Source organism: Slackia sp., from assembly GCF_977041755.1.
In genome coordinates this window covers 1-52,418 of sequence record NZ_CDRRGL010000005.1, presented here as the reverse complement: position 1 = coordinate 52,418, position 52,418 = coordinate 1, and the positions used below count along the sequence as shown (strand labels likewise).

39 protein-coding genes are annotated in these 52,418 nt (G+C 57.9%); 12 read left to right on the top strand and 27 right to left on the bottom strand.

Going from position 1 to position 52,418, the window contains the following annotated elements; all coding sequences use genetic code 11:
* The 7 genes from ACWI8T_RS01250 to ACWI8T_RS01220 all read right to left on the bottom strand — a co-directional run.
* The coding region (locus ACWI8T_RS01250) for a peptide deformylase (RefSeq protein WP_449137640.1) at nucleotides 1-315 on the bottom strand (315 nt) is incomplete at its 3' end.
* Nucleotides 316-568: 253 nt separating this feature from the next.
* Complete coding sequence (locus tag ACWI8T_RS01245; RefSeq protein ID WP_449137639.1) at nucleotides 569-1,669, bottom strand: hypothetical protein; 1,101 nt, start codon at nucleotides 1,667-1,669, stop codon at nucleotides 569-571.
* A 36-nt stretch (nucleotides 1,670-1,705) separates the two neighbouring features.
* On the bottom strand, nucleotides 1,706-2,416 hold the full coding sequence (locus tag ACWI8T_RS01240; RefSeq protein ID WP_449137638.1) for a DNA-3-methyladenine glycosylase family protein: 711 nt from the start codon (nucleotides 2,414-2,416) through the stop codon (nucleotides 1,706-1,708).
* Nucleotides 2,417-2,789: 373 nt separating this feature from the next.
* Nucleotides 2,790-3,158, bottom strand: a complete 369-nt coding sequence (locus tag ACWI8T_RS01235) for a 3-hydroxyisobutyrate dehydrogenase (RefSeq protein ID WP_449137637.1) — start codon at nucleotides 3,156-3,158, stop codon at nucleotides 2,790-2,792.
* A 751-nt stretch (nucleotides 3,159-3,909) separates the two neighbouring features.
* A complete protein-coding gene (locus ACWI8T_RS01230) occupies nucleotides 3,910-4,737 on the bottom strand; it encodes a DUF559 domain-containing protein (protein ID WP_449137636.1) in 828 nt (275 codons plus the stop codon).
* Between the two features lie 706 nt (nucleotides 4,738-5,443).
* Entirely contained in the window at nucleotides 5,444-7,543 is a 2,100-nt protein-coding gene (locus tag ACWI8T_RS01225; protein ID WP_449137635.1) for an FAD-dependent oxidoreductase, read from the bottom strand.
* A 116-nt stretch (nucleotides 7,544-7,659) separates the two neighbouring features.
* Nucleotides 7,660-9,078: an ATP-binding protein gene (locus ACWI8T_RS01220; RefSeq protein WP_449137634.1), complete on the bottom strand. Its 1,419-nt coding sequence runs from the start codon at nucleotides 9,076-9,078 to the stop codon at nucleotides 7,660-7,662.
* Between the two features lie 845 nt (nucleotides 9,079-9,923).
* Between ACWI8T_RS01220 and ACWI8T_RS01215 the strand changes: the two genes are divergently transcribed.
* Nucleotides 9,924-11,498 carry a sodium:solute symporter family protein gene (locus tag ACWI8T_RS01215; protein ID WP_449137633.1) on the top strand — a complete coding sequence of 525 codons (1,575 nt, stop codon included), beginning with the start codon at nucleotides 9,924-9,926 and terminating at the stop codon, nucleotides 11,496-11,498.
* A gap of 82 nt (nucleotides 11,499-11,580) precedes the next feature.
* Here the strand turns inward: ACWI8T_RS01215 and ACWI8T_RS01210 are convergent, their stop codons facing one another.
* The 5 genes from ACWI8T_RS01210 to ACWI8T_RS01190 form a co-directional block, all read right to left on the bottom strand.
* Nucleotides 11,581-12,711, bottom strand: a complete 1,131-nt coding sequence (locus ACWI8T_RS01210) for a hypothetical protein (RefSeq protein WP_449137632.1) — start codon at nucleotides 12,709-12,711, stop codon at nucleotides 11,581-11,583.
* Between the two features lie 53 nt (nucleotides 12,712-12,764).
* Nucleotides 12,765-13,019 carry a dynein gamma chain protein gene (locus ACWI8T_RS01205; RefSeq protein ID WP_281668091.1) on the bottom strand — a complete coding sequence of 85 codons (255 nt, stop codon included), beginning with the start codon at nucleotides 13,017-13,019 and terminating at the stop codon, nucleotides 12,765-12,767.
* A 25-nt stretch (nucleotides 13,020-13,044) separates the two neighbouring features.
* A complete protein-coding gene (gene hypB / locus ACWI8T_RS01200) occupies nucleotides 13,045-13,722 on the bottom strand; it encodes a hydrogenase nickel incorporation protein HypB (RefSeq protein WP_337492850.1) in 678 nt (225 codons plus the stop codon).
* Nucleotides 13,722-14,099, bottom strand: coding sequence for a hydrogenase maturation nickel metallochaperone HypA/HybF (locus ACWI8T_RS01195; RefSeq protein ID WP_281668093.1), 378 nt, complete (start codon nucleotides 14,097-14,099; stop codon nucleotides 13,722-13,724). The genes hypB and ACWI8T_RS01195 overlap by 1 nt, the downstream gene beginning before the upstream one ends.
* Before the next feature lie 91 nt (nucleotides 14,100-14,190).
* On the bottom strand, nucleotides 14,191-15,594 hold the full coding sequence (locus tag ACWI8T_RS01190) for a 4Fe-4S binding protein (protein WP_294377986.1): 1,404 nt from the start codon (nucleotides 15,592-15,594) through the stop codon (nucleotides 14,191-14,193).
* 263 nt (nucleotides 15,595-15,857) lie between these two features.
* Here ACWI8T_RS01190 and ACWI8T_RS01185 point away from each other — a divergent pair, with 263 nt between their 5' ends.
* Together ACWI8T_RS01185 and ACWI8T_RS01180 are read left to right on the top strand one after the other, a co-directional pair.
* The gene (locus ACWI8T_RS01185) at nucleotides 15,858-16,772 is read left to right on the top strand and encodes a LysR family transcriptional regulator (protein ID WP_449137631.1); all 915 of its coding nucleotides are present in this window, start codon (nucleotides 15,858-15,860) and stop codon (nucleotides 16,770-16,772) included.
* Between the two features lie 103 nt (nucleotides 16,773-16,875).
* Nucleotides 16,876-19,263 (top strand): DMSO/selenate family reductase complex A subunit, encoded by a 2,388-nt coding sequence (locus ACWI8T_RS01180; RefSeq protein WP_449137630.1) that lies wholly within the window; start codon nucleotides 16,876-16,878, stop codon nucleotides 19,261-19,263.
* A 409-nt stretch (nucleotides 19,264-19,672) separates the two neighbouring features.
* Here the strand turns inward: ACWI8T_RS01180 and ACWI8T_RS01175 are convergent, their stop codons facing one another.
* The 3 genes from ACWI8T_RS01175 to ACWI8T_RS01165 all read right to left on the bottom strand — a co-directional run bounded on the left by ACWI8T_RS01175 (nucleotide 19,673) and on the right by ACWI8T_RS01165 (nucleotide 22,874).
* Complete coding sequence (locus ACWI8T_RS01175) at nucleotides 19,673-19,795, bottom strand: hypothetical protein (RefSeq protein WP_449137629.1); 123 nt, start codon at nucleotides 19,793-19,795, stop codon at nucleotides 19,673-19,675.
* 129 nt (nucleotides 19,796-19,924) lie between these two features.
* Nucleotides 19,925-21,337: an alanine/glycine:cation symporter family protein gene (locus ACWI8T_RS01170; RefSeq protein WP_449137643.1), complete on the bottom strand. Its 1,413-nt coding sequence runs from the start codon at nucleotides 21,335-21,337 to the stop codon at nucleotides 19,925-19,927.
* Nucleotides 21,338-21,812: 475 nt separating this feature from the next.
* Nucleotides 21,813-22,874, bottom strand: coding sequence for a hypothetical protein (locus ACWI8T_RS01165; RefSeq protein ID WP_449137628.1), 1,062 nt, complete (start codon nucleotides 22,872-22,874; stop codon nucleotides 21,813-21,815).
* A gap of 482 nt (nucleotides 22,875-23,356) precedes the next feature.
* Between ACWI8T_RS01165 and ACWI8T_RS01160 the strand changes: the two genes are divergently transcribed.
* The 3 genes from ACWI8T_RS01160 to ACWI8T_RS01150 are packed head-to-tail and all read left to right on the top strand — an operon-like array spanning nucleotide 23,357 to nucleotide 26,419.
* The gene (locus ACWI8T_RS01160; RefSeq protein ID WP_449137627.1) at nucleotides 23,357-23,824 is read left to right on the top strand and encodes a MarR family winged helix-turn-helix transcriptional regulator; all 468 of its coding nucleotides are present in this window, start codon (nucleotides 23,357-23,359) and stop codon (nucleotides 23,822-23,824) included.
* Between the two features lie 4 nt (nucleotides 23,825-23,828).
* A complete protein-coding gene (locus tag ACWI8T_RS01155; protein ID WP_449137626.1) occupies nucleotides 23,829-25,037 on the top strand; it encodes an iron-containing alcohol dehydrogenase in 1,209 nt (402 codons plus the stop codon).
* A complete protein-coding gene (locus ACWI8T_RS01150; protein WP_449137625.1) occupies nucleotides 25,037-26,419 on the top strand; it encodes an aldehyde dehydrogenase in 1,383 nt (460 codons plus the stop codon). Before ACWI8T_RS01155 ends, ACWI8T_RS01150 begins: the two co-directional genes overlap by 1 nt.
* A 105-nt stretch (nucleotides 26,420-26,524) precedes the next feature.
* Here ACWI8T_RS01150 and ACWI8T_RS01145 read toward each other — a convergent pair whose 3' ends face one another.
* From ACWI8T_RS01145 to ACWI8T_RS01130, 4 genes are all read right to left on the bottom strand, one after another.
* Nucleotides 26,525-27,382, bottom strand: coding sequence for an alpha/beta hydrolase (locus ACWI8T_RS01145; protein WP_449137624.1), 858 nt, complete (start codon nucleotides 27,380-27,382; stop codon nucleotides 26,525-26,527).
* Nucleotides 27,383-27,655: 273 nt separating this feature from the next.
* Nucleotides 27,656-28,627 carry a substrate-binding domain-containing protein gene (locus ACWI8T_RS01140; protein ID WP_281668103.1) on the bottom strand — a complete coding sequence of 324 codons (972 nt, stop codon included), beginning with the start codon at nucleotides 28,625-28,627 and terminating at the stop codon, nucleotides 27,656-27,658.
* Nucleotides 28,628-28,907: 280 nt separating this feature from the next.
* Complete coding sequence (locus ACWI8T_RS01135; RefSeq protein WP_449137623.1) at nucleotides 28,908-29,333, bottom strand: TOBE domain-containing protein; 426 nt, start codon at nucleotides 29,331-29,333, stop codon at nucleotides 28,908-28,910.
* A 185-nt stretch (nucleotides 29,334-29,518) separates the two neighbouring features.
* The gene (locus ACWI8T_RS01130) at nucleotides 29,519-29,626 is read right to left on the bottom strand and encodes a hypothetical protein (protein ID WP_449137642.1); all 108 of its coding nucleotides are present in this window, start codon (nucleotides 29,624-29,626) and stop codon (nucleotides 29,519-29,521) included.
* 263 nt (nucleotides 29,627-29,889) lie between these two features.
* Between ACWI8T_RS01130 and ACWI8T_RS01125 the strand changes: the two genes are divergently transcribed.
* The 3 genes from ACWI8T_RS01125 to ACWI8T_RS01115 all read left to right on the top strand — a co-directional run bounded on the left by ACWI8T_RS01125 (nucleotide 29,890) and on the right by ACWI8T_RS01115 (nucleotide 32,252).
* On the top strand, nucleotides 29,890-30,222 hold the full coding sequence (locus ACWI8T_RS01125; protein WP_449137622.1) for an acyltransferase family protein: 333 nt from the start codon (nucleotides 29,890-29,892) through the stop codon (nucleotides 30,220-30,222).
* 126 nt (nucleotides 30,223-30,348) lie between these two features.
* The gene (locus tag ACWI8T_RS01120) at nucleotides 30,349-31,458 is read left to right on the top strand and encodes an IS1249 family transposase (RefSeq protein ID WP_449137621.1); all 1,110 of its coding nucleotides are present in this window, start codon (nucleotides 30,349-30,351) and stop codon (nucleotides 31,456-31,458) included.
* 41 nt (nucleotides 31,459-31,499) lie between these two features.
* On the top strand, nucleotides 31,500-32,252 hold the full coding sequence (locus ACWI8T_RS01115; RefSeq protein ID WP_449137620.1) for a hypothetical protein: 753 nt from the start codon (nucleotides 31,500-31,502) through the stop codon (nucleotides 32,250-32,252).
* 178 nt (nucleotides 32,253-32,430) lie between these two features.
* Here the strand turns inward: ACWI8T_RS01115 and ACWI8T_RS01110 are convergent, their stop codons facing one another.
* The gene (locus ACWI8T_RS01110; RefSeq protein WP_449137619.1) at nucleotides 32,431-34,581 is read right to left on the bottom strand and encodes a GH25 family lysozyme; all 2,151 of its coding nucleotides are present in this window, start codon (nucleotides 34,579-34,581) and stop codon (nucleotides 32,431-32,433) included.
* Nucleotides 34,582-35,091: 510 nt separating this feature from the next.
* Nucleotides 35,092-39,444: a BspA family leucine-rich repeat surface protein gene (locus ACWI8T_RS01105; RefSeq protein ID WP_449137618.1), complete on the bottom strand. Its 4,353-nt coding sequence runs from the start codon at nucleotides 39,442-39,444 to the stop codon at nucleotides 35,092-35,094.
* A 179-nt stretch (nucleotides 39,445-39,623) separates the two neighbouring features.
* Here ACWI8T_RS01105 and ACWI8T_RS01100 point away from each other — a divergent pair, with 179 nt between their 5' ends.
* The 3 genes from ACWI8T_RS01100 to ACWI8T_RS01090 all read left to right on the top strand — a co-directional run bounded on the left by ACWI8T_RS01100 (nucleotide 39,624) and on the right by ACWI8T_RS01090 (nucleotide 42,824).
* Nucleotides 39,624-41,399, top strand: coding sequence for a phosphotransferase (locus ACWI8T_RS01100; RefSeq protein ID WP_449137617.1), 1,776 nt, complete (start codon nucleotides 39,624-39,626; stop codon nucleotides 41,397-41,399).
* Nucleotides 41,400-41,494: 95 nt separating this feature from the next.
* Nucleotides 41,495-42,562 carry a hypothetical protein gene (locus ACWI8T_RS01095; RefSeq protein WP_449137616.1) on the top strand — a complete coding sequence of 356 codons (1,068 nt, stop codon included), beginning with the start codon at nucleotides 41,495-41,497 and terminating at the stop codon, nucleotides 42,560-42,562.
* Nucleotides 42,552-42,824, top strand: coding sequence for a hypothetical protein (locus tag ACWI8T_RS01090; protein ID WP_281668150.1), 273 nt, complete (start codon nucleotides 42,552-42,554; stop codon nucleotides 42,822-42,824). Before ACWI8T_RS01095 ends, ACWI8T_RS01090 begins: the two co-directional genes overlap by 11 nt.
* A gap of 148 nt (nucleotides 42,825-42,972) precedes the next feature.
* Here the strand turns inward: ACWI8T_RS01090 and ACWI8T_RS01085 are convergent, their stop codons facing one another.
* The 6 genes from ACWI8T_RS01085 to ACWI8T_RS01060 form a co-directional block, all read right to left on the bottom strand.
* On the bottom strand, nucleotides 42,973-44,880 hold the full coding sequence (locus ACWI8T_RS01085; RefSeq protein WP_449137615.1) for a C39 family peptidase: 1,908 nt from the start codon (nucleotides 44,878-44,880) through the stop codon (nucleotides 42,973-42,975).
* A gap of 372 nt (nucleotides 44,881-45,252) precedes the next feature.
* Complete coding sequence (locus tag ACWI8T_RS01080; RefSeq protein ID WP_449137614.1) at nucleotides 45,253-47,292, bottom strand: N-acetylmuramoyl-L-alanine amidase family protein; 2,040 nt, start codon at nucleotides 47,290-47,292, stop codon at nucleotides 45,253-45,255.
* Between the two features lie 14 nt (nucleotides 47,293-47,306).
* A complete protein-coding gene (locus tag ACWI8T_RS01075; RefSeq protein ID WP_449137613.1) occupies nucleotides 47,307-49,454 on the bottom strand; it encodes an N-acetylmuramoyl-L-alanine amidase family protein in 2,148 nt (715 codons plus the stop codon).
* A gap of 83 nt (nucleotides 49,455-49,537) precedes the next feature.
* Nucleotides 49,538-49,831, bottom strand: a complete 294-nt coding sequence (locus ACWI8T_RS01070; protein ID WP_449137612.1) for a hypothetical protein — start codon at nucleotides 49,829-49,831, stop codon at nucleotides 49,538-49,540.
* 194 nt (nucleotides 49,832-50,025) lie between these two features.
* Nucleotides 50,026-52,164 (bottom strand): L,D-transpeptidase family protein, encoded by a 2,139-nt coding sequence (locus tag ACWI8T_RS01065; protein ID WP_449137611.1) that lies wholly within the window; start codon nucleotides 52,162-52,164, stop codon nucleotides 50,026-50,028.
* A 131-nt stretch (nucleotides 52,165-52,295) separates the two neighbouring features.
* Nucleotides 52,296-52,418, bottom strand: a 123-nt coding sequence (locus tag ACWI8T_RS01060; RefSeq protein WP_449137641.1) for a sugar transferase, incomplete at its 5' end; no start/stop codon positions are given.

Sequence of the window (52,418 nt, the reverse complement as noted above, 5' to 3'; positions counted from 1 at the left end):
GATATAAGCGACTCTGATGCGCCTGTAGCGCATGCACGGACGCGAGCCTTCGAGCGACAGACAGCTTTCCTCGGTTTGATACTCGCCCGACGCTTCCACGATTTCGGGGTTATACATGAGTACCGCTCCGCCCGCGCACGCGGCCACGATGACGCGCTTGCGCACGCCAATCATGTTCGCCGCGAGCCCCACGCATTCGTGCGCATGCGCTGCAAGCGTGTCGAGCAGATCTTGGCCCACGGCAGCATCGGCGGGCGTGGCATCGACGCTCGGCGTCGAGAGCAGCGCAGAGGACTTTACGATAGGACGAATCATGGAGAATCCTTTCAAGTGGTCGCATGCTGAAACATAAAACGCAATTCATCAGGGGAGGCAGCCCTGGGAAGAAGCATGGAGGCAACAACGGCAACCGGCGATTAGCGATCACCAATCGGCAATTGACGACTTCAATCAGCGATCGGCATTCAGCAGTCGGCGACGTTAATCGGCAATCGGCGGCGCGCCAAACGCTCACAGCGGCAAGAACGACACCGCAAGCACTCCGCGAATCGCTCAGGGTATCCGCCGGCTACTCGCATCCCAACTCGCACTCCCCCAACTTCGATGGTCCGTCCTTGCCGCAATTCGAAACCGCCCAGCAAATCGCCTTCGCCATGCGCAAATCGGGTTCTTTGAAATGGTTGCCTGGATTGCTTTCGAAAACAGCCTTGATGCCTTTCGTTCTGAAGGCGTCGACAACGCGCTGCGTGCCGTCGGCCACGCCGCGCAAAAGACGGCTCGGCGTGCGCGCTTCCTTCGACCCAAGCGAGAAATACGCACACCGCGGCGAGCGGTCGAACGTGCCAGCCTCAACGTATTCTGCAAAGCCTGGATACCACATCGAGCCCGACGCACTCGCGACGGCATCGAATAGATCGGTTTGAAACGGCGCCCAGGTTGCGAACAGCCCCGCAAGCGAATAGCCAGCGATGCAACGATGGTTCGGCCGCGCGCCAAGCTGCTCTTCCGTCTTCTGCACGATTTCCGAAAGTATTTCAAGCTGACGCTCCGCGTGGCCTGCAAACGGCGCGTCATCGGCAAAAATGCCTGGGCATTCCCATGGCGTAAGCATGTCGTTCCATTCGAGAACATGAATCGCGACCAGCACAAACGGCGGACAGCCTAATTCTGCGCACCGCTTCAACACGGCGTCGCTTTCGTCTTGGATTTCGTGCATGTACACAAACGGCACGTGAGATTCGACAGCGTCGTGCCCGACGCTCGAGCCGCTGAAGGGCGCACGAGGGCCACGATCGGGCGGCACGCGCGATTCGGCGGCTTCAAGAACGAGGCTCGCGTCGTCAAAGGCCGCACGGCGTCCGCCGTAGGGCGGCACGCGCGATTCGACGATTCTAGGCGCAAGGCTGTCGGCGCCGAACGACATGCGAGATTCATGCGCCAGGGACGCGGAAGACTCGTCGCCGGAGGGCAGAGAGACCCCACTGCGCGAAAGAGCAAAGCGCTTGTCGTCGAGAACCGCTAGCTTCATGTCGTCGCAAACCACAGAATCCATGCCGTCAAAAGCCGCGCTGGCCCCATCGCCAAAGGTCGTAACCGTTACGCGCTCGCCCGCTATGTTCAACGTCGTTTTCATACCCTGAATGATAGCCCATTCGAAGCTCAACCTCACGAGCGCTCCCTAAGGCGAGCGAGAGCCTTCTTCTTTCTATCCCCTTTTAGCCCTTTCCCCAGCCTTGGTGCCGCCCGGCTTCCCTTCCTTCGTCGACCTCGCCCTTTTCGGCGCATAGTCCCGCTCGTAGCCAGGCACATCCATGCTCGATATCGCCCACAAATAAAGACTCGCCACGCTGCCATAGGGGCTGTAGCGGCGGCGATATCGCTCGAACATCTCGCGCGTCACTTTGCGATGGTGGTACACCATGCGCATGCCGCGATGGATCGCCAAATCGCCGTAGCTCAAAATATCGGAACGGCCCAAGCAAAAGAGCAGCAGCATTTCTGCGGTCCAAACCCCAACGCCTTCGAGCGAGGAAAGCGCCGTGATGGCTTCGGCGTCGTCCATCTCGCGCACCGCATCCAAATCGAATTGCCCCGAAGCGATTTTTTCGGCACAACTTTTCATGTACCGCGCCTTCGTGAACGTGATGCCACACGACTGCAGCTCTTCTTCGGCTGCGGCGCGCACGGCAGCAGGCGTCACCTCGCCCAAGCGCTCCCGCATGCGATTCCATATAGTCGCCTGAGCTGCGGTCGAGATTTGTTGACCGACAATCTGATGCACGATCGCCGAGAACAAATCGTTCTCGTCCATTTCCCGGCGCACAACGCCCACCGCATCGATCGCGGCACCGAGCTTTTTGTCTTTCGCCTTGAGGTATTCAATGGCGTCGGTGCCATATTCGAAATAGCGCGTCAACAGAGCACCTCCTTGCAGCTTGGGGATGTGGGCTGGGAAGGAATCCTTTTGGGGCCAAGTTCCTGCCGAGCGTTATCAAGCCTCGACCAGGCCCTACCGCGCCCTACCGGATTCCCTATCAGGCCTCGCTGGGCCCCAACCAAGGTCCTACTGGGCCTTTACTGGGTCTCTAATGAGTTTCTACTGGGCCTCATCAAGCCACATCGAAACGCCGATTTAAGCCCTATGAGCCTTCGTTGAGCCTCTTTCTCGAAACGTCCCTCTGGAGTCCCTGCCGAAGTCCCTTGTCGAAGTGTCTATCGAGGTTCCAGCATCGCCACCATTGAAGACGCTCCGCCCAAGCGGCCCCCTGCGAGCTTAAGTGAGCAGAAACCTACAGCTCGATGCGGCCAAACTTCGCAAGCAGCTCGCTTGCCGCGGTGCACGACGGGCAGTTGCAGTACTTCGCGCCGGCTTCCTTGCGCTTGAGCTGCTCAGCGAGCATCGCCGCAGCGACCTCTTCGCCCATGAGCTGCTTGGCGGGGCCTTCGGCAAATGCAATCACGCCGTCGATGGTCGTGGGGCGGCCTTCGAGCACGTCAAGCAGCTTGTCGGTAGCGGCCTTGACCGCCTCATCGCCCGCATCCGCCGCGACGGCAGCCTTCCACGCAGCGGCTGCGTCTTTGGTGATCTGCGTGCTTGTATCGTTGGTCGCGAGCACTTCGACGCGTTCGGCCACGTAATCGAACAATTCCTTTTCCATGGGATAGCCCCTTTCTTCGGCGTTCATTACGCTTTGCATAATAATGCTTGCATGCCAGCCCCTCGACGAGGGGCGGCCAACGACAAATGCGTGCCATTTTTGCGACACGGGAATGCGGCAGCGCGGCAGCGCGACAACATGTCAATGCACCGACACGCCAGCTAACGCCGCAACAACGCCTCGATGCGGCAGCGCGTCGTTGCAACAACACGGCAGCGCAATACGGCATTTCGTCAATACGCCATTTCGGCAATGGACCATTGCGACAATGCGGCCTACGGCAACGCCGCCTGCGATCACCCCACCCCACGCATTCCGCATGCCGCACAGCATCGGCGCCCATTCGCCACGGAAATAGCCGCGCCGCTCATACGCATTCCCATATAGTTCATACGCATTCCCGCATGCCCCATACCACATGGGTCGTGCGCATTCCAATATGTTTCCATACCTCATGAGCCATGCGCATTCCCATACGCTTCCATACCGCATGGGCCAAACCGCGCATCCACCTGGCAGCACGAGACGGAGATGTATGTCTCCATGCCGCATGGGCCGAACCAATGCCCATGTCAGAAAATGTCTCAATGGGGCCTTACTGCAACGATTCGGACTTTATATGTCAGAAAACGCCAGAATGGGGCCCGTTTTTCCTTCGCGCTTAACCGCAACCACAACGAGCGGATTTAGAAAGCCCAGGTCAAAGCTTTAAGAAGCAGGCCATAGAGGCTCAGAATCAAGATTCTCCTCCTTATTCCCCGTGCAATGAGGCCCCCTTCCGGCATTTTGCGACAGGAGGTTCCGAAATCGCTGCACTGCATGCGGGCGCACCGTGCTGCACAAGCTTCCGTGCGGCACGCAAGTTGCGCCTAAAAGCAAAACGCCTCTTGTTCCAGGTCTTGCACGAATGGCGAAAACGAATTCCCAAAGTCCGTGCAATAGCGCATGCCGCATCGTCGAGCAAATCCGGCGAAGAAACCTGGCCATTGGTTACCGTGATCACCGAGAAGCCCATCGCTTGCAACGCGTTGCGCCGCTCGGCATCGCTCGAGATGCCAGCCGCGGAAGTATGGAACGCATCGCTATCGTATTCGACATCGAGGCGGGCGCTCTGCCAAAACAGGTCGAGTACGAAGAACTTTCGAGGCGTGCATTTGCGACCCTCGCCAACCACATTGACCCGATAGTTCATCATCGGCAGCGGCAAGCCATAGCCACCCAACGTTTGCTTGGCGCAGAGCAGAACGACGAGCTCCGATTCGGCGGGCGACGCCGATCTATCAACCGAAAAACTGAGCGCTTTTTTCGCTTTCGCATTTCCAGGATACGATTCGACCGAAGACGCAAACGACAAAAGAGACGTAACGCTTGAAACGGGTTTCGCTGAGACGAAATCAGACCCATCGGTCCTCATCGAATACAACCCGCACAATTCGCACGCAACAAGCGCGAGAGCCTCTACCGACAAGGAGCGAGCGAGCTGAAGAAACAGCGCCTCGGGCGACAGCACGAACGTCTTTTCGTCGATGCGCATCGCTTTTCCCGAGAAATAAGCATCGCAAATATCGTGGCACACCACTCCGGGTCTATTTCTTTTGCCGTTTCGCGCCGAAATCGCAATGTGAATCGGTTGCTGGGACGGCGAAAACACCTCACTCGCCCATGGTTCATCGAGCAAAGACGCGATTTCGCTCCGATTCGTTTTTGCGGGCAACGCAACGCGAGCCGCGCGAGGCTTCGGGCGAAGCCCACATCGCACGGCCCTCCAGTATTGGAGCGCGCTCATATGTGCAAGGCAAATAGTCATACGGAAGACTCTAACGCGAAAACCTTGCCGAATCCTTGCCTGGAGGCCGCGAGATTCGTGCCTGAAAACTGCGGAATCCATGCTGGAAAGTCGCGATGTCCATGCTCGAAGGCGACGATTTTCATGCCCAAACAGCACGAATAGCATCTCCAAACACCGCGAAAGTCATGATCAAAAGCCGCGGAATTCACGTCGAAACCCAAACCGAGCGTTGTCGGTCCCCACAGAATCACGCGCGGACTCCGCTTCGCTCCTGCGAATCCCTAACGCGCAACGTGCTCGCAGAGTAGTTTTTGACGACACCGAACCAGCCCCGCGCCGCGCGTCGCCACACCGCGCCACCAGCCATCATTGCCAGCTGCCAAGCCGGCCTCAGCGGCACCGAACCGCATCGCCGTTGCTGGGCGATACCGCCGATTGCTGAGCCACAACGCCGCATCACCAAGTAAAACCACCGGCAAACGAATCGCATCGCCGACTACTGGACGGCGTCGCTGCGATAGTGGGAGCCGCAGCTTTCTTTGCGCGCGAGCATTGCCGCGACGGTCGCGCTTGCAGTTTCGAGCTGCAAACGAATTCTCATGGTGGCGGCAATCGACACAGCATCGGAAGACGGCGTGAGCGTAGCCATCGCCGCGTGCTCAGACGCAGGTGAAGGCGCAGACCTAAGCGCAGGCTCGGGCTTAAGCCCAGACACAAGTGAAGACATGGTCATGGCCGCAGCCGCGGGCGTTGATGCAACCATGGGTACGGGCGTAAGTGCAGGCGCAGCCATAGATGCAGGCGCGACTGTTACCACGGCCGCAGACGCAAGCCCAGACGCGGAAGCCGGTTCCTCAATGCGCGCCTGAAGAGCGGAAATCGCACTTGCCGCCGCCTTTAGCCCTTCGGCGTCGCGGGAAATCATGCAGTGCGCCGACATCGTCTCACGCAATTCACGAAGTATCGCGCTGCTTGAGGAACATGCACGTTCCTCAATTTCAAACGAAACCGATTCACATTCACGGCCCAACGAGAAATGAGAGTTTTCCGTGCAGCGAGCGTTGCAAGAATCGCTTTGGCTTGCGATTCCCTCCGCATCGGAATCTTCGCGGCTTCCTGCATCGAAAAGGCAACCGAGACCAGGCGCACCCGCGATTCCTCCGTCGGCCTCGCCTGCTCCGCGCGCACAAGCGCTCAGGGCGTCTCCCGTGCGATCATCGCCAACACGCCCCGCGCAATCATCCGCATCATCATAGGCATCTTGACGCGCGCGCATCGCAGCGCCTACGCCATCACAGCCTCCCGCGCCGATCCCGCGGTTCAAAGCCGATATGTTCACGTTTGCGAAATCGGAGGCTTCAATGCCCGCATTCACGCCCCCATCCGCACACTCGTCTACAAACCCTCTCGCGAATTTCGCCGCAGCAACGCCCGCGCGACGGCCGAAGACCAGCGCATTCGCGCTCGCGAGGCCGCCGATTCTATCGGCGCCGTGCATGCCGCCCGTGCATTCGCCGGCCGCGAACAGGCCCGGCACGCCGCACGAGCCATGCTCGTCAATCGCGATGCCGCCATTCGACGCGTGCGCGTACGGCGCAATGCGCGCAGGAGCGCTCGCCGAAACGCCGCATTCCCGCTCGAGCCACTCGGAAAACGTGCGCACGAATTCCGGCGAGCCATCGCCCACGTCGCACGTGATTTCCATGCCCTCATCGCCGCATACTTCCATGGCGAAATCGAGCGGCGCGCCTGTTCGCTCGCACGAAAACGGCCCATGCTCGCTGCGAGCCTCAAGGACATCGCGCGCGATCGGCTCGCCCGACGCATCCCAAGCACGCGCGAAACGAAACGCCTTTTCGTTGAACACGATGTTGCGGCGCGGCGACACGAGTCCCGGCATGATTTGCATGAATTCCAAATTCACCAAACGCGCGCCGCAACGCGCGGCAAGCGCCTGAACCGTCGCGGAATTGCCCGAAGCGGAAAGGCTGCGCTTGTAAAGCCCAGCCACGCCGCCTCCCGCAAGCACGATTGCCCCACACGACACCGCACGAAAGCGTTTGGCCGAATGATCGAAAAACAGCGCGCCGCGCACACACCCATCGTCCATAGCGATATCGAGCAGCTCGCACCTGTCGAAACGAGCAACTCCTCCTTCGCAAAGAGCCCGTTCAAAGCCGCGTTTCATAGAGTCGCGCTCAAGCCCGCGCCACATGCGCAGCGAATGGTCGAAGCAGGGAATGTATTGCGGCTCATCAGGGTTCGCAGGCCGCTTCAAAGAAACGCCCATCGCTTCAAGCGCGGCAATAGCTTCAGGAATGCCCCGCACGAACGATTCGACGAGCGCCGCATCGGGCACGCCGCGGCCGACGCGCAGAATCGTCTCGATCATATCGTCGATATCGGCTGCGTCGCGCGGACCGATAAGCCCCAAGCCCCACGTTCCCGGATAGAAACTCGAACCGGAAAAGACGCCCGACGCGCTCGCGAGACACACCGAAGCACCAGCGCGCGCTGCCTCGATTGCCGCGCAGCATCCGGCAATGCCGCCGCCTACAACAATCACGTCAAACGATGATTCCGATTCGATATGCACGATTTCCTCCCGCAATAAAACGCACCGAAGCATGCACGAAACGCCTCAGCGTCAAAACAGCCCTATCACGCACGCCCAACATCGCCCGCGGCGAAAGAGAAGAAGCGGCCAATTGGTTACGCTTCGAACATCTCATTGGCCGAAACGAGCATCAAATCATCCCGCGCGCTTGCCTTTTTGCGCGTCACCTCGCTCGGCACATTCTTCGTGAACAGACAATACAAACGTCGCGAGAAACCCTTGACGAGCGGTGCACGACGCTCAAGCATTTCGATCGCTTTCGATTCGTCGAACGAATTGCACCATTTACACTCACCCAACAGAATCGATTTCGATTGTCTGTCGGCGGCAATGAGATCGATGTTGGTCTCGGCCTTATCACGCGGGTCGATTCCCCACCAGCGTCCGAACGATGACGCCAAAAACGGAAGCTCGCCTGCGAGGTTTTTGCGAACGACCCACTGCATGCACACCGTTTCAAATTGCTTGCCCGCATATGTCGACAGCGCCTGCCCGAATGCGTTTCTTTGAGCCGCGGCAACTCCAGCCCCGGCTTCGATGGCGCCCACATTTCTGCTCACGAACGCGTACCAATACGCGAAAAACGGGTCAGCGAGGGCGTATGACGCCCTGCGCGACGTATCGGGATTTTCGCCAAAAGACACTTCACGATTGACAATCCCCAGGTCAACAAGAGTTTTAAGATATTTCGAAATAGAAGTTGCATGAACGCCCGCACGCTCGGCTATACGCTTCGGCGAAGTTTCGCCCGAGCCAATCGCGTCGAGAATCGAGTTGTAGAGAGCCGGCTCGCGCAGCTCTTGTCGCAAAAGCATGAGCGGCTCCTCGTAGAGAATGCCCGATGTGCTGAACATGAGCTCGGCAACGTTTTCCTCGTAGCTGGCATCTGAGTCTATCTGCGCCAGGTAATACGGCGTTCCGCCGAACGTCGCATAGTACGCGATGCATTGCTCGGGCGTGAGTCCTGGCAGCATGAGCGCGGCATCGAAGCAATCGAACGGCTTGACCTTCAGTTGCATGGTGCGACGCCCGTAAAGCGGGCTTTTTCGCCCCAGCACCTCGCTTTCCATGAATCCTTCGTTGCTCCCGCACAGAATAATGCGCACGTTCGTCTTCTTGAGCTCGTGATCGATAGCAATCTGCAAAACAGAAGGCAACGAAGGCTCGGTTTCAGCGGCATAAGGAAATTCGTCGAACACAAAAAGAAATGGGTCATCCCCACGTCGCTCAGCCATAGTGGCAATAAACGAAAACGCGCTGCGCCAGTCGGGAAACGCCCCTGAATCTTCCGGCATGCCAAAAAAGGCGTACACGGCGCGCGAGAATTGCATGAGATTTTGCAAAGAACTTCGCTGTTGCGCGGTGAAATACAGCGTCGGCTTCCCTTTGGCGAACGCATCGATGAGCGTGGTTTTGCCAACGCGACGGCGCCCATACACGACCGCCATCTGGAAACCTTTTTTCGCATACATGCGATTAAGCTGTTTCAATTCAGTATCGCGTCCGACAAACATGCTCCCACCTCGCTTTTTATTAAGATGCTTATAAGTATGATACTCGTAAGCATCTTAGACATCAAGGAAGCGGCTCAACCGCGCGATGCAGCCATGATGCTTGATGCGATTTCGCAGGGCCCCTCATCGTGGGCGCAATGCGTTCCGTTGCTTTCTACCCAGAAACGTTTTCTGCGATCAGGCAGGGAATGAAGCCTTCCTTGAAATCCCTGGAAACACTTTGCGGCTACGAATCGGTCGCGAGCCCGCCCAGTACACGAGGAGGGCGCCAAAGCAGGCTCGACACTCCCCCCGATCGACAGGCGTCAGCGAATCCGCCGGCAGTTCGCTTTGGAAATTCGGCCGTGCCGCTTCCCTCCCTGCAACCGAGCATCGCAATTTTTGCCACTTTAGCGCATTAGAGTGTTGACGTATGCGATTTCGCCGCTATACTGAACGCATTTCGCGACCAATTGGAACCGCGCACGACGAAATAAACGCCTGCCGCGCACCACGCAAGGGTCGCACATCCCGCCCGCTTCCCGGGCCAATTTTGGAAGGAGCACGCGTGAGCAACGCCGCCGCACATACCTGCGCAGCCGCCGCCGGCTTCTTCTGCCATGCCCACACGGGCCGCTACCCCGAGTATCTCTATTCCTATCGATACCTCTAGCGCACGAGGGCCGCTCGTCGCGTCGCGCATCAGCGTCGCGTGCAGCCGCAGCCGTCGTGTGCGCCTCCATGTCCGCGTAATTTCGCGCATTTGGGCATGGTCCGGTTTCTCAACAAGGGGCGAATAGGGCAAACGGGTGCCCCGTCGAGAAATCGGTTCGCGCCCAAACGCGCAAGACCGATTGGGAATTCTAATGATCGCAAAAATCACCATGGTGCTCGCCTTCGCGGCAATCGCCATCATCATCGGTATCCTATGCCAAAAACACGCCGGCAGCGTAACCGGCTTCATTCTGGGCGGCCGCAACGTAGGCCCTTGGCTTTCCGCGTTCGCGTTCGGCACGTCGTACTTCTCGGCCGTCATCTTCGTCGGCTACGCCGGCCAATTCGGCTGGAAATACGGCTTGTCGGCCACATGGGTGGGCATCGGCAACGCCATTTTGGGCAGCCTGCTCGCCTGGTGGGTGCTCGGCCCCCGCACGCGCGAGATGACGCAACGCTTGAGTGCCGCCACCATGCCCGAGTTCTTCGGCAAGCGCTACCACAGCCGCGCGCTGCGCATCGCCGCCGCGGCCATCATCTTCGTGTTCCTCATCCCCTACACTGCGAGCGTCTACAACGGCCTGTCGCGCCTGTTTGGCATGGCATTCGGCCTGCCGTACGAGGCATGCGTCATTGGCATGGCGCTTATCACCTGCATTTACGTGGTGCTCGGCGGCTACATGGCCACCGTGGTGAACGACTTCCTGCAGGGCATCGTGATGCTGTTCGGCATCACCGCCGTGATTTGCGCCGTGCTCGCCGGCAACGGCGGCTTCTCGCAGGCGGTCATCGATCTGTCGCACGTACAAGCCGAAACGAACCCCGATTTGCAAGGCGCGTTCGTGAGCATGTTCGGACCCGATTTGCTCAACCTGCTCGGCGTTGTGGTGCTCACAAGCCTCGGCACGTGGGGCCTTCCGCAAATGGTGCAGAAGTTCTACGCCATCAAAAGCGGCCCCGCCATTAAACAGGGCGCCATCATCTCCACGATTTTCGCGATGATCGTCGCCGGCGGTAGCTACTTCCTCGGCGGCTTCGGGCGCCTGTACTCGGGCCAAATCGAGATGTCGGCCGCAGGCACGCCCATCTACGACTCCATCATCCCCACCATGCTTTCCACCCTGCCCGATTTGCTCGTCGGCCTCGTGATCGTGCTCGTGCTTTCGGCCTCGATGTCGACCCTCAGCTCGCTCGTGCTTACCTCGTCGAGCACGCTCACGCTCGACCTGCTGAAAGACAACGTGGTGAAGAACATGGACGAGAAGCGCCAGCTCGTATGGATGCGCGGCCTGCTCGTGGCGTTCGTGGCCATTTCCGCGATCATCGCGCTCGTGCAGTACAACTCGTCGATCACGTTCATCGCACAGCTCATGTCCATTAGCTGGGGCGCGCTGGCCGGCGCCTTCCTCGGTCCCTTCTTGTGGGGCTTGTACTCCAAGCGCATCTCGAAGGCGGCCGTGTGGACGAGCTTCACCGTTGGCGTAGGCCTGACCAGTGGAAACATGCTCGCAGGCTTCTTCGGCCACGCGATTATCGCGAGCCCCATCAACTGTGGCGCGCTCGCCATGGTGCTCTCGCTTGCGATTGTGCCGCTCGTGAGCCTGGTCACCAAGCCGGTCGATTTCGACATGGACATCGCGCTGCCGAGCCGCAAGAGCGCGACCGACCGCGAGATTGAGGCCGAAGCGAAGGCGGAAGGCCTGGAGGAAATGGACCCCGTTGCATAAAAAAACGCCGCGGGAATCAATCCGCGGCGCCCTTGCCGTCTTCATCGCGATACGACTGAGCCAATCGACGATTTGCCGGTGCTTATTCGTCAACCTTGTACGTTACGCCTTCGATGGTCGGATATTTGTTCGAACCAGTAAAATACTGCTCCCACAGGCCTTCCTGCGTATGCGTTTCAACTTTGCCGTCTTTTTTGACCGTCAGCGTCACGTCACCGCCGATGCGCAGATATGTGGGGTTGATGCCCACCATTTGCGCGAGTTTACGCTTCAGAGGAGAAACCACCTCGAGCAGGCTGCGATACATAATGTCGTATTTGCGGTCGAGGCTGATGACGTACTCTTCATCGTCGGAGACATGCTGGATAATTTTGATCGAGTCATCGATGAACTTACCCGTTTTGGGATGTATACGCGTGCCGCTGCGCTCGGCTTTTGTGATATGAGAGTCGTCGGACACGATTGCGTCGGCCTGCGCGCACATGAACGACATCAACCGTTTGTTCCCGTAGCGCTTATGCAGAATCATATCGCTGATGATCACATTGTATTCGCCGACTTTCGCGCGGCCCCAATACCAATGGTTGAAAATATAGTCGAGACTCACGTTGCCCCAATTATGGTCGTGATAGCCGTGCCCGCCCGAAAGTGTACGCATTGCCCCGTCCATGCTGAGAGTCGCGTCGACAATGGCCTCGGGCAACGCCACGAACCACCCGAATTGCTTTTCGCGCTTTCCTTCGCCATACAGCCAGTATCCGCTGCCCGGACGCCACATAGGAACCTTGGGCCTCATAATGGCGTCGTAGGTAATCGACGCGTCTTTATAACGGACATGGTAGCTGCCGTCTTCTTGCCAACGAATGAAGCAATCTTCTATGCGCACATCGCACGCATTTTTTGCGCTGCTGACGACGCGACCCTTTTCGCCTTGAACGAACACGTTGACGCGCTCGCCGTTTTTATTCGTGACCTCGAAATCAACGGTGGGCCATGCGGGGCCCGAAACGTCGAAATAGTTCTTCGCGAAGAAAATCACCACAACAGTCGTGCCGTCTTCGAAGGCGGCATCGGTATACCACCACTCAAAAGAGCCCTTGCTGCCGTTCGTGCGCAGCGTGTCCTCGCGCGGAGCCGGGCGATTCCTTACGACGTTGAATCTTTCGAAATCGGCATCCGAATCGGCAAGACGCGCAATTTGAGGCGTGCCCATATATACTCCAACCTATACGAGATTCCAAATCAAACGGCCCAGAGGAAATCGGCCTACACGAGCTTCACGTCGAAATTCGTCGCGGCCGCGGCGTCTTCGTCGAGAGCGTCCTTCGCATCGTCGAGCACGGCCCGCACGTCGTCGAGCATGTGTTGCGCCTCGTGCAGCTTTTGATGCACGGCTTCATACCCCGCATCTTCCGCCTTGTGCGCCAGATTGTGGGCCCACCTGCGCTCGAGCTTTATATGGTCGTCAATCTGCTCGATCATGGTGGCAAATTGCCCGACGTTGATTCCGTTTGTGCACATATCTTTCCTTCCTGGGAAACCCTTGCTACGACAACGCTTCGAAGCGCTTGGCCATGAGCCATTGCGCGAGGTCTTCGATGCCCTCGCCCGTGCGCGCCGATGTGACGAAGATGTTTATATCGGGGTTGAGAACCGCGGCTTGCTCGCGCAGGGCGTCCATTTTGAAATCGGGATTGAGCGGGAGGTAATCGCTCTTGGTAACAATGAGGGCATCGGCAAGCGAGAACATGGGAGGGTATTTGTAGACCTTGTCGTAGCCCTCGGGGACTGAAAGCAGCATCACTCGGCAGTGTGCGCCCGTATCGAACTCGGCCGGACAAACCAAATTCCCGATGTTCTCCAGGAAAAGCCAGTCGAGGTTCATCGATTCGAGCGGCTCGAAGGCAGCTTCGACCATGCCCATCTCGACATGGCACACCCCTCGCGTGTTCAGTTCAATCGAGGTGACGTCGGCCTCTTTGATCTTTAGGGCGTCGACGTCCGACTCCAAATCGGCCTCGATTACCGCCAAATCGCTTTGTCCAAGCGCGCGCAGCTGCCTGATCAGCGCCAAAAGCAACGTCGTCTTCCCTGCACCGGGCGATGCCATGATGTCCATGAAGAACGTCCCGCGCTCACGCAAAGTTCGGCGAAATGCGTCGGCCTTGCTGTCGTTGGCCGAAAGAATGTCGCGCTTAACTTGGATGATTCGCTTTTCTTCCATCATTGCTCCTTAATCGGCTCGCTTGGCATTACCACTTCGATGTCGTTTATGAAGAATTCCATCCCGCTGTGAAGCGTGTAGCGCTTCTTACCGCATTTCGGACACGGGAGCGTATCGGGGTCGTGAACATCAACGTGATAGATGTAGCCGCATTCCAGGCACTTGACCGTGAAGGGGACGCGCGTGATGTACAGGCTCGCGCCCTCGAGCTTCGTATCGCGGCTGAGCCATTTGAATACATCGTCGAAAAGGCTCTCCACGATATCGCGCGAATAGCCCACGGTAAGATACACACCGGAAACGCGCTGTGCCCCGACCTTGTCTGCTTCCTCCAAAACCATGTCGACCACATTGCGACATAGGGCCATCTCATGCATGAGCTGCTCCTGTTCGATTATTCCAATATAAAATCCGCACGTCGGCTATGAAGCCGACGTGCGGGGCTGGGAGGGGCTAGACAGTGAGAAACTAATACACCATGTCGTTGGCAAAGCGGTACTTCGCCTTGGTGTTGTAGTCGTCAAGCAAATCGTCGGGCAACTCGAGGATCGAGTCGGCCAAATGCAGGGTTCGGGCGCCAACCGGGCATACGGTGCCGCATTGGCCGCAGCGCACGCAGGTGCCATTCACAGTGGGGAATCCCGTTTCCTCATCCATCGTAATCGCGAACAGCGGGCAACGCTCGGCGCATTTGCCGCACTTCAAGCATGTTTCCTTATCGTGACGCAGGTTGTAGTGGCTCAGATGCTCGAAGACGTTGAAATCCTCGGGCTTGAGGTCCTCCGATTGCGCAATAGTCACATAGCTTCCCAAAATGTCGCAGCAATCGCCGTGGCACGAGCAAATGACCTCGGTTTTTTTCGAATTGCAAATTTGAATTACCATGCCGCACTCGACGCTGTGGTGCACGATGTCAAGCGCCTCTTGCTGATCAATCTGGCGAGCGATGCCGTTGGCGATGTAGTACTCGGCCTCTTCACCGAGCGTGATGCACGTCTCGAGAGGATGGTCGCCCGGGTCTTCCTTGCCGACCGCCTTGTGGCTCAAACGGCATTGGCAGGGAGATACCGCAATTGTGTCAAATTTCTTGATCACAGCCTCGTAATCGTCGTACTCGAGGGCGATCGAGCTGTCGCCGACCACCTCGCGGCTCACGGGAACCGGCGTATAGAAGCTCGTGCGGGCATTGTAGAGCTGGTAGACGATATCGGTGCCCCATTGGCTCGAGTGGATTTTCACGTATTCGCCGTTGTTTTTCTCGTAATTGCCCATGTTGTACTCCCAAATGCCATGGGCCTCAGCGAGCTGATGGTACTGGGGCTCGCCGTTTGACACCGTACGGAACAACAAGCCGCGCGAAGCCAGGTCGTCGCACACCGTGGTGCAATCAGCCTCGGCACGCCCCGAAACATCGGCGAACTGCTTGGCCGTGAACATCACTCCCATGGGCATTTCGAGATACGCCTGGGCTTCTTCCGGCTTGAAAAGATACATGACCTCGTTGAAGCTGTTGTCGTGAATCTCGGAGCCGACGCCATTGCCGTAAGTGTTCAGCAAAGCTTGCAGCTTCACATACACGTTAGGAACAACGGTGCCGTCGGCCTTCACATAGTCGTCGGTCTTGGAATCAACCAGCTGCTTGCGCTTCGCGTTGAGCTCTTCGAGCGTCATCAGGTCGCGCGTATTGATGATCTCGACGGTATCGGCAGTAACCTCGCTGGGCTCCGTATTGGCGGCATCACCGGAAGCGTGCTCCTCTTCCTTAGGTTTGGGCGAGCAGCCAGCCGTGCTCATGCCGACGATACCGGCTCCCATGACGCCCATGCCCATCAAGAAGCTGCGGCGGCCAAGCATAGCCATGTTTTCGTTCATTTCGACCCCTTTTAGTCCTTTTTTCCCAATCCTTGGGCTGTAGGTTCATTAAATCGCCACATTTTTGAGAAGGCTCTCTCAATGCCTGGAAGGGGCTTTCATATTCCGAATCGGCGATTCACATCGCGATGGCCCAATTCGGAATATGCGGCGCAGCGACCTCGATTGCCTATGAAGCGTGCGGTTTGAAACGAAGCTTCGAAGGGGTATCATGGTAGAACGACAAGGCCTTGAGGGGAGCCTTGAATATCTGGGGGGATAAAATGTTTGAGAATATACGAGAGTTCCGCGTCCTTGCCAAAACGCTGAACTTCAATACCGCAGCCGATCAGCTCCATATCTCGCAGCCCACCCTCACCCGCCATATCGCATCGCTCGAACAGGAGCTCGGGTTTCGCCTGCTCAATCGCAACCCGATGGCCCTTACAGCTCAGGGCCGCTACTTCCTTTTGGGCTGCGACGAGGTTTTGTCGCGATACGACGAGGTTGTCAGGCAATGCAAGGTTATAGCCCGCAAGTCGTCCGAAGCGATTCGCCTCAATATGCCACTATCCAGCAACAGCATTTGGGGAGACATATTCTATCGAGCCGTTCCGGAATTCGCCCGCAGCTTCCCCGATACGCCCGAGCCTTACTTCGTTCACGATGATTTCTCGTCAATTGGGCAATCGATTGCGTCAGGATCGGCCGACGTCGGAATCGTATTCCGACCTCCGGACGAAGATCTGCCCGATTGCATGTGCGAGAAAATCGCCGAATTGCCTTTGGCCGTATTTTTCAGCAAAAGCAACCCCTTGAAGGAAAAGGACGCGCTTCGATTCGAGGACCTCGACGGCCAATACCTGCTTTGTTCGTCGAACGCGAAACTCCAAACCGTGTTCGACGGGGCCATCGATGCGTTGGGTCGCAACGGCGTTCGGCCAAAATGCCGTTATCGCGATTTCACCGACTTCGATATGGTCGGGTTCATTTTGGAAGACGACGAAATCGTGTTCGGCAATGCGGCAAACATGCTCGATCCCAATGTGAGCGCGAAACTCGAAGGCCGCCCCATAGACAATGGCTGTGCACGCTATCCGATCTATGTCATGTATCGCAAGCATCCCGAACGAGAAAAAGTCGCCGATTTCGTGGCGATATGCAAACGCCTCGCAACCGCAATTCAAGCCGAGAATTAACGCGGACGGCGAAGCGGTTGAATAAAATTCGGAAAACCGTAGATTCGAGCGCTTGTAGGAGCAATTGCGATGACGCATTGGCCGCAAAGCCATACAATGGCTCGTGCAACCTTCCTTCACGCTAGGCCATTCCATGGATACATCTACCAACAATACGCGCTTCGCAAACTCAGGATGCGTCGAGGCTCAAACGGCGAACACGCCCACCGCCATCCAAGTCATTTGGAGCCACTGCGCCGCCAACTGCGGGGGCCGATGCGCACTGCGCTTCGAGGTCGAAGACGGGCGCGCCGTGGGCGTTGGCTCGTGCCCGGCGAGCGCGCCCGACGGCACGCCCCTGCCCCAAGCGTGCGTGCGCGGGCGCCGCATGCTCGCCTGGGCTCAGACCCCACTGCGCCTGAAATGGCCGCTCAAACGCACGGGACCGCGTGGATCGGGCCTCTACGAGCGCATCACGTGGGACGAGGCAATCGATATCGCATCGAGTAAGCTGCGCGATACCATCGGCCGCTACGGAAACGACGTCGTCTTCATCGCCTACGGCACGAACGCGAACTGCACCACCGCGCGCCCCTTCAACAGGCTCATGAACTGCCTGGGTGGCTACCTATCGCACTACAACGACTACTCATGCGCGCAGGCCACCTGGGCCGCGAAATACTGCTTTGGAATGAAACCCGACGACGGCAGCTCCTTTGAACAGGCGTTTTCGGCCGACCTCGTAATCGCCTTCGGCGCGAACCCCGTTGTCGCAAACGACGGCGGCGCAAACATTGGCGCGCAATGGCGACGCCTGGCAAAGCAAGAGGGCACGCGCATCATCGTCATTGACCCGCGCAAGACCGAATCGATCATGGGCAACGTCGAATGGCTGCCCATCACGCCGGGAACCGATGCGGCGCTTGTGGCGGCAATTGCATGGGAGCTTATCCAGAAGAATGCCGTTGACCTGGACTTTCTGCATGCATACTGCGTCGGCTTCGACGAGGCGACCATGCCGGAAGCTTTCCGCGGCAAGCATATGTCGTATCACGACTACGTGACGGGCGAAGGCTATGACCGCACTGCGAAAACGCCCGAATGGGCCGAAGGCATGTGCGGCATTGCGGCGAGCGACATTCGCTCGCTTGCGCGCAGCATCGCGAACGCCCGGCGCCTCCACGTGTTGTCGGGTTGGGGTCCACAGCGGCGCAGCAACGGCGAATGGAGCGCCTGGGCGGCCATGGCGCTGCCGTGCCTCGTCGGCCACGTCGGCCTCGAAGGCACGTCAAACGGCCTGTACCCCTGGCACCACCGCGTGCTTTCGAGCTCGCTTCCCGCAGGGCAAAACCCCGTGGCGGCGAGCATCCCCGTGTTCGAGACCATTCATGCCATTGAGCATGGCGAGGAAATGACCGCCGAAAACAGCGGCATTCGCGGCGCGTCCCGCCTTGAACACGGAATCAAATATCTCATCAACTACGCGGGCAACAGCCTCACCAACCAGCATTCAGACGTGCGTCATTCCCATGAAGTGCTCGCCGACGAGAGCAAATGTGAGTTCATTTTGGGCATCGACACCGTGATGTGCGATTCGCTGAAATACGCCGACATCATATTCCCCGATCTGCTGCGCATCGAGCAGCAATCGCAAACCTCGGGCGGCGCCGATTGGGGGCATATCGTGACGGGGCGGCCCGTGCCCACCGCGCGTGACGAGCAGAAAAGCGCCTATGAAATGGCGCGCCTCATGGCGCGAAGGCTTGGCGTGGAGCAAGAATTCACGCTGGGCCGCACCGAAGGCGACTGGATTCGCGTGCTCTACGACGAAGCGCGCGAACAACAGCCCGAACTTGGCCTTCCCGAATTCGACGAGGCGCAGCGCGCCGGCATCGTGAGCGTATGGCGCGGACCGCATGTCGCGCTTAAGGCGTTCCGCGAATCGCCCGACGAGCATCCGCTTGCGACCGCGTCGGGCAAAATCGAGCTTTTCAGCGAAGCGATCCTGCGCGACACGGCTGGCTGGGACCTGCGCGAGGGCGACACGCTCGCGTGTCTTTCAACCCTCGCGCCCATTCCCGCCTACATTCCCGAATGGACGGAAGCGGGCATTCCCAATGCCGAAATGCCGCTGCGGCTCACGGGTTTTCACGACCGCGCGCGCATCCATTCGAGCTGGGGATTCGACGAGAAGCTGAAATCGATGTTTCCGCAGGTGGTATGGATGAATACGAGCGATGCGAACAAACGAGGCATCGCCGATGGGGACAAAGTGCTCGTGAGAAATTACCAGGGCGAGCTGTGCCTGCCGGCGAAGCTCACGAGCGATATTGTCGAAGGGACCGTAGCGATTTCACAAGGTGCCTGGTACGATGCGCGGCGCGTTAACGAGCGCGAGGTCGACTTCGGGGGCTGCATCAACACGCTTACCGTGTATCGCCCCTCGCCGCTCGCCAAAGGCAACCCGCAGCACACCAATGTCTGCCGCGTAACGAAGCTCGAAGCGGAGTAACCGCGCAACCGGAAACGCGCCGAGGGATCGACGTCGTTGACAACAAAGGCCACGCTAGAAACGCTGAAATCCAGGGGGTCTGAAGCGACAGTGTCAAAAGCAAAGTTTAAGATTGTGAAGCGGCTGTCCCGAAAGTGAAGCGTACAGGGAACGCCGTTTCTCGAACTCGCGCACGATAACGCACGACAAGGCCCCCTCCATCGAGAAGAACCGCATGAATTGGCCAACGCCCGCCCCCCAGATGAAAGCTGTCTAAAGGAACAACTCGGCTTCCTTGCGAACGTTGCATTCCTTCGCAATGGCGGCCGATGCGATTTTCGCCATAAGGCCATTAACCTTGCGCGCATGAGCGGGACAATCGCACATGCAACGCATGCAGCTTATGCAGGTCTGCGAATCGGCCGTAAAATCATAGGTGGAAATCGCTCGCACGGGACACGCCGTCGCCAAACCAGCACACGCGATCGTTCATGGGAATGGTCATTTCCTCGATGGGGCCGAATGTGCCGTTGTAGTAGCCGAGATTATCCATAATCGGGCGCTTCCTTCCAAGCAAATGCCGTAATTTGGGAACAAAAAAGGAGGGGGCATGCGCACCCCTCCCAGAGGGCCGGTCGCCGTCTCGCAACCGGCCCCGTTGCGGGGAGATACCGCCGGCGAATTACTTCTCGTCGTATTGCGGAATCTCGGTGTCGTCAACCTCGTCGAGGTTGCCGTCGTAGACGTAGTGCTTGGTCTCGCGAGCGATGATGGCGGAAAGGCCGAGCACTGCGATGCAGTTCGGGATCGCCATAAGGGCGTTCATCACGTCGGCGAAGTTCCACACCACCGAGCTCAGATTCGAAACCGCAGCGCTGCCGGTTGCGTCGCCGACCATCATGCAGCCCCAGAAGACGAACAGCAGAAACACGATGTAGTACGGGAGCACGGCCTTCTTGCCAAGCAGGTAGCTGATGGCGCGGTTGCCGTACTGGCTCCAACCGAGGATGGTGGAGTAAGTGAAGGTCAACAGGCCAACGAGCAGCGCCAACGGGCCGAATACGGGAATCTTCTCGAAGGCCGCGGTGGCAAGGCCAGCGCCCGAAGAGATGGTGCCATTCGCGATGGCGGTGGAAAGCTCGGGGTTGGCGAGCAGCGTGGTCATGAGCATGAGGCCCGTGAGCAAGCAGACGACGACGGTATCCCAGAACGTGCCGGTCATGGAAACGAGCGCCTGGCGAGCGGGGTTCTTCGTCGTAGCGGAAGACGCGACGAGCGGAGCGGAGCCCATGCCCGATTCGTTGGAGAAGATGCCGCGCTTGAAGCCGAACTGCAAAGCCAGGGTGACCGTGGAGCCAACCGCGCCGCCGGCGGCGCCGGCCGGGGTGAAGGCGCCCACGATGATCTGACGAATGGCCTCACCAAGGTACTGGCCGTTCAGGCCAATAATGATGATGCAGCACACCACGTAGAAGATGGCCATGACGGGAACGAGCTTCTCGCACACACGGGAAATCGACTTGATGCCGCCCAGAATGACGATAGCCACAAGCGCCACGACCACGATGCCGACGAGCCACTGCGGAATGGCCGCGCCGTCGATGAGCGACGTGTTGTACAGCGCATCGGCGAGCGAGTTCGACTGGGTCGAAGCGCCAATGCCAAACGCGGCCAGCGACGCGAACAGGGCAAACAGCACAGCAAGCACGCGGCCGAGCTTCTTGTTCTTGAAGCCGCGCTCGAGCGCGTACATCGCGCCGCCGAGCATCTTGCCGGAGTGGTCTTTCACGCGGTACTTCACGCCGATGAAGACCTCGGAGTACTTGGTGGCGATGCCCAAAATACCGGTAATCCACATCCAGAAGATGGCGCCCGGGCCGCCGAACAGAAGGCCCGTGCCCACGCCGACGATGTTGCCCGTGCCGATGGTGGCAGCGAGCGCCGTGGTGAGCGCGCCGAACTGGGTGATATCGCCGTCGGCGTCAGACGGGTCGTCCTTGGTGACCGACAGCTTAATGCCAGTGCCAAGCTTGCGCTGGATGAAGCCGGTGCGAATCGTCATGAAAATGTGCGTGCCAAGCAGCAGCAAAATCATGATGGGGCCCCACACGAAGCCGTCGACGGCGTCGATGACGTCAAGCGGACTCGTGGCCGCGGCCAAGCCTTCGCCCAAACTCGTAAATGGCGTTATGAAAAACGATGTAAGGAAGTCTTCCATAGCACTGCCTTTCCCTCGGGAAAGCGTGCGCGTTGGAGAGCCATAAGGGGGGAATCTCTCCAACGCGAGCGCTTTCTTTCTCTTTCGATGAGGGAAATGCTACGGGAGATGTTTTTCAGGCACGTTTCAAGTCGCGTAACAGCGTGTATCTCAGAGTTAAAGGGACGTTACGCGCCCGCGAACGGACGTGGCACCAACGAAACGGGCCGCTTCTCATTTCCCCGCAATCGAAGAAATGGGAAGCGGCCCGCAATAAGCCTATCCACGTCTCGAAAGATTCAGCGCCATAGGCGAGCAGCGGCGCGCCATGGGCGACCTGTCAATAGGCACGGCGCGTCCCTCAGCAAACCGCCTACGTGAACAGCCACAACAGGTCGTTTTCGCTGGGGTCGGCCCACTCCGATTCGTCGATGCACCACGTGCCGCCGACTTTCTCCAAGTCGACCGTCAAAAACAGCTCATAGCCCATTTCGGCATTCTCGCATGCGTTCGAAAGGGCCTCTTGCGCGTCGACTCCATCTGCGATGGCGTAGCACACTTCCCTCGCGACATCGTAGCTGCGGCAGGAATTCGCGTAGTAATACACCGTCGCCTCGTCAGCTTCGTCGTCGACGTACACCCAGTCGACTTCATACACGAGCGATCGCATGGCCCAATCGGCATACGCGTCGGCATCAAGGCCGAGGGAAGCGGCCGACTCACCCGTGTAGCCCAAAATGCAATCGGCGAAATCGTCGGCGATGGCCGCGCGCACAACCTCGTCGTCGCCCGTCGCCACGCTGCCAAGGCGGCTGGTCGCCACATCGAACGCCGCCTTCTCGTCGTCGGTTTCGGGAGCATATACCTCGTGGTCGGAGCCGATGACCTCGGTATCGTCGGTGTCGCCATATGTAGGGGCCTGTTCATCGAAAAGCGAATCAAACACGGCAATGGCGCCCAAAATAACCGTGAAGGCAACGCACGCCGTCGCGATAATGCCCGCGACAACCGCGGGAGACTTGCCCTTGGACCTCGAAGCGGCCTTGCTCTGAGCCGCCCTTTTGCCCGCGCCTTCGAAATTCGGAGGCGGCGGCGGGGTTGGCGCAGAGGATGGGCCCGCATTGCCAGCGGGCGCGCTGAAAGGCGAATCTTGGGAAGAAGGCTGATTGGGCCAGTCAGGCTGGCTCGAACGAGAGGAATCGCCAGACTGAGCAAGACGAGCGGGATGGGCGGAGCAATCCGCTTGCTCAGAAGACGCCTTCGGCTCCACGACCGGCGCAGAAACGCCGCCTTCTGCCGGCTCGCCGAACGGATCTTGCGCGCGATTCTTGTATGCCTTCGTCGATGAGGAAATATCCCACGGCATCGTGGGGTCGCCCGCGTTGAACGGGCTCTCGTTCGCACGCTTATCGTTTTTCTTATCGCCCCAGGCCATGCGCGCCTTCCCTTCCGTCGCGTTGTACGGCATTCCGAACGCTTGCGCAATCGGAACAGCTACAAAAAGTATACGACACTAAGAAGCGATCCCACGGCGCATGGGGCACATTAAACGGGGCAATTGCGGCATCGCGCAACGAAGCCGCAAACGAGAACCGCCGCCCCACAAGCACACCCAGTGCCGGCGAACGGCGAGCGTACGGTCAAAGCGCTATTGCCTCCTACATCATGGCGCTTGAAACCGCAGCGCTCATCGCGCTCGCCATTACGCTCCACCTCGCGAAGCGCTAGGAGCTCGACAAAAGCGTACAACGGGCGGAAGGGCGAATACCAAACGCGCGCACGAATCGAGCACCGGCTAAAAGCAACCTTCGCATGCACCAGCCAAAAGGCTTTCTGCGGAACTTGTTGACATATCAACAAGTTTATGGTCAACTTCCACATGTTGATTTGTCAACATCAATCATCTGGAAAGGCGCCATGGAAGACCGATTCGAGACATTCACCATTCTCATAAGCCGAATCAATCGCAGCATTCGCAAAATCAAAAACCAGGAAATGGCCGATTGGGGGCTGAAAAGCATCCATGTGTCATGCCTGCACTACTTGCGTTCGCAGGGAAGCCTTACCGCGGCCGAGCTGTGCGAGCGCTGCGAAGAAGACAAGGCAGCTGTGTCGCGCGCGATTGACCATCTGAAGTCGGAAGGCTTCATCGAAGCCTCGACCAATGGCGCCAAGCCCTACAAGTGCCCGCTCGTGCTCACCAAGAAAGGCGAGCAGGCCGGCGACGCGATTGCGCAGAAAATCGCGACGGTGCTTCGGGAAATCGACGACAGCCTCACCGATGAGCAGCGCGCGGCGTTCTACCAAAGCCTCACCGCCGTGAGCAATCGCTTGGGCGCCATCGCGCGCACCGCTCAGTCAACCACCGCCCCCAAGAAAGAGTAATGCCATGTTCTTCCTCAAAAAAGCCTGCTGCCGCGTCTTTCAAATCGGCTTTCGCGCCGTGCTCCCGGTGCTCCCCTACCGCGAGCCCGAAATCATTCGCTCGTGCGCCGATTTGGGTCGCGTTCTTGAGAAGGAGCACGCGCGCACCGTACTCGTCGTGACCGACCGCGGCATCGTGGAAAACGGCCTTACCGCACCGCTCGAAGCGGCGCTGCGCGACGCGCGCGTGAACTACGCCGTGTACGACAAAACCCAGCCCAACCCCACCGTTGACCAGGTTGAAGAAGCCCTTGAGCTCTACCACCAGCGCCAATGCACCGCGATTATCGCGATTGGCGGCGGCTCGTCGATGGACTGCGCCAAAGCCGTAGGCGCGCGCGTCGCATACCCGAACAAGCCGCTCTCGCGCATGAAAGGCGTTCTGCGCGTGCTCAAGGCAACGCCCCCGATTATCGCCATTCCCACCACCGCGGGCACGGGCAGCGAAGTCACCTTGGCCGCCGTGATTACCGACGGCCACGAGCACCACAAATACGCGATCATGAGCTTCCCGCTTATTCCCCACTACGCCGTGCTCGACGCGCGCCTCACCTACACGCTGCCGCCACACCTTACCTCCACCACGGGCATGGACGCGCTCACGCATGCCGTGGAAGCCTATATCGGCAGGTCAACCACCAAGCAGACGCGCGAACTCGCCCTCGACGCGACCAAGCTGATATTCGGGAACATCCAGCACGCCTATGAGCATGGCGACGACCACGAAGCGCGCGAGAACATGCTGCACGCCGCGTACAAAGCGGGCATCGCGTTTTCCATGTCGTACGTGGGCTACGTGCATGCCATCGCCCACTCGCTCGGCGGCCAATACGGCGTGCCCCACGGCCTGGCCAACGCCGTGATTCTGCCCTATGTGCTCGAAGCGTACGGCGAGGCGGCACACAAAAAGCTTCACCAGCTCGGCATGGCTGCGGGCGTATGCGATGCGACCGATTCCGACGCTGAAGGCGCAGCGAAGTTCATCGCGGCGATCAAGGAACTCAACGCGAGCATGAACATCCCTGAGAAAATCAGCGGCATCAAGCGCAACGACATCGCACACCTGGCCCATACGGCCGAGCGCGAGGCGAACCCGCTCTATCCCGTTCCCAAGCTCATGACCGAGCGCGAACTAGCCGCCCTCTATGAAGAAATCGCAGATTGGAACGAATAATGACCGGCGAAGAAATACAAGCACTCCTCGGTGCGCAGCGCACCTTCTTCAACAGCGGAGCCACGCTTTCCGTTGATTTCCGCATCAAGAGCTTGCGCAGGCTCTACGACGCCGTGAAGGCACACGAGGGCGACATTCACGCGGCGCTCACGGCCGATTTGGGCAAGAGCGCCTACGAGGGGTTCATGTGCGAAAGCGGCCTAGCGCTCACTGAAATTTCCTACATGATTAAGCACACGCGCAAGCTTGTGCGCCGCACAACCGTGCGCACGCCGCTCGCGCAATTCGCCTCGCACAGCTTCACGCAGGCGGTGCCCTACGGCAACACGCTCATCATGAGTCCGTGGAACTACCCGTTCCTGCTGACCATCGACCCGCTCGCCGACGCCATCGCCGCAGGCAATACCGTTATTTTAAAGCCGAGTGCCTATTCGCCGGCGACCAGCGCGATTATCGAGCGCATTGTCGAGGAATGCTTCGCGCCCGAGCACGTGGCGGTTGTCACGGGCGGCCGTGCGGAAAATACCGCGCTGCTCGAGCAGAAATTCGACTTCATCTTCTTCACGGGAAGCCAGAACGTGGGCAAGGAAGTGCTGCGCCACGCCGCCGAATTCCTCACGCCTGCCGTGCTTGAACTGGGCGGGAAAAGCCCCTGCATCGTGGACGCAAGCGCGAACATCGAGCTTGCCGCCAAGCGCATCGCGTTTGGCAAGTTTTTGAACTGCGGCCAGACATGCGTGGCGCCCGATTATGTGCTCGTCGAGCGCAGCGTGCACGATAAGCTCGTCGCCGAGCTGGCAAAGCAGGTTGAACGCCAATTCGGCGCAACGCCGCTCGAGAACGCCGACTACGGCAAAATCGTGAACCAGAAGCACTTCGAGCGCCTGTGCGGGCTTATCGATGAGGGCAAAGTGGTGCACGGCGGCGCGCGCGACGCCCAAAGCTGCCGCATCGCGCCCACGATTATGGACAGCGTTGTGGCGAGCGACGCGGTTATGGGAGAAGAAATTTTCGGGCCGATTCTGCCCGTTCTTACGTTTGAGGCGTTTGACCAGGTGGCGCAAGGCCTCAAAGGCAAAGCGAAGCCGCTTGCCGCGTATTTATTCTCGAGCGACAAGGGTCACATCGACCGCTTCACGCACGAGCTGCAATTCGGCGGCGGCTGCATCAACGACGTCGTCATTCACCTGGCGACAAGCGAGATGGCGTTCGGCGGCGTAGGCGAAAGCGGCATGGGCGGCTACCACGGCAAGCGCGGGTTCGAGGCGTTTTCGCACGTCAAATCGATTGTCGACAAGAAAACGTGGCTCGATTTGCCCATGCGCTACCAGCCGTATTCAAGCGCGCTCTACGAAAAACTGCTGCACGTGTTCTTGCGATAGCATCGCGCGCCCAAACGCTGCGGGCCTCGCGCATCTTCCGCGCGAGGCCCGCTTTTTCTTTCTGGGCTTTTCTTCGCCTATGCCGCGTTCTTGCGCGACGGCTGACTATTCGTCGCCTTCGACTTCCTCTTCCTCGACGTCAATGAATTCCAAATCGGCGTGCAGATTGAGCCAATCGAGGGCGTCTTCGATAACGGCATCCTTATCGTATTCGTTGAAGATCTCGTGATAGAGGCCGGCGTAAATGCGAAGGCTCTTATCCCACGAGGCGATTTGCTCGTAGAGCTCAAGGCTGTCTTTCGGGGCCACCAGACCGTCGTCGCCGCCATGCAGGATGAGCACCGGGTCAACGAAGCGGCTCGCGTTCTCGCGCATCCACGCATGACCCTTATGCAGCGCGCGGAACAGGCCGAATGACATTTCTTTAATGACATAGGGGTCGGCCATGTATGCCTCGCCCACCGACGGGTCGGAACATACGCCGTCGCCCAGCTCATTGGGCATGTAGGCCAAATCGGGGGCGTCGGCTTCAACCGCGCCTGTGCCCAGGCCCTTATTGTCGCGGGTCCATGCGCCCGAGAGCACGTAGCCGTCGACCTTGCCCGGATGCAAGTGCCCGTAAAGCGCCGCGCCGTAGCCGCCCATGGAATGGCCCACGATGAACAGCGGGGCCTCGGGGTTTTCGGCAATCGCGCGATCGACCACGACATCGATGTCTTTCGCGATTTCATCGAAAGCGGAATAGAAGACCTTGGTGCCCTTCGAACGGCCATGGCCGCGATGGTCGAATCGATACACCGAATAGCCCTGCGCGTTCAGGCGCATAGTGAGATAGTCGTAGCGGCCTTGATGCTCACACAAGCCGTGCACGATAACCACCACGCCGCGCGAATCGGCCACCGAGTCGGTTTTGCCGTAGAGTTCCGTGCCATCAAACGACTCGAACATGTATTCCTGCACCATGGGATTCCTTTCTCCCGTCGAATACCCGAGACCTGTTAAATGCTCGTAGCGTTTAGCAGGTCTCGCGAAAACGCGCAACGCGCCTGCTTGAATTATACGGCGCGCCGCGATGCGACCCGGCGGAAAACGGCAGGTGAAATAAGTTCTTTTGCATTCATTCGAGGCGTCAAAAGCCTGGTTCGCCACAGCTGGCGCAACATAGACGCCAAGGGAAGCTCGCCCCTGCGCCGCAATGCACCAAAAACCTGTTAAACGCTACGAGCATTTAACAGGTTACGACTCATAGATGATGGAGCCCAAACGTGACGCATCAAAGCCCAGGGCCTCGAGCTCGCGACGCACGCGAGGGTCATCGCCCAGGCGCTTGGCTGCGCGCACGAGCGAACGCGTGCGCTCGCTTTTCTTCACCACGATATCGATCCACTCGTTTTGCATGGGAAGGAAATCGACGCCTAAGGTCGCCTGCGCGAGGTTCGAAGTGCCCACGCCCGCTTCGGCCGCGCCCTTGGCCACGAACGCCGCCACCGCATCGGGAGAGGCGACTTCGCGATCGTAGCCGCGCACCGATTCGGGACGCGCCTCGAGCTCGCACAGCACTTCGTCGAGCAGCACCCGCATAGCTGAGCCGCGGGCGACGTTCACGAGCGACGCATCGCGCGTGAGCAGGCTTCCCCACGAATGCAGGTGCTTGGGATTGCCAGCCTGCACGATAAGGCCCACACTTCGACGGGCAACGCGCACCACCGACACCGGAACGCCAGGCGCAAGGCGCTGCACATACGGAATGTTGTATGTGCCCGATTTGCGGTCGAACAGATGCACAACGGCGGCATCGGCGCGGCCCAGATACAAATCGACAAGCGCGAGATAGCTTCCCAGATAAGCCCGAGAACAGGGAAAGCCCTTGCCAGAAATCGCATGGGCGATAATGTCGCCCGAAATATCGCCGCCCGAAATAACGAAGGGATCGGCGGCGGGAGCTATCTCGGGAATAGCCGCCGCATAAGGAGAGGAAGGGGTCGCGGCAGATGCGGGCGCAACGGGAATGGGGCCCGTCGAGGCTGGCGAGCCGCCCGTTTTCGACGCTTCGATGTAGCGCTCGACATCGGCGCGCGTGAAACGCAGCTTGCGACCCACACGATACGACGCAAGCTCGCCCGATTTCGCAAGCGAGTACACGGTGTTGCGACCCACGCCGAGCAACGCCGATACGTCTTCGACTTGCAATGCCTCGTCTTCGCGCACGAAAGCCCCTTTTCTCATCAAAACTGTTCTCGATTATAGATTATTCGGAACAAGAAATAATAAGGAAAAAGAAAAGGCGGACCGAAGACCACCTTTCGCTCGACACGAACTTGATGGTGGCGCGCTAATCGCGCCTTTCGTCACGCAATCTGATTCACAACCACGGACGGCCAGGCAAAGCATTCGTTATGCAAGGCGGCTAAGAAGCAAGCGGGAGTGTCAATCGCGCCCCATGCCACCCATGTGCATTGCAGCGCAGATTGCCCAAGGTGCACTTGACCTATTCCACGCCCACCATAACGTCGGTCGACTTGATGATGGCAACAGCCTTCTCGCCTTCGGCCAGGCCGAGCGACTCGATTGCCTCGTTGGTGATGGAGCCGATGACCTTGTTGCCGTCGGCGAGCTCGAGCGCGACATGGCCGTTCACAGCGCCTTCTTTAATGGAAGCGATGGTGCCCACGAGCTGGTTGCGCGCGGAAATGTTCTTGATGGGCTCGCTGCCTGCGGCGAACATCACGTTGGAAGCCTTGATGATGGCGAATGCCTTTTTGCCCTCGGCGAGTTCGAGGCCCTTGATGGACTCCATGGTGATGTCGGCCTTAATGGCATAGCCCTCGAAGTCGATAGCCACAACGCCGTTCACAGAGCCTTCGACAACGCTGGAAATGGTACCTTCGAACTGGTTGCGTGCAGAAATCTTCATGCGGGCACTCCTCACTTGTTTGATGTATGCGCTTAGGAGCCGAAGCATTGCGAATGCCTTGATGCCCGAGCTCACGTTTCTTGACGCTTCGATAATCGCACATCACTGACACCAAGGAAACGTCGCACCGAAATCGTCATGCCGCTCGACCCCGTTCGCCTCACTTCATATCAAACCGCACTCATTTACGCGCCGCAAATCCATTTGCCCTCGGCGTCCACATAGTCGCCGTCGATCCACTTCGAAGATTGCATGACGCCCGATTCATCGAAGTAGTAGCACGAGCCGTTGATCCATTTTCAGCCCGTAGTCATAACGCCGGCATCATACCGACCATTATGGAGACGCCCCCTGGTCAAATATCTACGACGAAAAAAAGCGCGGCGCAGCTAAGAGGAGCCCTGTAATTGTCGACTATTTTCTGCATAGGTGACAATCTGCCCTCCGTAAAACCATGAAAGACTACAATGACTATGCAAATTACTCCGAGAGACGAAACCCCTCCTTCAGGGAGCCATACGAAGAACCCAACAAACCCTAGACAATGGTGAAATATATGCAGTCTTCCAAGCAACGACGCGACTTTATCGACGTGACCAAATTCGCCCTCAGCATTCTGATTGTGGTCATCCATATCAGCCCTATCGAATCCCTAAACCCCGTCTTACGCCCATTCCTAAGAACAGCGGTCCCCTTATTTTTCCTTATTTCCGCCTATCTTTTCTTCAAGAAATATGGGGAAGCAGAAACCATCGAAAAGAAAATCGCTAGAATCGAGCGCTACGTCAAACGCAACCTGCAGCTCTATTTCTTCTGGCTCATAGTATTGGGGTTATGTTTCAAAAAGTGTGTCCTTTTTGATGCCGTCTCGCCAGGTGAGCCCGCATAAACAAGCCTCCCATATTGCCCCGGCCCAATTTCAAGGTGTTTCGGAAAGTGTGTCCGAGATCCCCTTGACACGCCTGGTCAGGCATCATTTTTCGGCAAGGAAATTGCCGAGAGACGGGAACCGGGCGTGAACAATCCGAAATGCCCCACCTGCGGGGCCAAGATGAAGGGCAACGGGAAGACGAAGGCCGGCAGGCGGAGGTGGCGCTGCCCCGAATGCGGGGCGTCGAGCGTGCGCAGGCACGACAACGCCGCGAAAGCCCTCGCGGCGTTCCTCAGGTGGCTGCTGTCCAAAGACGCCATAGCCGACCTCGGGACGAGCAGGGCGACCTTCTGGCGGAAGACGGCGTGGATATGGAGGATCTGGCCGATAGCCCCGGCGACGGGCGAGGTCCACGACGTGGTGTTCCTTGACGGCATCTGGCTGCGCAGGAAGGCCGTGGTGCTCGTCGCGGTCGCTGGCGGCCACGTCGTCGGATGGCATCTGGCGCAAAGCGAGTGCGCGAGCGCGTGGGCGGCGCTGATGCTGCGCATGCCGCCGCCCAAGATGCTCGTCTCGGACGGCTCCCCGGGGCTCGCCAAGGCGGCGTCCGCCGTATGGCCTGGGACGAGGGTCCAGCGCTGCACGTTCCACGCGGCCGGCCAGGTCAAGCGCTGCACGACCCTGAGGCCCAAGATGGAGGCGGGGGTCGAGCTCCTCGGGATCGCCAACAGGCTCATGGGCGCCAAGGACGCCGACTCTGCCGTCGAATGGCTCCTCGAGTACAACGCGTGGTGCGTCAAATGGGCGTCCTTCCTCAAGGAGTTCACCGTGAAGGACGGCAGGAAGGCCTATACCCATGAGCGCCTGCGCAAAGCCAGGCGCAGCCTGAACGGGCTCGTCAGGGAGGGCACGCTGTTCACCTTCGTCGAGATGCAGCGGGAGCACGGCGGGGAATGGCCGTCGACGAACAACGCCGTCGAAAGCGTCAACGCGAGGCTCAGGGACATGCTGCGCCATCACCGCGGCCTGCCGCTGATGCACCGGATAAAGGCGATCTTCTGGTGGTGCTACATGCATACGGAGAGCCCTCTGCCGCCCGCGGAAATCATCCGCGTCATGCCGACCGACGACGACGTGGACGGGCTGTTCGCGGCGGCTTCGCCGGGCAAGGGGCGGGACGACGGCGCGCCCGAGGAGTACGGCGCCGGGATAGTCTGGAGCGAATTCCACATGCCGACGGATTACAGGCAGTGAATAATTAAATCAGACACACTTTTTGAAACATAACCCTAGTATTGCTTATTCCGACGCTCTCTTACAGGCAATGGTTTAGCGACGGCCTCCTCTCCGGCCTTTTCTGGGCCCTTCATTCCTTTTTGTTCGGAAGCACATTCATCGCCTCTTGGTACATTATGGCAAGCATTATTGCCACATTGATCATCGTGGTTGCCTCAAGATACCTTGGAAATAAAACGATTCTGCTGCTTTCAGCGATCCCTTACCTTGCTTGTTGCGCAATGAGCAACTATGGAGCATCACCTTTGGTGGCGCCCCACTACGACACGCTTTGCTACGCATTTGGATCCAATGATTACAACTCGTTCTGGGTTGCCATTTTCTGGATAGCCGCCGGCAAATGCATCGCCGACAATGAACTGCGCCTTTCGAAAGTGAACACTTCTTCCCTTTTGGCAATAATGCTTGTCGGGCTAGGCGCTATCTATATCGAGCAATTCTTCATTCTTGCAAACCAATGGTCCTATGCCGACGACTGCTACCTTGGACTTGCCATCTTCTGCATCCCGGCTTTCATATTGTCTCTGAGGGTCAACGTCAGTTGCAAATATGCGGCATTCTTGCGAAATGCAAGCATTGTCACGTACTGCCTTCATGACAATCTGAACTACGCCATCATGCGCTTTACGCCGTTTTCGCCAACCCCTCTTGAAACCTTCTTCATCGTGCTTGTGGCTTCGTGGCTTCTAACGGCGCTGATAATGAAAATGGAAAAGAACGAACACCTCAGCTGGCTAAAGTATTCCCATTAACTTACCTTGCTGAATATTTCGCCGTTGGGCTCGCTCCCCCAGCGGCGAAACACAAGTTTTCTTGTTCTCGAAAACGAATCGATCATGCATCCCGCAGCACGCATGAAAAACCAGCACAATGCCATTTCGTTTTACAAGCTCGAGCCCTGCTCCAAGCAAAATGCCAAACCGCACTCATTTACGCGCCGCGAATCCATTTGCCCTCGGCGTCCACATAGTCGCCGTCGATCCACTTCGAAGATTGCATGACGCCCGAACCATCGAAGTAGTAGCACGAGCCGTTGATCCATTTCCAGCCCGTAACCATGGCGCCGGAATTCTCGAAATAGTATTTCGAGCCGCCAATAGTACGCCAACCGGTAACCATCTCTGCGGCATCATTGAACCAATACCAGGAACCGCCCAAACCCAGCCAGCCCGTTTCGAACCTGCCAGACGCGTTCGCATAATGCCATGCGCCATTAAGATTGAGCCAACCGGTTTGCATGACGCCCGATTCGTCGAAGAAATAGTACGCAGAGCCAATTCGCTTTAACCCAGTAGCCATGACGCCAGAATCGTCAAACCAGAACCACGCATCGCCGATCTCGCACCAGCCCACGGCCATCGCGCCCGACTCTCCAAAATAATGCCGCACACCGTCAACCGTTTGCCAGCCGGTGGCCATAATGCCCGAATCGCCGAGCCAGAATCGCGAACCGCCCACATTCAACCAACCCGTTTGCATGGCGCCACTGCTCGTATCGAGGTAGTACCAGAAATTGCCTTCCTGCAACCAACCCGTGCTCATGGCGCCCGAAGGGCCCAGATGGTACCACGAGCCTCTGTTCTGCCAACCCGTGAGCATCGCGCCAGACGAATCAAACAGGTACCAATCGGCGCCCACGCGCTGCCACCCCGTGGCCATTCGGCCATCGCCGCCATCGGCGAACCAATAGCGCGAACCGCCCTGGTCAAGCCAGCCTTCGTGCATCGCATACGTGCCCGTATCGAACCAATACCACGAGCCATTGATGGAATTCTTGCCCAGCACAAGCGAGCCCGATGAAGCAGCATAGCGCCAAACCCCGTCGCCCGAACACCAGCCCGTAGCCATAGCGCCCGAGCTCTCGAAGAAATACCCGCTGCCTTGGATTGTTTTCAGGCCCGTTGCCATAGCGCCGCCCGCGTTGGCGTCAAAGTAATACCAGGTTCCCTCGATGCTAAACCAGCCCACTCGCATTGCTCCCGACCAAGAATCGAGATAATACCAATGCTCGTTGGTCCAAAGCCAGCCGGTTTGCATCCAGCCCGACGCGTCGAAGTGGTACCACTGGTCGTCAATCTGTGCCCAGCAGTTCGCGGGATAGCTGCCGTCAGCGTATCGATACCACCATTTCGACCCCGATTTAACCCAATGGTCGCTGTTGATGGGCTCCATATAGGTGTAATTAAGGTCGACCCTTTCACTTATTCCCGGAATAACGCCATAGTCCGAGAACTGCCAAACGCCATTTCCCTCGCTGAAATTCGACATGGGCGCATACGTCAGGCCAATTGACGTATTGTATGCGGCAACCCATTTCGAATAATTGTCGAACACGGGGGATGTGAGGTACGCATTCCACCAAGAAAGGTTCGCATACGTCCCCACGGGATAGCCCGCCGCCGTGAGCTTGTCGAAAAACGCCTGCGCAATTGCGGCGTAATTCTTCCCCACCATTTTCTTATCTTCCATATCGAAATAAACGGGGAAAGCCAGATCGGCGCCCGTAAGGCCTTCGCTCTTGAGCTGGGAAATAACGAAGTCGGCTTCCTTGCTCGCCTCTTCGGGCGACGTGGCCCTTGAATACAGGTATACGCCAAACGGCATGCCGGTCGACAGGCACCCCTGCACATTGTTGTGCCACTGAGGGTCTGCATAGGTGGAGGCGTATCCGCAACGAAGAATCGCGAAATCGACGCCCGCGGTTTTCACCTGGGCCCAATTGATTTTCCCCTGCCATTCACTTACGTCGATGCCTTTATACGCGCCGACGCCGGTGCAATACCCTTTGCTGAACTGGTCAAACCAATTAAATACCGGATAATGGCCATTGGGGTTGGTTTCAATCGAACACGCCATAACGCCATCGGCGGAATCGGCGGAATCGGCGGCCGCTTCCTCGAACGTGCCCAAATTATCGGTGCTCGCACCGCTGGCGCTTAAAACGAGCTCGCCATTAAGGAAGCGCCAGCTGTTCGCCCCATCGGAAAGCTCATCCGCATAAGCGCAGTTCAACGCGCCGTATGCAAGTAGTGCCATCCACACGCACGCCGCAACAAGAAAACAGGTTTTACGCTTTGCCATGCGCAGCCCCTCCAAAAACCGCCATGCACAGCGAGCGCTCCATCGCACGTGGCGCGAAGAAGTGCCCATGTGCCAATCAATCGTAATCAAACGTGCCCACCCCCAGCTCCACCGCCTTAAGCAGACGGCTTCATTGGGGTACCACGCGCCACCAAAACAGGCAGACAACCGTCGCCTCCGAGCAAATAACGAATAAGAGATTGCGGGAAAGAGGCGCGACACCCCTCCACTCTACCGCATGGGACAACATCGGCAAGAAACGAAAGAGCCCGTGTTAGGCCAAAGACAGGAAAACTCCCCAGCCTTCTCCCATTCAAGAGAGAAAGCCGGGGAGTTTTCGCATTTAGATTGACGGATCAACCGCATGAAACAATTCGAAAATCGGGTTGTGCATTGCCGAAAGGCAAAGGTGAACACCCTTCAGCGAAATGCGCGTACAAGCGGCCGGAGCAAACGCCCCGGCCGCGCGCCGTTCTGAAAACGGTGAAACGCCAGCTAGCTCAGAGAAGACTATGCGCTTTGGTCCCATCGCCCATCGGAGTCGACGTAGGAGCCGTCGATCCACTTGTTCGCCTGCATAGCTCCCGAGCCGTCGAAGTAGTAGCACGAGCCGTCGATCCATTTCCAGCCCGTGGCCATCGCGCCGGAATCGTCGAACCAGTACTTCGCGCCGCCGATCGCCTGCCAGCCGGCCGCCATGACGCCCGAGTCGCCGAGCCAGTACCAGGCTCCGCCTCGATTCAGCCAGCCCGTTTGCATGGCGCCCGAGCCGTCGAAGTAGTAGTACGAGCCGTCGATGACGCTCCAGCCGGAAGCCATGGCCCCCGAGCCGTCGAAGTGGTACCTTTCGCCGCCGATCGTCTGCCAGCCCGTTGCCATCGCGCCGGAGCCGGAGAGGTAATACCAGGCGCCGCCCGTGCTCAGCCAGCCGGTCTGCATAACGCCCGAGCCGCTGAAGTAGTAGTACGATCCATCAATCACGCGCCAGCCCGAGGCCATCGCGCCAGAATCGTCGAACCAATACCAGGAGCCGCCAATCTTTTGCCAACCGGTCTGCATAATGCCGGAGCCAGAAAGGTAATACCACGTACCGCCCAAATTCAGCCAACCCGTTTGCATATAGCCCGAACCATCGAAGTGGTAGTAAGAGCCATCGATGATGCACCACTCGTTCGCGGGATAGCCGCCGTTGTCATACGGGTACCACCAACCGCCAGACCCAGTCGCCCAGTGGCCAGGAAGCGCGATGTAATTACCGGCACTGCGCACAATGTCAAAACCCGTGTACATGCCAGCCCCGCCAAAGCGACCCATTCCAACAATTGTCGCCCGCGCTTTTCCGGGAGCTACATTGTTGTCATAGGTAACGTAGTAGTCGGATCCCTCTTTCAATTCCGAGTCATACCTCGTTACCGTGGGGTGCGGCTCAAGAGCCTTCCCCGTATATTCGAAGGTCGCGCTCTCAAAATCTACTCGAGCAGCCGTCAAATCCTCATGGATCCCGAAGAAATACGGAGCTCCATTCGACGACTTGTACCGAGCGGTACAGCACACATAGTACGTTCCCGGCTCCAGAATACCGAAATGCATCGTCGTGGTTTCATCTGTATTAGGAGTTTCTTCAACAAGATATTTGCCCGTTATCGAATCGACTATCGTGTCGCCGTTCTCATTAACGAGGGCGAACATCAAAGACTTGTTCGTCACTATATCCATCGAAACGGGACCATACTCCGGCAAAGTGAACTCATAGTAATCGAGGTCGAAAGAGCCGAGCGGATTATAGAAGGAACCTGCAACCAAACTTCCCAGTTCGATTTTGGTTGCAACCTCAGGAATCGTCTGCTCTTTTGACGGGGAATTCGGCTCCATCTCATATTGGAAGCGGGCATTATCCCCGAATTTAACAACATCGTACCGGGCCCCTACCGTTCCATAGCCGTATTGGGCGCTACCAAGCAATGTGAAGTAGTACGAACCAGGAGCCAATGCGAAGGAGCCATACGTTTCGCCCGATTTCGGAGACCAAGCGTAGAGAACCTCGCCATTGGAATCACTCAGACTGCACAGAACGGACTTTACGCCCATCAAGACAGTTCCCAGGTAAACCACGCCTCCTTTCGGAAGATCGATTCTGTAGGTCGTTAAACCCATCGTGTCATTCCAGTAAGACGGATCCGATGCAACGCCTTCTTTCAAGACAAAGTCATATTTCATGGTCTTAGGTTTGACCTGGAAATTAACCGTACGCTCACCAGCAAAATTTCCCTTGCCAGTTATCTTCAGAGAAGCTGAACCGACCTTTGTATTGTTTGAATACTCGACGGAGTAGTCCTCACCCTGGACAAGGTGCTTTCCGTTGTAAATCAGGTCGAGAGCATCTTGCATTATGGGCTCGCCGGTATATTCCTTATCCTCAACGCCATCCACTTCAACCAAGTTGATATCCGCGGGCTCAATGTTAAATGAAGATTCCAAATACCCCGAATAGCCAACAAGCCCAGCGCCCATATGCGCCAAAACCTTCGCCGTACCAACGTCCACATTGTTGGAAGCGAAAATATCATATTCTAGACCAGGATCGAGCGCGCGGCCATTGGCATCACGTACGACAACATCGGGAACAATGGGGTCGCCCGTGTACACCAAAGAAGGAATCGCATCGATAGCGCAACCAGAAAGCGACGAGCGCTTCAGCTTATCGACGATATTCACCTCGACAGACACCGTGCCCGAATAACGGCCCATGCCTCGAATAATCACCTTACCCTGGCCCACTTTGTCGCAGTTCTCGTATGAAAGCCTGTAGTCGACATTCTCGACAAAGTTATCCGACGGGAGAAGTTTAGGCTTCGCGGGGGCAAGATATTCATCGCTCTCAAAATCGTAAAGCCCAAGGCCAAGCGACGAGACGTCAAGCGAATTAACGATTCGGAATGACTTCGTTACCGACCCCGAAAGCCCATTAATCCCCTTGACGTTAATATAGCCTGTACCAACAGAAGTGTTGTTCGAGTACGAGAGAGCGTAGTCAACTCCCTCAACCAATTCCTTGCTCGAGCCGCCGACCTTCAAAAACACGCTCACTGAGGGCTCGACCTTAGAACCGGTCAGCAAAAACTTATCGCCGCCATACAAAAACGGCTCACCGCTCAAATAAACCGAGCCATTGCTCGACAGGCTATAAGAGCTCGCATCGATGATTCGGAACGACTCTCGCATTTCCCCCGTATAGTCGCCCATACCCGAAATAACTACGGTTGCAACGCCTTTATTCACGTTGCTTTCGTAACGAAGGGAGTAATCGATGCCTTCCGTCAAATCATTTTGAGCGCCCGAAACACGAACCGAGACCTCGGGTTCCACGGCGGAGCCGGTATAGAACGCTACGCTGTCAACATGCGCAGTTGCTGCACCTTCATTGGAGAGATCAATTTTGTCGACGATGGAAAACGTTGCTTCCGCAGTTCCGACATAATCGCCAATGCCCCGCAGAAGAGCTTTTCCTGTTCCAATGGCGTTATTGTCAGAGTACTCAACGGTGTAATCTACGCCCTCGCGAAGGGAAACACCCGCGTTCTTCATCACGAGATACACGCGAGGAGTAATCGGGGCGCCTTTATAGACAAATTCTTTTCCGTATATAAGAGGCGAGCCATCGGCAATACTTGCCGCGCCAATGCGGAAATTCAATCGAAGCTCACCAGTGTAAGCGCCCTTTCCGGACACAACGGCAACGCCCGTTCCAACGTGGTCGTTCGATTCATACGTTAGATCGTAGTCAACGCCCTGCACAAGAGAATTGCCGCCGAACGAAACAGTGACAGCCGGAGTCGCCATGCCATTGACGAGAACGCTATCTTCGACGCTCACTTCGTCTGCCTCGCTCAAATCGCGAAGAGAAGAATCGCCCAACTCGCTAGATGAACCAGCGTCTGAAGTCACCTCGGCACTATAGACGCCCTTTTTGCCCGAGGGAATATCGACAAGACTGAATATGTTGCCAGATTGGTCAACCCAGTTTCCCGTCCATCCCTCAATCTGAGAAGGCTCCAAAGCCACTGCGCACAGATCAAAGCCGTCGCCAACTGATATTTGTCCGAGATTAGAACAAGCTTCGAATATAGAGGTCGTCTTTGTCGATTCCGAAGCAACGAACGAGGAGATATCGAGCGACGCCAACGAGGAGCAGCCATAAAACATGGCCTCCATGTTCTTTGCCGCAGACGTATCCCAGCCAGAAACATTTAGAGATGTCAACGAGGAGCAGAGCTCGAACATACATCCCAAATCAATCGCAGATGACACGTCAAGATTCGACACATCCATCGATTCGGCAGAAGAAAGCTGAGCGAAGAGCCCCCTCGAATACTGCGATGCCTTAACGCCCTTTGAAACGTAAACGCTCTTTATATCCTGACGACAGCCATCATCGCACCAGGGCGCGACAGCGGAGTCAAACGAATCGGGCAATGCTCCGAAATCCGCTCCACCCTTAGGGCGAATCGTCAGGCAGCCATCGGCATCCACCGCCCATTCGCAGTCGCCCCAAGATTGCCACTCGCTACTCTGGTCCGATTCGCCAGGCAAAACAGCACTGGCGGCATCGATTGGCGAACTGGTATTCGCGGAAGACGTACCCTCGATCTGCGCGGCTCCGTTTTCTTCGGCCCCAGCTTCATCAATTGAAGTCGCGGCATCATCGGCTTGCGCTTCTATCGATGACGATTCTGCACCTCCTTCTCCACTCGTAGTCGCGCCTTCTTGCGCCATCGCTGGCGTAACAGGACACAGACCCACTGCAAGTACGACCGCCATCGCACCCTTAAGTGCGCGGCTCCCCAGGTAGTCGGCCTTTTTCATAGACCCTCCTATCAAGCAATAGCCTACCCTTTCGTTCTATTATCCCCCCACATTTTAAAAAATTGTTGCGCAACATTTTGCGGAGCCCCTGCCCCTCTGTGCGCGATTTATGTGCTCCGCTATCCCGTGTTCGGTTTTTGTGCTACACTTTCGAAATCCGAACAAGAGAGAGAATTCCCATGGCACTTACCCATAACCAATTCAAAGTCATCAACGCCCTGTCGCAAACGGCTGGGCTCACGCAGCGCGAAATCGCCGAAACCACGGGCATGGCCTTGGCTACGGTGAACGTCGCCATGAAGGAATGCGCCGAGGAAGGCCTCCTCGAAGACGGCCGCCTTACGGCCAAGGGCATGGCGGCGCTCAAGCCTTACGCCGTCGACAACGCGGTTATCCTGGCCGCCGGCCTTTCCAGCCGCTTCGCCCCCATCTCGTACGAGCGCCCCAAGGGCCTGCTCAAGGTGCGCGGCGACGTGCTCATCGAGCGCCAAATTAAACAGCTCAAGGCCGCTGGCGTGAACGACATCGTGATCGTGGTCGGCTACAAGAAGGAATCGTTCTTCTACCTCGAAGACAAATACGGCGTGAAAATCGTCGTCAACCGCGCCTACGCCGAGCGCAACAACAACAGCTCGCTCATGCTCGTGCGCGAGATTCTGGGCAACACCTACATTTGCTCTTCCGACAATTACTTCGAGGAAAACCCCTTCGAAAGCCACGTGTGGAAAGCGTACTACTCCGCCGAATACTCCGAAGGCCCCACGAAGGAATGGTGCATGCAAACCAAGTCGCATGACCGCATCTCGAAGGTGACCATCGGCGGCAGCGACGCCTGGTACATGATCGGCCACGCCTACTTCGACCGTGCGTTCTCTGAGCACTTCCGCGAAATTCTGGAAGCCGAATATGATCTGCCGCAAACGCGCGACAAGCTCTGGGAGAACCTCTACATCGAGCACCTCAACGAGTTCGACATGACCATCCGCCGCTACGAGAATCCCATCATCCACGAGTTCGACTCCCTCGATGAACTGCAGGAATTCGATCCGCTGTTCCTGGAAAACCTCGACAGCGAGATTTTCGACAACATCGTCGCCGTGCTTGGCTGCGAGAAATCGGAAATCCACGACGTGTACCCGCTGAAGCAGGGCATCACGAACCTGAGCTGCCACTTCGCTACCAACGATGGCGAGTGGGTCTACCGCCACCCCGGCATTGGCACCGAGCTGCTTATCGACCGCAACGCCGAGAAGGCCGCGCTCGAAACGGCCGCCAAGCTCGGCCTCGACGACACCTTCGTGTTCGAGAACCCGCGCCGCGGCTGGAAGATTTCGAAGTTCATCGTCAACTGCAAAAACCTCGACGCCCACAATAGCGAACAGCTCGACCAGGCCATGCGCATGGCGCGCAAGCTGCACGAGTCGAACGCCAAGGTCGAGCGCAGCTTCAGCTTCTACGACGAAGGCCGCAACTACGAGCGCTCGCTGCTCGCCCGCGGTCCCATTAGCGTGAACGACTGGCAGGAAATGAGCGACCAGGCGGCCAAGCTCAACGAGTACCTCGTGGCCGACGGCGGCGAGCCCGTGCTGTGCCACAACGACTTCTTCGGCCTGAACTTCCTCATCGACGAAGACGGCAGCACGAGCCTCATCGACTGGGAATACGCTGGCATGGGCGACTACGCCAACGATTTTGGCACCTTCTGCGTATGCGAGCAGCTCAGCGAAGATGAAATGCTCCGGGCGCTCACCAGCTACTTCGACCGCACCCCCACCGACGTCGAATGGCGCCACAACCTGGGCCAGGTCGGCATGGCGGGCTGGTGCTGGTACGCCTGGTCGCTGCTTAAGGAAAGCGAAGGCGACAACGTGGGCGAATGGGCATATATCTATTACCGCCACGCCAAGACGTATTTGAAGAAGGCACTCGACCTCTACGAAGCAGCCGGCAAGTAACCGCGCCGGCACAACGAAAACACGTACGTTATCGGTCAGGAGAAGACATGCAGCAGGATATCGCGGCCCTTCGCAAACAAAGGCACCGCTCGTTTATGATGAAGGGCGTCGCCTTCGCCGTGGCTTCGGGCATTTGCTACGGTCTGTACACGGCGTTTCTTACCTTGGGAGAAACCCAAGGCGTGTGGGGCGCATGGTTCGCGGGCGAGGCCTGGAACGGCAACGCCCCGCTAAGCGCGTTCGCCATCACCTTTACCCTTGCCGCACTCGCAGCAGGCCTCAACGACCTGTTCAGCGGCCTGTGGTCGCTCGTTATGTGCGCCAAGAACGGCCAGCTCGGCGACCTGCGCAAAACCATCGCGACCAAGCCAGGCCGCGTCATGATGCTGTGCGCCGCCATTGGCGGGCCGTTCGCGACCATCGCCTACGTGGTTGCACTCAACTCGGCGACCGCCGCGGGCAACCCCGGCGTCATCGTGCCCATCGCGGCGCTCAACTGCGCCATTGGCGCCGTGCTCGGCCGCATTCTGTTCAAGCAGAGCCTCGGCGCGCATAAAATCGCCGGTGTGCTCGTGTGCCTGGCCGCCGCCGCCGCGATTGGCGGCACGAGCTTCGCGAACATGGGCCCCGAAGCACTGTTCGGCTGCCTGTTCGCCTTCCTGGCCGCATTCGGCTGGGGCTTCGAGGGCTGTGTGGCCGGCTTCGGCACCGTGCTCATCGACTACCGCATCGGCATCGCCATTCGCCAGCTTACCGCGGGCCTGCTCGAGCTCGTCATCGCCTTCCCCGTTCTCGCCGCCTTCGGCGGTGACATCGCCAGCGTGCCCACGATTCTCGCAGGCGCCATCACCGACCCGGCCATCGTGATCTTCGCCATTTCGGGCCTGTTCGCGATGCCCGCGTTCTCGTTCTGGTACAAGGGCAACTCCATGTGCGGCACCGCCCTGGGCATGGCCTGCAACGGCATGTACGCCTTCTGGGGACCGTTCTTCATTTGGATCGTTCTGGGCGTGCTGAACATCGGCGGCATGTCAGCCGACTATCCTCCCCTGTCAATCATGCAGTGGGTTGGCGCGCTCGTCATGGTCGCAGGCATCTTCCTGATTGCCGTGAACCCCGCCGATCACCTGGCAAAACGAAAGGAGCAGAACAATGAAGAATAATCTGCCGCCCCTTTACTACGCCATTATTGGGCAATTCAAAGACGATGCCGAGCATTGCGCCGCCGACATCGTGACCGCGCTCGAGAGCGACTACGCGGGCTACAAGCTGCTCACCAACAAAGACGTTGAGGAAGCCCTTGCAACCGCGAAAGAGAACGGCATTCTCGACGAAACGCGTGCCGACCTCGACGACAACGGCCAACTGCGCGTCTTCTACCGCATGAGCGTTTTCGGCGGCGTTATGGTGAACCAATACCTCTAGCCCCGAAAAAATACAAGCCGCCCAGGGCGAATGCCTTCGGACGGCGCGCACGAAAAAGTCCCGCCGCGAGCAAACCCGCGGCGGGACTTTTGCTTTGAGTCGATAAAGCCGCCCGGCGCTCAATCATTCGATGCGATTGGGACGCTCGTTACTCAATCGCGACGGCTTGGCTGTCCATCATTTGCCACGTCGAGAAAAAGACCTTCGCATCCCTCGTCACGTCGCCCGAAATGGAATCGGAAACGTACACGATGCCCTCTTCATCATCGTAGCCCTTCAGCACGACCGCATGGTTTCCGCCCCACAAGCCGTAGCTGTGGCCGTTGTACCACGAAGCCGCATAGCGCCCGCCGGGGTATCCGCCCCATTCGGTATTCCATACCTCAATCGGCTGGCCACACGACAGGCGGCTCTTCAAAGCAGGAATAGAGCTGAACGACACGTCCACGGCGCGCAGGGAGCTTCCCGCAGCGCTCAAGTAGTTGTTGCCCGCAATGACGATTGCGGGGGCCACGCAGCCGTTGAACCCACCCGTTCCCGTGAACGGATCGCCAGCGAACGCCGTCACGAAATTATTGCTCCAGCTGAGCGGAAGATAGTGACCCGCGATAGTCGTCTTCGAAAGGCCGAACCCGTAGTAATTCAGAAGGTTCGTGAGAGCAACCGATTCGCAACCCGTCGGCAACTCTGGATACTGCATGTAGCACGGAACGTCGACCCATGCGCCGACCATCGCGCCCGACGAGCTGAACTTGTAATCGACCGAGCCGACGTACTGCCAGCCGCCGCACGCCATATACCCCCACGAGTTGAAGTAATACCAGTTTCCGTCAACATAATTCCAGCCTGTTTGCATGGCGCCAGAATTGCCGAGCAAATACCAATGGCCATCCCAATACAGCCAGCCCGTTTGCATGATTCCCTGGTCGTTGAGGTAATACCACGTGCCATCAAGCTCTTGCCAGCCCGTGAGCATAAGCCCCTCGTCCGAGAACAGGAACCGTTTGCCATCGAGCTGAACCCAGCCGGCAAAAGGCAGGCCGTCTTCACCGGTCACAATAATGCCGTCGGCCGACTGCACGCCCTTGCACAGAATCGCGCCGGAGGAACCTGCATAGAACGCTTGGCCATCGCCATCCACGACCCACCTGTTCGACGCCATGGCCCCAGAAGCGTCGTCGAAATAATATTCGACGCCATCGAGCTCAACCCAGCCCGTCTGCATGGCATACGTTTCCTCGTCAAGGTAGTATCGGCAGCCGCCATCGGACAGCCAGCCGCTCTGCAGCACGCCCGAATCCGAGGCGTAATACCACGCTCCGTCAAAGAAGAACCAACCCGAAGCCATGGCGCCATTCGAGTAAAAACCATAGGGGGTGCCGTCGATTTCGCATGGGCCGTTCGCCATTGCGCCAGTCTCGCGGTCGAGCCAATACCACGTGTCTCCCTCAAGCAGCCAGCCGCGCTCGAGCACGCCCGTCGGCCTCAAGGAATACCATGCCCCATCAATCCAGCGCCATCCAGTGGCCATAGCTCCCGACGATTCGTCGAAATAGTAAGCTGCGCCATCGAGTTCGAGCCAGCCCGTTTGCATGGCGCAGGTTTCCCCATCGAAGTAGTACCATATATCGCCGATCTCCAGCCAGCCGCACTCGAGCATACCCGACGGCCTTGCGTAATACCACAGCGATGCCTCGGAGTCATACGACCAGCCAACCGTCATAGCACCCTCGCGAGCACCCGAATCGACAAATCGGTACATGCAGCCATTGCATTCAACGACACCCGTCGCCATAAGATGGGTGGTGGGGTCAAACCAGTACCACGTATCGCCGAGCTTAAGCCACCCCTCACAAAAGGAATCCTGGTTATCAGACGTAAGGTAGACCCAGCCGTCTTCGGTTTCGTTCCAGCCCTTCGCATATGTCGGATGAGACGAATCGGGCGACTGCGAATCAGAGCCAGCGCCTTCAGATTCGCCAGTCGATGGCGTATTGGACTCCGGATCAGCTGCCGACGCGCCGGTTCGTTCGGAAGAGCCCGTGTTTAACCCCATGGAAGAATTCAACGATACGTCCGCGGTATTCTCAGACTGAACCGCGTGTGGGGCATTAGACGCTGCACTATTCAGGGACGCATTATCCGCCCAGCAAAGCTGGCATGGAACGAGAAGCGCGATTCCCATGAGCAGCGCCGCTTTTCCGTATTTCAAAATCTTGCTCGATTCTTGCACTCTTTTTCAACTCGATGCTTGCGGCGATAATTCTAGCAATGATTCACCCAGGTAACATTTTTTAACAAGAAAGAACGGGGGGCGGTCAAAATTGACCGCAAGAGCCACACAGAAAACGGGCCCGCGCCTTTCGACGCGATGCCCGCAATAAGGCGAAACGCCCTTCGTTCCTTGGAAAATCAAAACCCCAAAGCACTACTCAAGAGGAACGCCGTTGTACCAACCCCATTTCGGAGAATACGTCGTTGTGTAGTAGCTGAGCCATTCGTCGAGCGGCATCGTGCGAATACGGCCGATATTGTCCATAACGGTGTTGTTGCCCACATAGATGCAAATGTGGCCCCAAATCGAACCCGCATACGTATGAGTATGGGACGGAACGGCGATGATCATACCGACGCGAAGTTCGCTCAAATTATCGAGACCGCAATAAGCGTAGAACATGTCGTCGGCATCGTAGTCGTTATTGGGGAGCAATTGACCCTGACCAATACGATTGAATACCAAGGCAACCCATTCCGAACAAAGCCCTGGCCCCGGAGTGGGAACCGCACTACAGACAACAACGAGCTGTCGTTGCATGTCGGTTGTCGCCGATGGTTCCGCTTCAAGCATCGCCCCATCGCCGCCAAACTGATAGTAGTGAGAATCGATGGTATGCCATCCCGTCACCATCGCCCCCGACGATGCAAGGTAATACCACTTTCCTGCATCCTTAAACCAGCCGGTGAGCATAGCTCCATCAGAGCCGAAGTAATACCAGGCGCCGTTAATGTACTCCCAACCAGTGTCGTATGCGCCGTTTTCGTCGAAGTGGAACCAGCTCGACCCGAGCAATTCCCAGCCTGCAAACGAATCGCCGTTTTCTTTCTTCAAAACGACGTCGCCGTTTTCGTCGTACTTCGCATAGTAATCAACCGCACCGGAAGCGGACGCGTGCGCCGCCCTTCCGTCTTCGAACTCGAACCAGCAGCTCGACTCCATGCGACCGCTGTCTTGGAACTTATACCAAGCACCGCCGATTTGTTGAATGCCGACAACCATGAGCCCTTGTTGCTCGGGGTCGAGCCAATACCAGCCGCCCTTGGCAAGCCAGCCCGTTTGCAGCGCGCCAGACGGCTGCGCATACACCCAACCGTCGTCGCACAGCACCCAACCAGTTTTCATGGCCCCGCTGTCGTCGAATGCGTACCACGAGCCGCCTATCTCTTCGCGGCCCGTCGCCATAACACCAGAACCAGCGAGGTAATACCACGTTTCGCCTTGCAGAACCCAGCCCGTTTGCATGGCTCCCGAGTCGTCGAGCAGGAACCACTCATCGTCAACCTTTTGCCAACCCGTAAGCATTTCCCCGTCTTCAGCGAAAAGGTACCACGAGCCATTAACCCATGCCCAGCCGCTCGCCATGGCGCCTGAGCCGTTAAGCCAATACCAGGTGCCAAAGCGACACAGCCAACCCGTTTGCAGCGCGCCAGACGAGTTCGTGAAATACCAGGTGCCGCTATCGTTCACCCAGCCGGTGCGCATGTCCCCAGTTTGCGGGTCGAGATAATACCACGACCCTCCGACGAACGCCCAGCCAGAAGCCACTACGCCATTCGGGTAGGAATACTGCCATGCTCCATTGAGAATGTACCAGCCCGCATACATATAGCCCGCCGAATCGAAGCGGTACAGAGCACCGTCTACCTCCAAGATGCAACTCGTTGGGTAGCCGCCATCGTCATAGGCATACCACCATCCAGTGCCGTTATGCTGCCACGATCCGGGAAGCGCGATTCGATTGCCTTCACTTTTCACGATGGCGAACGGCACGCGTGCCTCAAAGCCGGCATAATCGCCAAGGCCTCCGATGAGCACCGAAGCCTCGCCGGGAACGACGTTATTCTCATACGAAACGACGTAGTCACGGCCTTCGACAAGCGACCGCTCGCCATCGCGCACCGTGACCTGCGGGGTGATCGCGACGCCAGTATATTCAGCCGAAGTGCTCTCCAACTCACATAGCACCTGTTCAAAAGACGGCTGCACTTCTTGCGGCTCTTTTCCTTCGGCCTGCGCCCCATTCGCTTCCGCAACGGCAAACGCCGCCTCGTCGCCAGCCTGCTCTGCGCCGACGAGCGATTCGGCAGGCTCTACGGAAGCGCTTTGCGCCCATGCCACACCTGGAAGCAACGTCAGCGACACCACCGCCACAAGAGCCAGAGGACACGCCGCCCTATGCATCTTCTTCATGCTTTGCCCCTTCTTTACCGCATGAGGATTACCCAAGACGGGCCATCACTCACAAATTCAGAAATGCTGTTACCCATGCCTCCGAAAGAATGCCAAAAACGGTTCTCGTACGGAGTGTCGCCCCAGAAAAATCCAATATGGCAGTCCGTCGAATACGGGTTGAACGGATAGAAAAATACCAAATCGCCTTTGCGAGCCTCGCCGCTTGCGAGCAATTCCGAGACGCTGCTGAACTGCAACACCGTAGCTCCGCTGTCAAGAGCATAGCCATACCAACGGTATGCATTGCAGAAGCTCCCACGGCCCGGACCCCCCGGCCATGGCGAGTTCGATTGGTCGTTCGCAATCTTCGACAAATCGCCACCGGCCTTCGCATAGGCATGCGACACGAAACCGCCGCAATTCATTCCGGTGAATCCATCGCTTCTCGGTTCCCCATTGGGATACGTGCAGCACACAGGACTTAAGGATGTATCGTAGCGTGTGCCAAGATAGTAGGAATCGTTCTCGTGAGAAATCAGCTGTTCGAGCAAACGCTGCCTACTTACGCCCAAGACGGAACCGGACGCGTCGACCCACACGCCCGAAGCGCTAAACCATGAGCAGGTTCCGTCGCAATCGTACCAACCGGAAGACGCCATGCGTCCCGTTGCCTCATCGAGCCAGTACCATGCAGAGCCGTAATGCAGCCAACCCGTTTGCATAGCGCCGCTCGAATCAAGGTAATACCAGGCACCACCCCAGCTCAGCCAGCCCGTACACATAGATCCCGAGTCGTTGAAGAAATACCACGCCTCTCCGCATTGTTTCCAGCCCGTCGCCATAGCGCCCGAGTCATCGAAGAAATACCACGAGCCCGATATTGAGCGCCAGCCGGTCGCCATTGATCCATCGGAATCGAGCCAGTACCACGACGAGCCGTCCCAGTACCAACCTGTTTGCATTGCGTAATCGGAATCGAAGAAGCAATGCGAATCACCTATGCGCACCCATCCCGATTGCAGCTCGCCATCGGCATTCGCGTAAAACGTTTTTCCGTCGACGGAGAAGAACCCGGGGAGAGCCTGCTCCCACGAATCACCGCGCACGGTGCTTTGTGGCCCGCCCTGCACCACAGGAGCGCCCGAAGCATTTTTGCCCGCGACGAAAATCACAGCGCCGTTCGATTTAAGCAACGCCAAGCCCTCGCCGCAGGGAGCCCATCCGGACATCTGAATCGCGCCATTGGCCAAGGCGTAGTAGCGGTCGCCATACGCCTCGAATTCCCCAGTCGCCATCGCGCGGGTTTCGAGGTCGAGCCAATACCAATGGGACCCGTCCCAATACCAACCCACGTCAAGCGCGCCCGATTCGGCGGCATGGTACCAGACGCCATCGACAAGAGCCCAGCCAGTTTGCATGGCGCCCGACGCGCCCATGGCGTAGAGGCTCGAACCATCGTTCACCAGGCCCGTCGCCATAGCTTTCGTCGAGGGATCGAGCCAATACCACGCGCCCCATTTATGCAGCCACCCGCTCTGAAGCTCGCCAGAAGAATCGGCATAATACCAGGTGCCGCGGTCATAAGCCCAGCCGAAAGCCATAGCGCCCGATGCGCCGAAGCAATACGAGCCCGAACCGCACTGCGTAGCACCCGTGGCCATAATACCGGTTTCGGGGTCGAGCCAGTACCAATTCGAGCCGTCAAGCAGCCAGCATCGCTCCATTGCTCCCGATGCGTTGAAGAAACGCCAGCCATCATCGCACGCAACCCAGCCGAGCCTCATGGCGCCATAAGGAATGGAGGCATCGTCGCCGGCGTTCAGGAGATAGCGCCCACCTGCGCATTCCGTAAGGCCGACGGCCATGACGCCCTCGTTATCGAACCAATACCAAAAGCCCCCTGTATACAGCCACCCTTTGGCTGGGGCAGAGTTTCGGTAGTAGAACCATTGGTTAGAAGCCGCGTCGTATTCCCAGCCATTTTCGGGATGCGACGCTTCGGGCAATACCGGGGCGTCGGCAGACGCCTCGACCGCAGGTTCACCGCTTGCACTCGAAGAGCACCCTTCCGACGCATAGGCCGCCGGAGCCAGCTCACATGCCAAAACTAAAACGATGGCGCCCACCCAAACACGAGCAGAGGTCGCCACCTCTAAACACGAAGTACGAATTACGTTCACCGAAAAGAGCCTTTCAATCTTACAAACGCATTGTAAGACAAATCGATAGGGGCCCTCCATAAAAAGAGCCTCAAATACTTCGCTTAGGGAATCCATTTCCCATCAGGCCCAATACGATACCCGTCAATCACTGTATTCGTCGCCATGGCGCCATCGGACAAGAAATAAAAATCGCCCATCCAGCAATTCGCTTTCATGACGCCCGATGCGCCGAAGCAATACCACGACCCCGCGATAGAACGCCATCCCGTCGCCATTGTGCCGTCGGAATCGACCATTCCAAAGTGCCCATCGCTCTCGATAAGAATCGCATCCATGTATTCAAACGGCAGAATATAAATGCGGGCACTGCCGCTCGCCTCACCGGACTGCGCCAAAGCGACATTCGGGCAAAAAAAGAGCGCTGGCGCACATCAACGCGCCAGCGCACAACAAGCCGAAGAGCGGCATCACCCGCTTCGAAATCGAAACATCCATTGAGCTACTTCCTTCAACGATGGCCTTCCGCATGCCTAAACGGCAGCTCCATCATTGTCGGCGCCCTCCAAAATATAAGACATGGTCAACTTTGCTAATTGTACGTCACGACTTTCGTGCCATAGGGAATGTTGTCATAAATCCATTTTGCATTCTGAATTTCCAGACGCACACACCCGGCCGATGACGGAACGCCCATGGTCGGATCCATGATTCGGTTGCTGTTGACGTAGTACGGGGAGGAATGGAACAGGTAGTCACCGTAGAACTGCGTGTAGTAATAGCAGGTGTAGCCATGGCCGAACGAGTAGCCCTTGCCGAACACCTCATACTCGCCGATGACCGTCGGCGTTCCAGCCCTTCCTGTAGAGCACACATAGCGCCTGTTCAAATCCCAATTGCCCTGTGAACCGTAGTAAATGCTCGTGACGCACCGGGACGTATCGACCAGAATGAGCCAGTTCGTGCGGCTCGCGTAGCTTTGGGCCTTCGCATTCATTGAATCGGAAATCCAAACGCCGTTCGAATTGAAGCAATACCAAGAGCCATCGATCCACTGCCAACCCGTAGCCATGGCGCCATTGCCGTCAAACCAATACCAGGCGTCGCCCGAAGCGAACCAGCCGGTTTCCATGCGACCAGACGCGTTCGCGTAATACCACGTGCCATTCACATCGATCCAGCCAGTTTGCATGGCGCAGCTGCTCTCGCTGAAGTAGTACCACGAGCCGCCATCGTAGAGCCAGCCAGTTTCCATGCGACCGGAGGCATTTGCGCAATACCACGCGCCTCCAACGTAAAGCCAGCCAGTCTCGATACGGCCAGAATCGTTCGCATAGTACCAGGAGCCGTCGACATCGATCCAACCGGTCTGCAGGGCGCCACTCTTGTCGAAATAGTACCAAGCGCCATTGTCGTCCAACCAGCCAGCACGCGCGCAGCCATTTTCGTCAAAGTAGTACCACACGCCGCCAAACTGCTTCCAGCCCAACGAGGGCGCATGAGTTTCGGGATCGATGTAGAACTTGCAACCGCCCAGCTCCACGAAGCCGGAAGCGGGCTCAAGCACGCCATCGGCATTCGGGACATACAGCACGCCGCCGTCAAGCTTGCCGCAAAGCGCGCCATCGACGCCCGCAAAAACTGTCGTTCCATCCTCGGTGGTCACCCATTGGCGCACGGCAATTTCACCAGAGTCACTTGCGAAGTAGTTCGACCCGTCGACCGAGAAATATCCCGTAGCCAACTTAAGGCCACATGCGGGGTCAAGATAGTAGAAGTTTCCGTTTGCGGAAAGCCAGCCCGAATGAGCCGCGCCCGAAGCATCGGCGTAATACCGGTCGCCGCCATCGAGAATCCAACCCGTGGCCATGGCACCGGAAGCGTCAAAATAGTAGCGCGTCGACGAGATGTCGCTCCATCCCGTTGCCATAGCGCCATGTGCCGAGGGGTCAAGCCAATACCACGTGCCGCCAAGCTTCAACCAACCAGTCTCGGGCTGGCCATCGCGACCGTAATACCACGTTCCGGCATACGAGACCCAACCGTCAACCAGGCCATATTCGCCAAGCAAGTAGTCTTGTTCATCAATCGTAACGCACCCCTGCGCCATAGCGCAGCCATTATCGGGATCGAACCAGTACCATGCGCCGCCGATCAATTCCCAGCCGCCAGCCATATGGCCTGAAGCCTTCGCGTAATACCAAGCACCGCCGTCATAAAGCCAACCCGTAGCCATGGCGCCCTGGAAGTCGCCGCCCTGCGCCAAGTAATAGCGAGAACCCGAAAGCTCTATCCAGCCCGTAGCCATTTTGCAGCCCGCCGAGGAATCGAACCAGTACCAGTGGCCGTTGATATATTCCCAGCCCGAGACGAGCGCTCCATTGCGCACGAAATACCAGTCAGAGCCAACAGCGTTCCACCCCTCGCTATACGAGGGCTGTTCGCCTTGCTCGCCAGAATCGCCCTGGGTCGCTTCGTTTGTCGCCAGCTCGCCGGCAGGCTTGGCCTGCGACGCACCGACCGGCTCTTGCGAAGGCGCCGCAGAGGAAGCGGCCAAAGGAGCCTCTTCCTCGAACCGATCGGCAAGATTCGCGGAATCAACCGCTTTCTGTTCGAGCGCATCGGCGACCTGGCCACCACACGCGTCGGCGTCGAGCGCGAACGCCGCGCTTGGCACGGCGACGGCAAACGCCGCCGCAGCGAAAAGCGAAATGATTTGGGATTTCTTCATTGTAAAGCTCGTTTCGGAATAGGCATTAGCTTAGGCGATTATACCAAGAGAGGCACCAAGTCGCCTTGATGCCTCTTCTGTTCGCGGCCATGTTTGCCGCGACTGGATACTGTTCGCCGAGTTCGGAAGGACTAATCTTCCTGCTCCACGTAAATGCCCTCTTGCTTAAATACCGTAGCGAAGGTCTTGAAAAAGATCTTCACGTCAAGCAAGAACGACAAATGGTCGACGTAATACACGTCGAGGGCAAGCCT

Coding starts and splice junctions, on each gene's coding strand:
- ACWI8T_RS01220 (WP_449137634.1), bottom strand. CDS start 9,078: ATGTTTGTCGGACGCGATACTGAATTGAAACAGCTTAATCGCATGTAT.
- ACWI8T_RS01080 (WP_449137614.1), bottom strand. CDS start 47,292: ATGAAGAAGATGCATAGGGCGGCGTGTCCTCTGGCTCTTGTGGCGGTG.
- ACWI8T_RS01100 (WP_449137617.1), top strand. CDS start 39,624: ATGGCACTTACCCATAACCAATTCAAAGTCATCAACGCCCTGTCGCAA.
- ACWI8T_RS01185 (WP_449137631.1), top strand. CDS start 15,858: ATGTTTGAGAATATACGAGAGTTCCGCGTCCTTGCCAAAACGCTGAAC.
- ACWI8T_RS01095 (WP_449137616.1), top strand. CDS start 41,495: ATGATGAAGGGCGTCGCCTTCGCCGTGGCTTCGGGCATTTGCTACGGT.
- ACWI8T_RS01175 (WP_449137629.1), bottom strand. CDS start 19,795: ATGGATAATCTCGGCTACTACAACGGCACATTCGGCCCCATCGAGGAA.
- ACWI8T_RS01090 (WP_281668150.1), top strand. CDS start 42,552: ATGAAGAATAATCTGCCGCCCCTTTACTACGCCATTATTGGGCAATTC.
- hypB (WP_337492850.1), bottom strand. CDS start 13,722: ATGGAAGAAAAGCGAATCATCCAAGTTAAGCGCGACATTCTTTCGGCC.
- ACWI8T_RS01170 (WP_449137643.1), bottom strand. CDS start 21,337: ATGATTTTGCTGCTGCTTGGCACGCACATTTTCATGACGATTCGCACC.
- ACWI8T_RS01145 (WP_449137624.1), bottom strand. CDS start 27,382: ATGGTGCAGGAATACATGTTCGAGTCGTTTGATGGCACGGAACTCTAC.
- ACWI8T_RS01205 (WP_281668091.1), bottom strand. CDS start 13,019: ATGTGCACAAACGGAATCAACGTCGGGCAATTTGCCACCATGATCGAG.
- ACWI8T_RS01065 (WP_449137611.1), bottom strand. CDS start 52,164: ATGAAGAAATCCCAAATCATTTCGCTTTTCGCTGCGGCGGCGTTTGCC.
- ACWI8T_RS01105 (WP_449137618.1), bottom strand. CDS start 39,444: ATGAAAAAGGCCGACTACCTGGGGAGCCGCGCACTTAAGGGTGCGATG.
- ACWI8T_RS01155 (WP_449137626.1), top strand. CDS start 23,829: ATGTTCTTCCTCAAAAAAGCCTGCTGCCGCGTCTTTCAAATCGGCTTT.
- ACWI8T_RS01110 (WP_449137619.1), bottom strand. CDS start 34,581: ATGGCAAAGCGTAAAACCTGTTTTCTTGTTGCGGCGTGCGTGTGGATG.
- ACWI8T_RS01135 (WP_449137623.1), bottom strand. CDS start 29,333: ATGAAGATTTCTGCACGCAACCAGTTCGAAGGTACCATTTCCAGCGTT.
- ACWI8T_RS01150 (WP_449137625.1), top strand. CDS start 25,037: ATGACCGGCGAAGAAATACAAGCACTCCTCGGTGCGCAGCGCACCTTC.
- ACWI8T_RS01125 (WP_449137622.1), top strand. CDS start 29,890: ATGCAGTCTTCCAAGCAACGACGCGACTTTATCGACGTGACCAAATTC.
- ACWI8T_RS01235 (WP_449137637.1), bottom strand. CDS start 3,158: ATGGAAAAGGAATTGTTCGATTACGTGGCCGAACGCGTCGAAGTGCTC.
- ACWI8T_RS01215 (WP_449137633.1), top strand. CDS start 9,924: ATGATCGCAAAAATCACCATGGTGCTCGCCTTCGCGGCAATCGCCATC.
- ACWI8T_RS01210 (WP_449137632.1), bottom strand. CDS start 12,711: ATGGGCACGCCTCAAATTGCGCGTCTTGCCGATTCGGATGCCGATTTC.
- ACWI8T_RS01195 (WP_281668093.1), bottom strand. CDS start 14,099: ATGCATGAGATGGCCCTATGTCGCAATGTGGTCGACATGGTTTTGGAG.
- ACWI8T_RS01190 (WP_294377986.1), bottom strand. CDS start 15,594: ATGAACGAAAACATGGCTATGCTTGGCCGCCGCAGCTTCTTGATGGGC.
- ACWI8T_RS01085 (WP_449137615.1), bottom strand. CDS start 44,880: ATGGGGTTAAACACGGGCTCTTCCGAACGAACCGGCGCGTCGGCAGCT.
- ACWI8T_RS01165 (WP_449137628.1), bottom strand. CDS start 22,874: ATGGCCTGGGGCGATAAGAAAAACGATAAGCGTGCGAACGAGAGCCCG.
- ACWI8T_RS01160 (WP_449137627.1), top strand. CDS start 23,357: ATGGAAGACCGATTCGAGACATTCACCATTCTCATAAGCCGAATCAAT.